The 52,990-nt window shown below is 46.0% G+C and carries 46 protein-coding genes (1 of these 46 running past the window's edge); 8 read left to right on the top strand and 38 right to left on the bottom strand.

All coding sequences use genetic code 11. The annotated features are described in order from the left end of the window. Both QMA09_RS08075 and QMA09_RS08070 read left to right on the top strand, forming a co-directional pair. A partial coding sequence (locus QMA09_RS08075; RefSeq protein ID WP_290212731.1) for an FAD-dependent oxidoreductase occupies positions 1-1,849 on the top strand: 1,849 nt, incomplete at its 5' end. 199 nt (positions 1,850-2,048) lie between these two features. Continuing rightward, positions 2,049-2,441 carry a DUF805 domain-containing protein gene (locus tag QMA09_RS08070; protein ID WP_290212730.1) on the top strand — a complete coding sequence of 131 codons (393 nt, stop codon included), beginning with the start codon at positions 2,049-2,051 and terminating at the stop codon, positions 2,439-2,441. A gap of 48 nt (positions 2,442-2,489) precedes the next feature. Here QMA09_RS08070 and QMA09_RS08065 read toward each other — a convergent pair whose 3' ends face one another. Beyond that, complete coding sequence (locus QMA09_RS08065; RefSeq protein ID WP_290212729.1) at positions 2,490-3,200, bottom strand: DUF998 domain-containing protein; 711 nt, start codon at positions 3,198-3,200, stop codon at positions 2,490-2,492. 599 nt (positions 3,201-3,799) lie between these two features. Then, the gene (gene glpK, locus QMA09_RS08060; protein WP_290212728.1) at positions 3,800-5,308 is read right to left on the bottom strand and encodes a glycerol kinase GlpK; all 1,509 of its coding nucleotides are present in this window, start codon (positions 5,306-5,308) and stop codon (positions 3,800-3,802) included. A 235-nt stretch (positions 5,309-5,543) separates the two neighbouring features. Here glpK and QMA09_RS08055 point away from each other — a divergent pair, with 235 nt between their 5' ends. Then, positions 5,544-6,716: a DUF2157 domain-containing protein gene (locus QMA09_RS08055; RefSeq protein WP_290212727.1), complete on the top strand. Its 1,173-nt coding sequence runs from the start codon at positions 5,544-5,546 to the stop codon at positions 6,714-6,716. After that, entirely contained in the window at positions 6,713-7,159 is a 447-nt protein-coding gene (locus QMA09_RS08050; protein WP_290212726.1) for a GDYXXLXY domain-containing protein, read from the top strand. Before QMA09_RS08055 ends, QMA09_RS08050 begins: the two co-directional genes overlap by 4 nt. 40 nt (positions 7,160-7,199) lie before the next feature. Here the strand turns inward: QMA09_RS08050 and QMA09_RS08045 are convergent, their stop codons facing one another. The 12 genes from QMA09_RS08045 to QMA09_RS07990 all read right to left on the bottom strand — a co-directional run bounded on the left by QMA09_RS08045 (position 7,200) and on the right by QMA09_RS07990 (position 22,650). After that, the gene (locus QMA09_RS08045; protein WP_290212725.1) at positions 7,200-8,915 is read right to left on the bottom strand and encodes a CocE/NonD family hydrolase; all 1,716 of its coding nucleotides are present in this window, start codon (positions 8,913-8,915) and stop codon (positions 7,200-7,202) included. A gap of 28 nt (positions 8,916-8,943) precedes the next feature. Further along, complete coding sequence (locus QMA09_RS08040) at positions 8,944-10,494, bottom strand: glycosyltransferase family 2 protein (protein ID WP_290212724.1); 1,551 nt, start codon at positions 10,492-10,494, stop codon at positions 8,944-8,946. A 66-nt stretch (positions 10,495-10,560) separates the two neighbouring features. Then, positions 10,561-13,230, bottom strand: coding sequence for a bifunctional glycosyltransferase/CDP-glycerol:glycerophosphate glycerophosphotransferase (locus tag QMA09_RS08035; protein ID WP_290212723.1), 2,670 nt, complete (start codon positions 13,228-13,230; stop codon positions 10,561-10,563). Position 13,231: 1 nt separating this feature from the next. Continuing rightward, entirely contained in the window at positions 13,232-14,395 is a 1,164-nt protein-coding gene (locus QMA09_RS08030; RefSeq protein WP_290212722.1) for a glycosyltransferase, read from the bottom strand. 49 nt (positions 14,396-14,444) lie between these two features. Continuing rightward, positions 14,445-16,058, bottom strand: a complete 1,614-nt coding sequence (locus QMA09_RS08025; RefSeq protein ID WP_290212721.1) for an ABC transporter ATP-binding protein — start codon at positions 16,056-16,058, stop codon at positions 14,445-14,447. Positions 16,059-16,085: 27 nt separating this feature from the next. Then, positions 16,086-16,886, bottom strand: coding sequence for an ABC transporter permease (locus QMA09_RS08020; protein ID WP_290212720.1), 801 nt, complete (start codon positions 16,884-16,886; stop codon positions 16,086-16,088). A gap of 38 nt (positions 16,887-16,924) precedes the next feature. After that, positions 16,925-17,935, bottom strand: coding sequence for a UDP-glucose 4-epimerase GalE (gene galE / locus QMA09_RS08015; RefSeq protein WP_290212719.1), 1,011 nt, complete (start codon positions 17,933-17,935; stop codon positions 16,925-16,927). Positions 17,936-18,440: 505 nt separating this feature from the next. Further along, positions 18,441-18,869, bottom strand: coding sequence for a GtrA family protein (locus tag QMA09_RS08010; RefSeq protein WP_290212718.1), 429 nt, complete (start codon positions 18,867-18,869; stop codon positions 18,441-18,443). Then, positions 18,862-19,818 carry a glycosyltransferase family 2 protein gene (locus QMA09_RS08005; protein WP_290212717.1) on the bottom strand — a complete coding sequence of 319 codons (957 nt, stop codon included), beginning with the start codon at positions 19,816-19,818 and terminating at the stop codon, positions 18,862-18,864. Before QMA09_RS08005 ends, QMA09_RS08010 begins: the two co-directional genes overlap by 8 nt. A 98-nt stretch (positions 19,819-19,916) precedes the next feature. After that, a complete protein-coding gene (locus tag QMA09_RS08000) occupies positions 19,917-20,180 on the bottom strand; it encodes a hypothetical protein (RefSeq protein ID WP_290212716.1) in 264 nt (87 codons plus the stop codon). A gap of 188 nt (positions 20,181-20,368) precedes the next feature. After that, complete coding sequence (locus QMA09_RS07995) at positions 20,369-21,376, bottom strand: GNAT family N-acetyltransferase (RefSeq protein ID WP_290212715.1); 1,008 nt, start codon at positions 21,374-21,376, stop codon at positions 20,369-20,371. Further along, a complete protein-coding gene (locus tag QMA09_RS07990; protein ID WP_290212714.1) occupies positions 21,376-22,650 on the bottom strand; it encodes an ATP-binding protein in 1,275 nt (424 codons plus the stop codon). The genes QMA09_RS07995 and QMA09_RS07990 overlap by 1 nt, the downstream gene beginning before the upstream one ends. A gap of 429 nt (positions 22,651-23,079) precedes the next feature. Here QMA09_RS07990 and QMA09_RS07985 point away from each other — a divergent pair, with 429 nt between their 5' ends. After that, positions 23,080-24,078 carry a GNAT family N-acetyltransferase gene (locus QMA09_RS07985; protein ID WP_290212713.1) on the top strand — a complete coding sequence of 333 codons (999 nt, stop codon included), beginning with the start codon at positions 23,080-23,082 and terminating at the stop codon, positions 24,076-24,078. 63 nt (positions 24,079-24,141) lie between these two features. Here the strand turns inward: QMA09_RS07985 and QMA09_RS07980 are convergent, their stop codons facing one another. The 3 genes from QMA09_RS07980 to QMA09_RS07970 all read right to left on the bottom strand — a co-directional run bounded on the left by QMA09_RS07980 (position 24,142) and on the right by QMA09_RS07970 (position 27,227). Beyond that, on the bottom strand, positions 24,142-25,419 hold the full coding sequence (locus QMA09_RS07980) for an ATP-binding protein (protein ID WP_290212712.1): 1,278 nt from the start codon (positions 25,417-25,419) through the stop codon (positions 24,142-24,144). A 251-nt stretch (positions 25,420-25,670) separates the two neighbouring features. Next, complete coding sequence (galU, locus tag QMA09_RS07975; RefSeq protein WP_290212711.1) at positions 25,671-26,567, bottom strand: UTP--glucose-1-phosphate uridylyltransferase GalU; 897 nt, start codon at positions 26,565-26,567, stop codon at positions 25,671-25,673. Positions 26,568-26,798: 231 nt separating this feature from the next. Next, positions 26,799-27,227 carry a VanZ family protein gene (locus QMA09_RS07970; RefSeq protein WP_241666193.1) on the bottom strand — a complete coding sequence of 143 codons (429 nt, stop codon included), beginning with the start codon at positions 27,225-27,227 and terminating at the stop codon, positions 26,799-26,801. Positions 27,228-27,463: 236 nt separating this feature from the next. On the opposite strand from QMA09_RS07970, the gene QMA09_RS07965 reads away from it, so the two are divergent. Continuing rightward, positions 27,464-28,195 carry a DUF6904 family protein gene (locus QMA09_RS07965; RefSeq protein WP_290212710.1) on the top strand — a complete coding sequence of 244 codons (732 nt, stop codon included), beginning with the start codon at positions 27,464-27,466 and terminating at the stop codon, positions 28,193-28,195. A gap of 457 nt (positions 28,196-28,652) precedes the next feature. Here QMA09_RS07965 and QMA09_RS07960 read toward each other — a convergent pair whose 3' ends face one another. The 6 genes from QMA09_RS07960 to QMA09_RS07940 form a co-directional block, all read right to left on the bottom strand. After that, positions 28,653-29,288: a hypothetical protein gene (locus QMA09_RS07960; RefSeq protein WP_135504660.1), complete on the bottom strand. Its 636-nt coding sequence runs from the start codon at positions 29,286-29,288 to the stop codon at positions 28,653-28,655. Between the two features lie 188 nt (positions 29,289-29,476). Then, positions 29,477-29,968 (bottom strand): VanZ family protein, encoded by a 492-nt coding sequence (locus tag QMA09_RS07955; protein WP_135504662.1) that lies wholly within the window; start codon positions 29,966-29,968, stop codon positions 29,477-29,479. Positions 29,969-30,112: 144 nt separating this feature from the next. Further along, positions 30,113-30,238 carry a hypothetical protein gene (locus QMA09_RS17175; RefSeq protein ID WP_483313549.1) on the bottom strand — a complete coding sequence of 42 codons (126 nt, stop codon included), beginning with the start codon at positions 30,236-30,238 and terminating at the stop codon, positions 30,113-30,115. 141 nt (positions 30,239-30,379) lie between these two features. After that, positions 30,380-31,942: a DUF5939 domain-containing protein gene (locus QMA09_RS07950; protein ID WP_483313548.1), complete on the bottom strand. Its 1,563-nt coding sequence runs from the start codon at positions 31,940-31,942 to the stop codon at positions 30,380-30,382. Between the two features lie 11 nt (positions 31,943-31,953). Next, on the bottom strand, positions 31,954-32,298 hold the full coding sequence (locus tag QMA09_RS07945; protein WP_290212709.1) for a DUF3307 domain-containing protein: 345 nt from the start codon (positions 32,296-32,298) through the stop codon (positions 31,954-31,956). Continuing rightward, positions 32,295-33,446: a GAF and HD-GYP domain-containing protein gene (locus tag QMA09_RS07940; RefSeq protein ID WP_290212708.1), complete on the bottom strand. Its 1,152-nt coding sequence runs from the start codon at positions 33,444-33,446 to the stop codon at positions 32,295-32,297. Before QMA09_RS07940 ends, QMA09_RS07945 begins: the two co-directional genes overlap by 4 nt. A gap of 356 nt (positions 33,447-33,802) precedes the next feature. On the opposite strand from QMA09_RS07940, the gene QMA09_RS07935 reads away from it, so the two are divergent. Further along, complete coding sequence (locus tag QMA09_RS07935) at positions 33,803-35,509, top strand: choice-of-anchor I family protein (RefSeq protein ID WP_290212707.1); 1,707 nt, start codon at positions 33,803-33,805, stop codon at positions 35,507-35,509. A gap of 51 nt (positions 35,510-35,560) precedes the next feature. Here the strand turns inward: QMA09_RS07935 and QMA09_RS07930 are convergent, their stop codons facing one another. The 5 genes from QMA09_RS07930 to QMA09_RS07910 form a co-directional block, all read right to left on the bottom strand. Then, the gene (locus QMA09_RS07930) at positions 35,561-37,099 is read right to left on the bottom strand and encodes a right-handed parallel beta-helix repeat-containing protein (protein ID WP_290212706.1); all 1,539 of its coding nucleotides are present in this window, start codon (positions 37,097-37,099) and stop codon (positions 35,561-35,563) included. An 84-nt stretch (positions 37,100-37,183) separates the two neighbouring features. After that, a complete protein-coding gene (locus QMA09_RS07925; RefSeq protein WP_290212705.1) occupies positions 37,184-37,546 on the bottom strand; it encodes a hypothetical protein in 363 nt (120 codons plus the stop codon). Positions 37,547-37,682: 136 nt separating this feature from the next. Continuing rightward, positions 37,683-38,786, bottom strand: coding sequence for a D-alanyl-D-alanine carboxypeptidase family protein (locus QMA09_RS07920; RefSeq protein ID WP_290212704.1), 1,104 nt, complete (start codon positions 38,784-38,786; stop codon positions 37,683-37,685). A 165-nt stretch (positions 38,787-38,951) separates the two neighbouring features. Beyond that, positions 38,952-40,010, bottom strand: a complete 1,059-nt coding sequence (locus QMA09_RS07915; protein WP_290212703.1) for an S-layer homology domain-containing protein — start codon at positions 40,008-40,010, stop codon at positions 38,952-38,954. Between the two features lie 81 nt (positions 40,011-40,091). Continuing rightward, positions 40,092-40,253: a hypothetical protein gene (locus QMA09_RS07910; RefSeq protein WP_290212702.1), complete on the bottom strand. Its 162-nt coding sequence runs from the start codon at positions 40,251-40,253 to the stop codon at positions 40,092-40,094. 132 nt (positions 40,254-40,385) lie between these two features. On the opposite strand from QMA09_RS07910, the gene QMA09_RS07905 reads away from it, so the two are divergent. Next, complete coding sequence (locus QMA09_RS07905; RefSeq protein ID WP_290212701.1) at positions 40,386-41,741, top strand: hypothetical protein; 1,356 nt, start codon at positions 40,386-40,388, stop codon at positions 41,739-41,741. 230 nt (positions 41,742-41,971) lie between these two features. On the opposite strand, the gene QMA09_RS07900 is transcribed toward QMA09_RS07905, so the two are convergent. The 10 genes from QMA09_RS07900 to QMA09_RS07855 all read right to left on the bottom strand — a co-directional run. After that, the gene (locus QMA09_RS07900; RefSeq protein ID WP_290212700.1) at positions 41,972-43,423 is read right to left on the bottom strand and encodes an amidase family protein; all 1,452 of its coding nucleotides are present in this window, start codon (positions 43,421-43,423) and stop codon (positions 41,972-41,974) included. Between the two features lie 128 nt (positions 43,424-43,551). After that, positions 43,552-43,731 carry a hypothetical protein gene (locus QMA09_RS07895; RefSeq protein ID WP_290212699.1) on the bottom strand — a complete coding sequence of 60 codons (180 nt, stop codon included), beginning with the start codon at positions 43,729-43,731 and terminating at the stop codon, positions 43,552-43,554. A gap of 125 nt (positions 43,732-43,856) precedes the next feature. Further along, the gene (locus tag QMA09_RS07890; RefSeq protein WP_290212698.1) at positions 43,857-45,296 is read right to left on the bottom strand and encodes a hypothetical protein; all 1,440 of its coding nucleotides are present in this window, start codon (positions 45,294-45,296) and stop codon (positions 43,857-43,859) included. 34 nt (positions 45,297-45,330) lie between these two features. Beyond that, positions 45,331-46,443 carry a glycosyltransferase gene (locus QMA09_RS07885; protein ID WP_290212697.1) on the bottom strand — a complete coding sequence of 371 codons (1,113 nt, stop codon included), beginning with the start codon at positions 46,441-46,443 and terminating at the stop codon, positions 45,331-45,333. A 53-nt stretch (positions 46,444-46,496) separates the two neighbouring features. Next, positions 46,497-47,546, bottom strand: a complete 1,050-nt coding sequence (locus tag QMA09_RS07880; RefSeq protein ID WP_290212696.1) for a polysaccharide deacetylase family protein — start codon at positions 47,544-47,546, stop codon at positions 46,497-46,499. A 12-nt stretch (positions 47,547-47,558) separates the two neighbouring features. Continuing rightward, complete coding sequence (locus QMA09_RS07875) at positions 47,559-48,629, bottom strand: N-acetylneuraminate synthase family protein (protein ID WP_290212695.1); 1,071 nt, start codon at positions 48,627-48,629, stop codon at positions 47,559-47,561. Continuing rightward, positions 48,630-50,264: a cytidylyltransferase domain-containing protein gene (locus QMA09_RS07870; protein WP_290212694.1), complete on the bottom strand. Its 1,635-nt coding sequence runs from the start codon at positions 50,262-50,264 to the stop codon at positions 48,630-48,632. A gap of 2 nt (positions 50,265-50,266) precedes the next feature. Then, positions 50,267-51,718, bottom strand: a complete 1,452-nt coding sequence (locus QMA09_RS07865) for a lipopolysaccharide biosynthesis protein (protein ID WP_290212693.1) — start codon at positions 51,716-51,718, stop codon at positions 50,267-50,269. 42 nt (positions 51,719-51,760) lie between these two features. Further along, complete coding sequence (locus tag QMA09_RS07860) at positions 51,761-52,963, bottom strand: hypothetical protein (RefSeq protein WP_290212692.1); 1,203 nt, start codon at positions 52,961-52,963, stop codon at positions 51,761-51,763. A 19-nt stretch (positions 52,964-52,982) separates the two neighbouring features. Further along, positions 52,983-52,990 carry the 3' portion of a glycosyltransferase family 4 protein gene (locus tag QMA09_RS07855; protein WP_290212691.1) on the bottom strand. It continues 1,105 nt past the right edge of the window, so the window shows 8 of its 1,113 coding nt (coding positions 1,106-1,113); its start codon lies off the right edge, out of view; it ends in the stop codon at positions 52,983-52,985.

The following is a 52,990-nucleotide window of genomic DNA, read 5'->3' as shown; positions in this document are numbered from 1 at the left end:
TGGACTCGCTGGAGCAGCCCTTGCAGCCATCATTTTTGGTATCGCTTGGCTTTTCGAGACCTCTTCTGCCAGCAAGGCACCGCTAAGCAAGGAAAGTTATGACGTTATTGTAATAGGCGGAGAACCTGAAGGGGTGGCCGCAGCCGTTTCAGCTGCACGCAACGGCGCTGAAGTTCTGCTGGTGGAAGAACGGAGCGGGCTTGGCGGGCTTATGACATTCGGCAAACTCAACTTCATCGATATGGTCCAAGGTATCGGAGGCCATAATGCTATCGGCGGTATTTTCAAAGAATGGCATGAAATGGTCGGTGCTGATAGTGCTTTTGAAATCGAAAGAGCCAAAAGTGCTTTTTTGGAACTCGCGGAAAAAGAACCCACGCTGACCCTATCGTTCAATACTGAGCTCAAAAACGCAGTGAAAGACGGCAATTCCACTGTCATTGGTGCGGTGCTGACAACACAAGGCAAAGAATTCACTGTTTACGGCAGCCGTTTTATCGACGCAACCCAAGACGCCACCTTTGCTACCGATGCCGGTGCCCCCTATTATTTAGGAGGCGAGGACATCAACCTCAAAGACCGCTTGATGGCTGTAACTCCGGTCATCCATTTAACAGGCGTTGATTGGGAAGGTGTAAAAAGAGCGGCCAAAGAAGAAACCTTCGGCCCTGCTGAAGTGACCCCTTCCGTTGGCTGGGGCTTCAGTGAATTGCATTACGATTACAAACCCAAAGAAGGGAACACGCGCCTGCGCGGCTTGAATATCGTCCGCACAATACCAGAAGGCGGCGAGGAACAATTTTATATCAATGCCCTTCAGATCTTCGGCGTTGATGGCCTCGACAAAAAATCAAAAACGGAAGCACTGGAAAAAGGCAATCGGGAAGCAGAACATATCCTGTCCTATCTCCGTGCCAATTTCCCAGGCTTTGAAAACGCAGTTATCGCGGAACCCCCTTCCGAGCTATACGTCCGGGAAACGCGCCATATAAAATCCGAATATATGCTGCCCATGTCTGACATCTGGAAAAACGCTGACCACTGGGACAGCATCGGATTCGGCGGCTACCCTGTCGATGTTCAAGCAACTTCATTAGGGGATTATGGCTATGTTCTCTCGAGCCCGGTGCAATACGCTATTCCTTTCCGCTCATTGGTGCCGCTCGAAATTGAAAACCTGTTGGTTGTCAGCCGCTCAGCCGGTTATTCTTCACTCGCTGCCGGCAGCGCCCGTATTATTCCGACTGGCATGGCAGCTGGTGAAGCGGGAGGTGCCGCAGCGGCATTGTCGCTCGAAAAAAACATCACCTTCCGCCAATTGGCAAATAACGAAAAAGCGATACAGGAACTGCGCACTGGTTTGAAAAACCAAGGCGCGATGCTGGATCATTTCGACCTGCCCTACCCTTATGAAGGCGAGTGGTTTGACGGCGCGGTGCAATTTCACCTGGATTACGGCCTGGCTGCGGGGGGCTATACGAATGACTTAGGGGTTGAAGAACCGCTCAACACCATTAACTTCTCGAATATGCTGTCAATGGGCCTTTTGCGCATAGACCAGAAATTGCATAATCTCTACAAGCCTCGCTTCGACGCTATTTATGCCCTTGAAGGCGTCGAGCAGCAAATCCTGACGCGGAATGGCGCTGCCTCTTTCATGATTTCCGTATTCACAGATGAACAGCTGGAAAGCGATCCTTGGAACCAGGTGCTGGAATTGGGGTTGATCGACAGTTTCATCCATGAGAAAATCCCTGAAGAGCGCGAATTGATCCGTGCGGAGGGATTCTATCTCAACTACTGGCTGTTGGCTGAGCTGAAAAAGAAAGCCGAAGCTGGCGATAGTTAGAAGCCAGAAAATTTTTCATCACTTAAATGACTCAAGCCGTCTTTGCATTTTAGCAAAAGACGGCTTTTTTTGTATTTTTTCCTCTCTATTTATCAATAATTGAAAATAATCAGTATATTTGGTTAAAACTATCTATACAGCATTTAGGTAGATTGGTATAATCATATTAATTAAGCATTACTACCTAGGAGGTTTGTTTATGCAGGATTTTGTAAATGCCGTCAAAAAGTCATTCGATTTCAAAGGGAGGTCCAGAAGAAGAGAGTTTTGGATGTTCATGCTGATCGCTTCAGTGCTTGCTGCAGGCCTAATCATTATCGAAACATTGCTTGGGCTGCAATTGGCTCAGGATATCGGCATCTTATCTACAATCTACGCGCTCGCCATTGCCGCTCCAACTGTCTCTGTGACGATACGCCGCCTGCATGACACCGGCCGCAGCGGATGGTGGTCCCTGCTGTATCTCGTTCCTGTCATCGGATGGGTTGCGCTCATCGCTTTCACCTTATTCAATAGCGACCTGGGGGCAAATGCATATGGCAAAAGCCCGAAAGCTTGGAACTCCGTTTATACGCCGATCAACTATTATTAATGCCATCCGCCCTTCCGCACTTCGGAAGAGCGGTTTTTTTCATTGTCATCACCGCCCGGATTGCCGGTACACATCGATAAGGCCAATCCGTTCTAAATCCAACGCTGATTTTTTTGGCAGCTTGGCGTTGAACAGGAAAAGCGAAAGACATAGGAGCCAAAGCTGCAATGTGAAGATATTGATGCGTTCCACCAGGCCAGCAATAGCCATGCCATTGTTCAGCACAACGGGTGTGGCAATTCCTGAAATGGTCACCACCACCGCGCAAACCAGCGATAGCGTTCCGATTGACCGGAAATACTCTGTCTTCAGCAGGCCGAAGCTAATGGCAAAAATCGCCCCGATTGCCGACAATGCGACAATCGCTGTTACTGCCAAATGCATGAGGTTGCCGGCAGTCAGTACAGCACCTCCGTCTTCGAGCGGAAATAGGTTATAGCCCACAAGCGATGTAAATTCCATGACGATCAGCAGCGCCGCTCCAGTCAATGCCCATTTATGGACCTTGTATTTCAAAAAAAGCATGTACACCGACACGGAAAAAACCAAAGCCAAGATGCCATAAATAACGGTGAATATTTTCAGCATGCCCGCATCTGGAGCGCCGTTGCCGGTCAATTCGCTGATGGTCTGCCTGACATGGCTGTAGCCATCCCATAAAGCGCCGCCAATGATGACATGCAGCGTATAGACGATAGCCGCAGCTGCGCCGCTAAGGGCCATTTTTTGCCACAAGCCTTTGCCTTTCCTGTTCCCCATGTTTCCACCCCATTTCAAAGAATGCAAGCTGATTTACTGAATAACATACGACGGCAGACGCAATAACCCTTTATTTCAATAAAAAAAGCCTGTGGATGTAGGCAATCCACAGGCTTTCGGGTAGTAGACAAATAAAAATTTAGCTATTTAAAGAATAAAAAGTCATTTCATCTTAGGTATACCGGATTCTGCGCTCCATGCGGACGCTTTCCGCGGACGAAGCGCTGAGCCTCCTCGTCGCAAGCTCCTTCGGGGTCTCATCACTCCGTTCTTCCGCTGGAGTCGCCGCATTGCGCTCCGAATCCTTGAGAGATTGCTTATGAAAAAATGGATGAGTTGGTTACTCTCTCCAATTAGAGCAAGATGCTGACAACCGGACTGGCCACGAAGACTCCTGTGGGACAGCGAAGGCTGAAGACCCCGCAGGAACGCCAGTGACGAGGAGGCTGAAGCTGAGCCCACGGAAAGCGAAGTGGCTAGACCGGTTGGGTTATACACAGTTATTCATGTTGATTAGATTTTGCCTATAGTCTGAAAGCCTATGGATGTAAACAATCCACAGGCTCTGCATTCAATTTTTGGCCGCCAACAAATATGGGTCAGCCGCCATTCTTTGTTTTGAACGTTCTGGTGGCCGCGACGGCTTGCTTCCAGCCGCTGTACAGCTCATCTCGCTGGCCATTTTCCATCGACGGATCAAATGTCTTATCAAGCTTCCATTGATGTGCGATTTCTTCTTTGTCTTTCCAATAGCCGACAGCGAGACCGGCTAAATAAGCAGCGCCGAGTGCAGTGGTTTCCTGGACTTCCGGCCGTTCCACAGGCACTCCGAGCATATCGCTCTGGAATTGCATCAGCAAGTCATTGGCTACTGCTCCGCCGTCGACGCGCAATGTTTTCAGCTCGATGCCGGAATCTTCGACCATGACATCGACGACATCCTTCGTCTGGTACGCGAGAGATTCAAGAGTGGCGCGGATCAAATGGGACTTGGTGGTGCCGCGCGTCAAGCCGAAAATCGCCCCTCGTGCATCCGTATCCCAATAAGGCGTCCCGAGCCCAACAAAAGCCGGCACCATGTACACCCCATCAGCGGTTTCCACTTGCCTTGCGAACTGTTCGCTGTCGGAAGCCTTGTCCAACAGCTGCAGCCCGTCACGCAGCCATTGAATAGCGGATCCCGCTACGAATATGCTGCCTTCCAGCGCATACTCCACTTTGCCGCCGACTCCCCAAGCAATCGTAGTCAGCAAGCCGTGTTCGGATTTCATGCCTTGCTCGCCGGTATTCATCAACATGAAACAGCCGGTGCCATAGGTGTTTTTGGCCATGCCTTTTTCAAAGCATGCTTGGCCGAACAATGCTGCCTGCTGGTCTCCGGCAATTCCCGCAATCGGCACTTCGCAGCCGAAGAAATGATAGTCGATTGTATGGGCATAGATTTCAGACGATGGCCGCACTTCCGGCAGCATGCTTTCCGGCACCGTTAAAATAGCCAATAATTCCTTATCCCATTGGAGTTCGTAAATATTGTACATTAAGGTACGGGACGCATTGCTGTAATCCGTCACATGCCGTTTGCCGCCTGACAGCTTGTAGACCAGCCATGAATCGATCGTTCCGAACATCAGGTCGCCGCGATCCGCTTTTTCCCTGGCGCCTTCCACATGGTCAAGGATCCATTTGACTTTCGTCCCTGAGAAATAAGCGTCGAGCAGCAAGCCTGTTTTCTCCCGGAATTTGCCTTCAAGGCCCTGCTCCTTTAAATCCTTGCAGATTGCATCTGTCTGGCGGGATTGCCAAACGATTGCTTTGTACACAGGTCGGCCAGTATGGCGGTCCCAGACAACTGTTGTTTCACGCTGATTCGTAATGCCAATCCCTGCCACCTGATTCGGATTGATGTCTGCGATACGGAGCACTTGCGCTATGCAAGCCAGTACGGAAGTCCATATTTCGCTGGCATCATGTTCCACCCAGCCAGGCTTCTGGAAAAACTGTTCGAATTCCTGTTGCCCGACCGCGACGATTTCCCCTTCGTGATTAAACAGAATCGCACGTGAACTGGTGGTCCCTTGGTCGATTGACAATATATAATCTTTAGCCATTATGCTTCCCCCTCTTAAATACGAGCTCCCATTGATGGTTTCGGCCAAAGGCCTTTTCCCCATTTTACCCTTCGCGGCTCCCTTAAAACCAGCTTTAACTGTTAAATGCCAATGCATGTTGAAAATCAAATATGCAGTAAAATATTCCTGTTTCTGCGTGCCTAACCGCTCTTATTTTCTATCAATTCTGATAATAAAGGTTTATAATACAGGTAAAGATTAGGGAGGTGCTTGTATGGAAACCGAACGGAAATTGGTGCAGTGGCGCAACGAAGGATTGCTGGACCAAGCGGCTTTCGACCGCATTTTAGCATTTGAAAAACGCCAGCCGCAAAAGAGAAAAGTGCCGTTGCTTTTGGTCATCGGACTTATTTTCTTCGCTCTGGCCGTCTTCAGTTTTATCGCCGCCAACTGGCAGCTGATCCCGGATTTGCTGAAAGTGGCTATGGTCGTTTTGCTGATGTGGATTTTTTATATCTTAGCTTATTTTTCAGAGAAAAAGCATTTTGGACGTCCGATCATTTTCAGGCTGCTCGGTTTGGCAATGTTCGCAGCGAGTATCCTGGTAACTGCGCAGACATTCCATTTTTCTACATCCAACTCGGTGTTGCCGTGGGCTATCTACATTGCTGCACTAGCCCATTACTTCTACTGGCGCCATTTTGCTTACTCTGTTGTCGCATTCATATTCGGCATCTCAACATTGATGTCGTTCCTGCCGCAAGCCGGCTGGCTTGAATGGGGAATCTTCATTGCCGTGGCTTTGGCATGGTTCTTCTTCAGCAAAGACAATGCACCGATGATTTTCAGCTGGATGCTGCTGTTCTTCTCAGGGCTGATGCTGTGGAATCTGGTCGAGTATAACAGTCCGTTTTGGCCAGTCTGGACTTTATTCGCGCTCGTATTGCTGCTAATCATCATACCGGCTGACAAGCAGCGCTTGCTGTCGCCGCTGTACCTGGTTTTTGGCGCAATCATGCTCGTGGTCTATTTAGCAGTGCGCGGCGAAACCGAAATGTCGCTTGTCGACTTGAATTGGCCGGAATCGATTGCGTTAGCAGTAGCTGGGCTCGTTGTCCTAGTGGTGGCGTATGTCAAATTCAGACCAGTCATGTGGATTGCCCTGCTTGGCGCGATGGGCTTCCTGTTATTTGATGAAACAGCCATCGCCTTGGCGATCGTCGCCGAACTGTCAGCTCTCGCCTATTTGATCATTGCCCAACGGCAAGATAAACCACTGGCACTCGGCTTCATTTATTTCATCGTCGTACAATTCGTCATTTATGTCATCTATGCGTGGGAACGCCTGGATATGTCGCTGTTCTTCCTGATCGGTGCGCTTCTGCTGTTCGCCCTTTCCGGCATCGCCTGGTGGCTCAACCGTAAGAGAGAAGGTGTTTCACCATGAAAACATGGCTCCTGCCTATACTCATGACCGTATTCGTGGCAATCCTTGTCACCAGCTTCTATGCGGCTTCCTGGTTCGGTGACCAATACATGCTCCGTGCCGAACCTTACGATCCGTTCGATCCGTTCTATGGCGAATATGTCATGCTGCAATATCCTGATCTTGAAGCGCCTTCCGGCATCAAAGACGGACCCATCTATTTCACCTTGAAAGAAGAAACAGATGGCTACGCGGTCATTGACCGGATGGAAAACGAACCGTTTTTCGGCGCCATCAGCGGCACCACTTATGATAACCGTGTCGTTGCACCACAGCTTGAACAATATTACGTTGAACAAGGCCTTGGACCTGATTTGGAAGATGCAGTCGATTTGCAAGTGACCATCGATGTCTCTCCATGGGGAACAATACGCCCAATCAATTTAGAAGTACGGGATGAATAGCAAAAAGCCGCAGCGTCCGCTGCGGCTTTTGATTTGGTTTTCATTTCATTGTGTCGAATGCCGGCACACCGATCAATGGCAGCGACAGGCTGGATGGATGGTTTTCGTCCTGATAAATTGTCACCGCTGATGGCCTTTGGTTCTTGCCAGGGCCTTGCGGTGATTTCTGGTCCGGCTGCATTTCTGCACCACCTGCAATGCTCAGGCGCAGCCGGTGATTTTTTTGAAAAACATAGGATGTAGGCTGGAATTCGACTGTATACTCGTTGATTTCCCCAGGAATGAGGAGCTCGGGTTCTGTTCTCGATTCGGCGCGGCTCGCATTCAAATACCCGGCGGCCACCTGCTTCGAGCTGCCATCAGGGGCGACATCGGTCAGCTGCAGCACGAAATCCGCATCTTCCGCATTCACTTCCGCCCAAAATTTAGCCTTCATAACGCCGGTCACTTCAGTCGGCGCCGACAGCCTGCCTGTCGTCCACGTCGCTGTTTTCGTTTCGTATTTATGCTGATTAGCCAAAAAACGCCCCGTTGCGCTCAATAATGTCGGCAAAAAAGGCCCCTTGATCGGCGAATAGCCATAGCTCGTGAAAGCTACAGGCTTTCTCGGTGCTTGCTCTGTCAATGACCCATCATTAAGGCTGAAGATGGATCCGCTTTTTTGATCGCTGAAAAACAATTCCTCAAGCTGTGCATCTGGGATCGGCCATGCGCTTTCGTAGCGCCATTGCTCGGCTCCCTGTACATATATCAAAACCGGCGGCGATGAACTCACGCTGTTCTGCTCTCCATTCAATTGATGGTCGAGCCACAGCGCCTGGTAATCCTCAAATTCATACGGCATAACCGCAGATAAACGCGAATGCCCTCCTGCGGACATGATCAAGTGGCCGCTTCCTTCTGCTGAACGGATGTGTTCATAGGCATCCACATTGCCCGGGCTGATGTAATCGTTCCAGCCGCCGGAAACGAGCACCGCTACGCCTGCCTCCGCAATTTCGTGCAGCTGATTTTCTGCAACAGTGCGATCCTGCCACCAGCTGTCGTAATTCCGGTGGACTTTCGCAGCCAGGAATTCTTCGGTCCGTTCAACCCTGCCTGTCCCCGCTTCCATCCCCCCAGGATGCCATAAGAATTCATAGCAATCGGCGCAGGCAATGACGGGGCTGATTGCTTTCAAGCTCGGCGGCAGCTCTTTTGCCGCAAGCCATTGTGTAATGCCTTGCAGCGAGGCGCCAACCGTTGCGACTTCACCGCTGCTCCATTGCTGGGATGCTGCCCATTCGATCACATCATAGCCGTCTGCGGCATAAGATTCATAAAGTCCGATTTCGCCTTCGGATGCCCCCGTTCCCCTCATGCTGACATGGAGCACTGCGTAGCCCCGTTCCGCCAAATTCATCAGCGGTTCTTCAGACGGCCCTTCCGCTTTGCCATTCCCATAGCCATTCAATTGGACAATCGTAGCATACGGGCCCTCCAGCCCTTGCGGAAGCAATAAACGGCCCTCAAGCTTGATGCCATCCCTCATTGTTATTTTAATTGTTTCATCAGTCTTCACTGTATAAGACCCGGGAGGCAAACTTTTCCGGTCCCCGACCCATTGCCGTTCTTCTGTGCCCATTCCTTTGCCAGTATAAGCGGCTGATGGCGAAAACGCCTCGCCTGCCGCATCATCTTTCGAGAATCCAATTAGGAGCAGTACGATGCCTAACGCCAATAACACCGAAACCGCAATAATGTAGCGCCTCGCCATGAGCCTCCCCCTCTTTTAAAACAATCTCTTACTTCTTAGTTAAAAATCGGAAGTATTTGTCTAAAAGTTTTTTCTTTCTTTTTACTTGAAGCGTCATGCTCAAGTTTCCATAATTCGTTCCATATAGTTTTAACGAGACATAACCTATGGTCAACTTCTCTTCTTTTATTATTGAAGTAAACGGCAACCTCACTCTAGCAGGTTGAATTTCCGGATAGTCATTCAGCCGATAATAGAAATCGAATACCGCTTTTTTATTATAGTTTTGAAAATTACTTTCATTTATTTCACTTGTAAAAGTCTGATTTTCAAATGGATAGATGGCTTTATCGTCAACCTGCTCAGTTTTAAAATTTCCGCATATTATTTTTTCACCTGTGGCACGGTCTTGAGCATATAATTCTCCTGCCATTGAACGCGACGCTTTTGGCACTAGTATGAACCCGTCTAGCAACCATTTTGTCCCACGATTTGAAACTGTCCCGATAATTACGGTCGGTTTCAAGAATTGAGTAATTTCAAATCGCTTGCTAAAACCATTTAAAATGAATTTTCCGTCTTCTTGAGAAACGATAGATTCACTTTCAGAGTTAGTCAACATTCGCGAAAAAAGCAGCAGATTCGAATAATCTTTGTTTATCAAAAGATCATAAATATTTTTTTCTTTTGGCGGTAATTGGAGTGCTGTTGTTTTAGATACGCTTGAAAGAAATCTTAGAACCACGCTTTCCCATTCTTCCCTATCTTTTTCTTCTATAAGCGCATATTTTAAAGCATGCAGCCTGATAATATCATATAGGCTTTTAAGGTCGTTTTGTTCGATTATATTCTTATCTTCCGCCATTTCTTCCAACCATTGACGGTTTTCCTGCAATGCTTCAAGCCGATGCAGCGTATTATCCAGTTTCATTTGTTGCTGTGTAATAGAAGGTGTATCCTCATCGTCCCTAACTCGCCAATGATAGACAACTTCGTTGATCACTTCAATTTTTTTCGCCAAAACAGCGGCCTTCATCGTCAAATTTAGATCCTCATAATATTTCCCTTCTTTAAATGCTAAACCATTTTCAACAATCAAGGATTTTCTCCATAATTTGTTGCAAGCTATGCTATCCTGCAGCATTTCCGGATGTGTGGAAAGTGTAGTTGATCCTGAATCACGATACAAATTAAATTCGAGGTGGCGTATTGGAATGTATTTTCGATTCTCATTAAAACGGACCACTTTCCCTACAGCGTAATCTGCATGGGTCTTATCAGCAGCTTTAAAAAGAGACTCAATCGCTTTTGGAGGAATAGAATCGTCGGCATCCAAGAAAAAGAGATATTTTCCTTGGCTTAGGGAGATCCCCCGATTTCGAGTGTAACCTAGTCCATGGTTTTCCTGATTATAAACTTTGAATCGGGAATCCCTATGGGCGTAAGCGTTAAGGATTTCTTCACTATCATCCGTCGAACCATCATTTACCATAATCACTTCGTAATTAGAGAAGGTTTGTGACTTGACCGATGCAAGACATTCATTCAAATAAGGAATCGCATTGTAGACTGGTATTACAATTGAAACAAGTTCAGCCATTCTGCTTACCTCCCATTCTTTTATAGAAATAAAAAGAGTTGCCGTTTCAGCAACTCTTTTTCCATTTTATTTAAGACCAAATACTTTTTCTACAACACGGGCCGCAGCATGGCCATCTTCAATGCTGCCGAATTCTGCGACAAAATTTTCTAATGATCCATTAAATTGATCCAATTCGGATGGATGGTTTAAATAATGTACTACTTCACTCATCGTTTCGCAAACTGGACCAGGCGCTTTATCAGCAAAATCAAAATACATGCCGCGTCTTGTGATGTACTCTTCCAAGTCATAGCAATACAAAATGATTGGCCGTTTCAAAAGGGCGTAATCGAACATCACGGAAGAATAATCTGTAATCAAGACATCAGATACTAAATACAGCTCTTGAATATCTTGATATGTTGAAGCATTAATGATGTTAGATGGAAGTTCCAATTGGGAAATTGCCTCAGACAAAAGATAATGCAGGCGCAATAGGACAATTGTATTGCTGTCGGTTTCCTTGCTCAGGGCTTGGACATCATCTAAGACTTTTTCAAACGAGTTCGGATCCCAATCACGGAATGTCGGAGCGAAAAGCACAACTTTTTGCCCTTCCGTAATTCCGAAATGCTGCTGGACTTTTTGCATGATATTTTCCGGCTTCTTGACTAAGATATCGTTTCTCGGATAACCGGTTTCCAAAATCTCACCCGCATAACGGAACCCTCTGCGCAGGATATCGCTCGTATAACGATTAGGAGAGATCAAATAATCCCATGCATCCGTCTGCAGTTTCAAGCCGGCCAATTCGTTCTTATTTGGTGTTTTCTTTTGATCGTAACCCATCTTTTTCAAAGGAGTTCCGTGCCATGTCTGCACGTACACCTGTTTGTCTTTTTTGTTCGCTAAACGGGCCATGCCTTGATTATCGACCCAGAATTTCGCTCGATTCAAATAATAGAAGTGTTTCAGGCTGTTGCGTTTCACTTTGATAGCAGGTCCCGGCACTTCAACGTTATCCGGATTTTGGAAAGACCAGATGTATTTGAAATTTTGGCCGCTGTCTACCAATTGCTCATAAAGGTATTTCGGGCTGTCACTGTATTGTTTGCCCATATGGCTTTCAAACAGTACCCATTTCGGGCGGACAGGAAGTTTGGGTATTAACTTTTCAATCAGCTTTTGATAGCCGGATCGTCCAGTCTGTTTCTTCTTGGATTGGACAATGCTGCTTTGCGACATTTTCCACTTTACAATATCAACAGTTTTAGTCGGAATTACCCGGATTGAGAAAGAATTCTTCTGATTGACAAAAATACCTTTCGCCAAGTCACCTTCTCTCACTTCAATGTTCGGCAGTTCGGCTATATGTGTATTCTTTACAAGTTCTCGATGAAGATTCCCTCTATGTTTAACATAAAGTGAAAGATAGTAGTTTCCAGCAGTCATTTCTTTCACATTGAAATGGACTGTTCCCTTCAACGGTTCTTCTGAAGCCAGAAGAGCTCCTGTTTGCCTATTTCGCAGCATCCAATAAGCAGTGATTTCTGAAAGGTCGATGGAATTGACCTCTACTTCAGCTTTAAAAGAAAATTGTTCATTATCCAAATGGATATCGGAAATCATATATTGAATTTCTGGCCGTTGAATCGCTAAGAACTTTTCATCATTTTTCCCGGGCACAGTTGCGGCAAAATAATAAGAATTCCCTTTGTTGTAGACCCGATTACTTTTTGTCGGCAATCCATTGATATACGAAATGTAATCATCAAACGCCTCTTTATCTCCAATATACAGCAAATAATAAAGAATGCGATCGCGTTCATTCAAGCGTATAAAAGCATACTCATCCATAACTTCATGTAGGTATTCATGAATAAGTGCTTGGAACCTGGCTTTGTAATCTTCATCGAATAATAAATAATCGTTGGTATACAGCTTCAAATCGTGCCTCAAAAACCGATTGTTCTTAAATCCTTGGTATTGCTGTGCCCCTATTTCTTTCAGGAAATGATCATAATACCGGTGGGAAATAATTCTGTTTTCGAAGTTTTCGAATTCAAAACGACGGTTCGAGATTGACTTGACTGCTGCATTTTCCACTACACGCCAATAATAGATCGGCTCTGGGATAATGCTTACAGAATCGGCTAAAAAGTAAGCCTGGCCTGTAAACAGCACGTCTTCATAATGGATGCCTTCTGGAAACCGCAAATGATGTTTATCAAGAAAATTCCTATTGTAAATCTTGTTAGTCGACATACTGTCGAATAACAACATAGTAAATTCCCGGATGTTAATATTGATGCGTTCTTTAGAGTAGATTTGGTTATAATACCAAATTTCATAATTATTAGTACGTATAGCTTGGCCTGCTACGAAATCAGACTTTGTTCTTTCAATCGCCTCAACCATTTTTTCACAAGCAGTCACTGTATACCAATCATCACCATCTAAGAACATGATATATTCACCGGTAGTGTTTTCAATCCCTGTATTACGGGGCGTGCTGCAGCCTCCGCTATTTTCGGAAAGATGGATGGCTTTAAACTTCGGTTTATCCAAAACGTATTGGTCAATCAATTCCCCAGTCCGGTCGGTAGAGAAATCATTTACAATTACTACTTCAAAGTCTTGGAATGTTTGCTCTTTGATCGAATCCAATGCTTCTTCTATATATAATTCATTGTTAAAGGCGATGACAACTACTGAGAGTTTTGGCCGTTTAATGTTATTTAAGCTGCGGACCATTTTACTGACCTCCCAATTCTTCAAAAAGCTCATACCATTGATTTTTGATCATGTCCTTTTCGAACTTCAAGCCATTCGAATAAGCATTCTCGCTAAATTCTTTAAATATTTCCGGGCTACTTGCAAGATGTTTTATCTGGCGCGCTAAAAGCGGCACATCTCCGACCGGAATAATATAGCCGTCTTCGTATTCAGTTACAATTTCCCGGATCCCTGGTGCGCAATCCGTTGAAATACAAGGCAATCCACAGGATTGGGCTTCAATCAGCGACATTGGCAATCCTTCCGCTTTCGAAGATAAGGCGAAGATGCTGGAAGCCGATAGTGCAGATTGGATATCTTCTGTCTGGCCTTCAAGGAAAATGCGGTCTTCCATACCGAATACCCGCACAAGATTTTTGAGTGATTTTTCTGCAGGCCCATCTCCGTAAATATGGAGAGTCCAGCCAGGAATGTCATTTGCTGCTACGCTGAAGGCTTCAATTAATACGTCAAAGCCTTTATCCTCTATAAGTCTTCCTGAAGAAATGATCTTTTTATTGCTGTATAAAAGGTCGGGCTCATTGTATTGGCGGAATGGCGAGGGATTGTGCATAACGCCTGTGTTCGTAAAGCCAAGATTCTGGAAGTAATCAGCGTCTTTTTCAGTCAACAACAAAAACTTCGACACTTGGCGATAATGGCTTAATATGCGTTTATACCTGTGTGAGCCTTTTGATGCTTCGACGCTCTCATGGCTTTGGCCGATTATTTTTATATTGGGTTTGTAGAGGAGTGGGCGAATCCATTGCATACCGTATACCTGTATTGTAATTACAAAGACTTCCTCTTCGCCATAAGCTTCGAAAAAACGCACGACTTCGTCCCGTTTTTTCTTCAGTAAACGGCGCCGGTTCAATTCTTTTGCGACCTTCTTGACCCGGAAAGCTTTTAAGTTTGATGAAATTTCGATTGGCAACGGTGCACGGTAGCCGTCCTGATGCAGGACTTTTACAGGTACATCCGATGAAAAATAACTCGGTACATTTTTTTGCTCATTAATGCTTAAAATCGATACATTATGCCCATCTGCCCTGAAGTCTTCAGTCAAAATGGAGGCAACCCGTTGTGCACCGCCATGATTATTGTATTCATTTATTAGAAAAACGATATTCCTGCTTTGCATGCAATTACTCCTCGAATATTATCCAGCCATTATTCTGACGTGATAATTATTAGTTCTTATCCTTTTTCTCCAGTTGGAGGTACTTCGTAGATGTTTTGATTTCAATTGTTTTATTGTCGATTGAATAAAGTTCAGAAGGATATTCCTGATGTTTGGATGCCCATACTAAAATAGTCATCTTGTTTTGGGGTGCCTGCTTCATCTCATAAATCAAATGGCTCTCATACAATCCATTTTCAAGTTCTTCGAGATCGATGGCCACTTTAAAACTCGAAAAATTATATACTTTCCCTTGGGGATTATAAACCGGATTTTCTGTAATTTCCTCAGTTTCACCAATTTCTGCCTGGTAAACTTTCCGCTGGAACGAAGCGAGATTCGTTAAATGAAATTCCATTGCCACTGAATCGGCTGTTTTTGTTTCATAACCCCGCACAAAAGCGACGCCTTCAATATAGGCGAATTTATCATCGAACCAGATTTTATTGACTTGCTGCTCCACTTTTTCCACATTTTCTATACTCAATTCCAAAGCGTTCTTGTTCGGTGCAAATTTGTATAGGAAATGTTTTTGGGCTGTTTGTTCGCGCTCTTCAATTTCAGCTTTTCCAGACCATAGAGTAAACTCAGCCGTTTCACCTGTTTGAGCACGGTAACGCGCCAGGAAACTAAATTTTCCGGGTTTAAAGAACAACGGAAATTCTTTCTCAGTCATTTGGACTGAAAATCCACTTTCAGCCTTAGACATAGCTTTTACAGCTGTTTCGCCCGTCCGATTATCACGGACCACCAAATCAAATTCTGCATGAACATCCTTGTGATTATGGTCATGGAGATAGCCGCTTATTTCGAATGCAAACCCTTCATGATCGGAGCCGAAAACAAGCTTTTCGATCGAATGTTTGTATTCAATTTCAGCACGCACAGACTCGATCGTTTTTCTGCCGCTCATGAAATCGTTGTAAAGTGAGCCAACAAATTTCGAATCTCCATATGTGATCAATTTCCCTTGATGAACCCACGCTGCTTTAGAACAAAATGATTCTACTGCATTATTGTCATGGCTAACGAAAATGATCGTTTTTCCCTGTTCTTTGAATTCATTCATCTTGTTCATGCATTTTGCACGGAACAGGGAATCCCCTACCGCTAGAGCTTCATCGACAATAAGGATATCTGGATCGACATTGACTGATATGGCAAAGCCGAGTTTTGACTTCATCCCTGCTGAATAGTTTTTCACTGGTTGCTCTATAAATTCGCCCAGTTCGGAAAATCCAATGATGTCATCCACTTTTTCCATCATCTGTTCTTTGGTATAGCCAAGCAAGATGCCCTTCATGAAAATATTGTCATAGCCGCTAAGTTCTGAATCGATGCCAGAACTGACATCTAGAAAGACAATCGATCCGTGGACATCCACGGTGCCGCTTGTAGGTTCTGCGATGCCAGTTATGACTTTCAACAACGTAGACTTGCCGGATCCGTTTTTACCCAAAATGCCGATCGACTCGCCTTTTGGAAAGTCGATTGAGACGTCTTGAAGGGCATAAAAGTCTTTATGGAATTTTTTCTTTGTAAAAACTTCTTTGATTGGCCCCCATGGATCCTTGTACAAACTGTACTTTTTCGTGAGGTCTTTGACACTGACAGCAACGTCCATTTTTATCCTCCTTTCTCGAATGATGTTTTATAGCGTATCAAGGAATACTGGTTTCAATCGTTTATGCAGGTAATTGCCCAGCAAGAAGAATACCAATACCAATAACCAGAAATACAATGTATAAATCGGTTGTTCCCAGAATCCGACTTCATAGAAAAATGAGTCTCTATAGCCTTGGACAATGTAATGGAATGGATTTAGTTTGATGACATTTTCCAGGATTCCTATATCCCCTAAATTATCAGCCGACCAGAATATTGGCGTCATCCAAAACAAGAAAACAAGAATCGTGTCCAGAAAACGCCCGAAATCCTTGCTGACTGCTACAAGCGGAGCGGTAATTGAGCCAATCCCCAGCAGCAGCATAAGTGCGGCAAAATCGTAATAAAGTATCTGCAAGTTGAATATTGATACTTCCTTCAGCGCTATTGCCATCCCGACATACATAACGGCGAGCAATATCAGATGAATGTAATACGAGTAAAGAACTTGAACCGCAGGCAAAATCGCAATGGGAAAAGGCGTATTCTTTATGATCGACCTTTTACTGCGGAATGATTTTTGAGTCAGCCGGAAACCATCGTTCAATAGAAACCACGCGATCATTCCGATCGCAAGCCAAGCAAAATAGGGCGCTCCGTCGACCGGACCGCCTGCTCGTGCACCGATGCTGAATACGAACCAAAAAACAGCAATCCGCATAAGCGGATTGACTAGTCCCCATGCAAATCCAAAAAGTGTACCTGCATATTCTCTTTTTATTTCTTGCAAGGAAAGAGAGTGGATCATATCTCGCCGATTCCACATTTCTTTATATATATCAAACATAAGCGTTCTCCTTTGAACCAAGCCGGAAAGCAACTATCTCATTGAAAGCCATTTGGGTTTTCAGATTGCCATTTCCACGAGTCTTCGCACATTTCTTTTAGATTCTTTTCTGCTTTCCATCCAAGAACCGTTTTTGCTTTTTCAGGATTGGCATAGCACACCCCGATATCTCCAGGACGGCGGTCGATAACTTTGTAAGGAATTTCTTTTGAAGTAGCGTCGCTGAAACTATTGACCAAATCCAGTACGCTATAGCCTGTGCCTGTACCGAGGTTGAACATTTCCACACCTTCGTGCTTTTCCAAATACTCGAGGGCTTTTAAATGTCCTTTTACCAAATCGACAACATGGATATAGTCACGGACCCCTGTGCCATCATGAGTTTCGTAGTCGTTTCCGAATACTTGGAGCTGCTCACGTTTGCCAACAGCTACTTGCGTGATATATGGCATCAGGTTATTTGGAATGCCTTGTGGATTTTCACCGATCCGGCCGCTTTCATGCGCGCCAATCGGATTGAAATAGCGGAGAATCGCAATTCTCCATGATGGATCTGAAACATGAAGATCCATCAAGATTTCTTCTATCATCAATTTTGTTCTGCCATAGGGATTGGTCGCTGACAATGGGAAAGATTCGTCAATCGGCACACGAACTGGATTTCCGTATACTGTTGCAGACGAACTGAAAACTAAGTTTTTGACACCGTATTTATTCATGGCTGCACACAGATTCAATGTCCCCGTAATGTTGTTATGGTAATACGCAAGCGGCATTGCTACAGATTCCCCCACTGCTTTCAATCCGGCGAAATGCATAACCGATTGAATTTGGTGGCGGCTGAAAATCCCTTCCAGCTCCTCGAGTTCCAATAAATCAGTTTTATAAAACGGAAAATCTTTTCCAGTCAATTCCTTAACCCGTTCAATCGATTCCATTTGGCTATTAGACAAATTATCCACTACTACAATATCGTATCCGTTTTTCAATAATTCAACGGCCGCATGGCTGCCGATGAAGCCTGCCCCACCAGTTACTAAAATTGCCACAGTCATCCCTCATTCACATTTTTTTAGAAAGTTTTTCTTATTAAAACGAATTATTATCTATTAAAATATCGAAGATAATCTTTAATTGGTTACTTGCAAATTGCTTGCTGTGCATTACATACCATTTTACCATATTTTGCTCTACCTTATAATTATTAGATGGAATTTAAACAGTTTTTAAAAACAGAAATGCTAATGCTAAAAGAGTTTTGTTGTTTTAAAATCAGAGATAAAACTTCCTGAAGAATGAATACCTACTTAATGACGCAACTCGAAGCTAAAGAGTTTCAAGTTGGATTACTCCATTTATCATAATTTTTTATGAACTAATATTTTCAGTTAAAATTCATTTTCTCCCCATAAAAAAGACAGCCGGTTGCCCAGCTGCCTCGATCACTAATACTAACCCGATTTTATAGTTAACTGACTTTTCAGGTGCCTTTCGCACGGTAAGAGAGGCTATTTTGCGGAATATCGGAACCAACCTCACTCATAACCTCAAGAACTATTTATCAAGAATCCATTTCGAAACGAGATAGGTGAATGGGATTGGCAAAATTGCCGCGATAATTGGTGCGACAAAAAGGTTCATGTCCAGCAAGTCGACAAGCACGAACAGTGATACTGTTGTGACGCTGTAGTTGACGATATAGGTCATCGGGAACTGCAGGAACTTTTTCAAAGTCGGCTTAGTTGTATAAGTGAAATAGCAATTCAGGTAAAACGAGCCGATCATGCTTATGCCGAATGCGAGGGAATGGCTTATGATATAAGGCAAGCCTGTCGCCAACAACAATAGATAAAGGATGTAATAATTAGCTGTGTTGATAAAGCCCACAATTACAAACCTTAAAAACGACTGGTGTTTTTTGATAAGAGCCATAAGCCCGCCGGCTTCACCTTTATCTTGATTTAACGATTCGTTATTATTCATGTCTTTCTCCTGACTCGATATTTGATTTATCGATGATGAAATTCGGGCGCCGTTTGACTTCATAGAAAATCCGTCCTACGTACTCTCCGACCACACCGATGGAGATCAACTGGATACCGCTCAATAGCAGGATTGCAGAGATTAATGTAAAATACCCTGGCATTTCAATGCCGAACATCAGGATGTTGACGAACGAAAAGCCGATGTAGAAAAAGTTCAAAAATGTTATGGCCATACCCAGGTAGATGAAAAAGCGAAGCGGCTTGCTGTTAAACGAAATCAGCCCGTCAATGGCATAGTTCAGCAGGCTGAAAAACCCCCATTTGCTTTCTCCTGCAGTCCGTTCCTGGTTTTCGTATTCAATGATTTTCTTCTCGAAGCCGATCCATGAAAACAAGCCTTTTGAAAAACGGTTGTATTCAGGCATCGACAACAGCGCATCGACAGCTCTTCGGCTTAAGAGGCGAAAGTCGCCAATGCCGTCGCCAAGCTCCACTTCCATCACTTTATTGATGATACCGTAATAAAATTTGGTGGCCAACTTGCGTACAAACCTCTCCCCTTTCCGGGAACGTCTGGCAATGACCTGGTCATATCCCTCTTCTTCATAATAACGAACCATTTCCAGAATCAGATGCGGCGGATGCTGGAGATCGGCGTCGATGATGATGACTACGCCGCCTTGCGCATGGGACAACCCAGCGAGCATTCCTGCCTCTTTCCCGAAATTGCGAGTGAATGATATATACTTCACATGGCTATCCAGGGATGCCAGTTCCTTGATGATTTGTAATGTATCATCTGAACTGCCATCGTCGACAAAAATCATTTCGTAATCGTATATTTTCCGCAGCTCGTAATTTTCGAGTACGGTTTTCACTTCCCTATGGGTATCGAACAAAGGATCACTTTCATTATAGCAAGGGATAATCACCGATAGCTTTTTCATAAAACCCTCCATTTATCATTCATTTCATTTATTCGCAGTAAGGTACTATTTTCAGTTCTATATCCTCGGGAACATAGTAAAACATTTTAAATGTTTTACTATGTTCCCGGTTTTGGTGAAAACATCCAATGGAATTGAGAAAATGACAATTCTTTCATCTCAATCACTTGTGCGCCTGCATTTACATCTTGTTCCAACTGTTTGAGCCTATCACAGCTAGCAGCGCAATTCATACCGAAGATATAGATATAAATTAAAACAGCTGAAAGAGCCACGACCATAAGGGGTTTCGTCACTTTCAGCAATGCAGCCTCTTTATCTTTCAGCGAATAGGCCAGCAATTCAAGCGCAACCAGTACCATGAAGATATAGGTAGCCTATACACCACGAGGCACGAAAGGCATGGAATCCTTTGTACTTTGTATCTAAATAAATCAAAGACAATCTTCAACGATAATATAACACAATATAGCATCCTCGCATTTTATCTACTAGAATAAACAACAATTTTGTTACCACAAAAAAGGCAGCCTCTATCAATTCAGCTGATTTATACCCGGCTGACGTTCCAGGTGCCTTTCGCACGGTATGCTGGAAAGAATTGTTCTTCTTTCGCGGCACCGGATGCTGCGCACAACTCCGCATAGACCCCCTCATTCCATACCTTGCGGCCGACATGAAAATCGAATTCCGTGTTCTTGCCGAATTTCTTTTTAAAGAGCAGCAAACTATCGTCCGGTTCGTTGGTGAAACCGCCGCCCGCATGGATCAGCTCCATGCCATTCTCCTTGCCCCATAAGGCGATCGCATACGTCATCACGTAGACGGGCGATAAATGGTGGTAGCCTTCCAATGTGCCGGACAAATGCGTATGGATTAGATTATTATAGATGAAATGCATTTCCGCCCCAATGACTTCGCCTTCAAACAGTGCCTCCACCAGTACGACATGTTTGCCAAAATACTGCAAGATGCGGTCGAAATAAGCCTTGTCGAAATAATAGAACATGTCGGCGTGCACACGTTCCATATTGATATGATAAAGTTCGGCAAATTTATCGAGATTTTCCGGATTGACGGTAATGCGGGTCTCGATTCCTAAGCGCAGCGCATGGCGGATGGCCTTGCGCGTCGATTTCGAGAATTCTTCCTGGACCGGATCGTCGAAATCCTTTAAATTGGTACCGACTGTTTTCCGCATAAACTCAACATCGTAGCATTCTTTGAAGTCTTCAGCATTGCCGAGGACCGGATGGAAACGGACGAATTCGCCCACGATCTGGTTAGCATCGCAGTATTGCTGGAACGCGTCTTTGAATGCGCAGACCAATTCGGCTTTATCGCCATCTGCGCTGCATGTGATCAGCGGGCCGCCATAACCGTAAGGAGTGACGATGTCGTAGTATTTTTTCCCTTCCACAAGAATCGGGGTTTGCCGCTTTATAAAAAGGTGCGTGACCGAGCCGAGCGGATGCGAAAACTGATAAGCTTCGCAAACCCCACCCTCGATTTCCTCGTATAATCTTCCATAATCCGGTTCGAAAAAAATATCCATCATCACGCTGTCCCCATTTCTGCTATATACGGTTCATATCGGGCAAGGATCATTTCGCGGTTATCGCTCGATATCACTTGAAGCGTTTTATTGATTTTATTGATAACTCGATCAAGGTCTTCTGTGGTTTGGGCAACGATATTGAAGCGCCCGAACATTTGTGCATAAGAACCGGTCATTTCGATGTCGTCTCCAACATGCCGCGAAGACACAAAAGAGATGACTTCCGGAAGTTCCAGGATCTCATCAACGCCCCGGATTTCAGCAATCGTCCCCGCTCCGAGCAAAATCGACAAGTTGCAGGATGGAAAAGGCATGAAACCGCCATCGTATTCCTTCAGGCTGTAGTTGGCCGTTTCTTTGCCCACCGACAAATCGAGCATCATTTCCAACAAACTGACACCCGTCTGTTTTTCGATGACCTGATAATGCTGTTCGCCACTCAGCCGGAAACCCATCTCATAAATATAAAAATCGCCATCGTCGTAAAGCGATTGGATAAACACCAACCCGTTATCGATTTTCAGCCCTTCGATCATCTTGCGGATTCGCTGGTCCACTGTTTCAATGTAGCGCTCCATGTGCTTGGATGGAAACAGCGTCGCAATCGGCAGCGGCGGATGTTCCTTTGTCGCTTTATAAACGTAGCGATCGGTTACCGCGGTCAATATGACGTGACCCTCCTGGACGGTGTAATACATTTCGACGCCATGGGTACTATCGATAAAGCGCTCGACTATGACCTTGCCGCTTTTTGAACGGTGCTCAGCTTTCAAATACGCGTCTTCGAGTTCATGCTGGTCGTAGCATACCGAGATTCCCTGGCTTGCATAGCTGTCCACCGGTTTGACGATGACGGGAAATTCGATGTTTTTCCAAATATTTTCTTCGCTGCTGTATTCTTCAATGACCGGCACGTTGAAGGTGCGGCAGAATTCTTTGAATTTGTCTTTGTTCGATGTAATCGCCAATTGCTCATTGGACGCATAAAACGGCAAATTCAGTTTTTTGCATAATTTCAGGGCGTTCCACGTATTGATGTCATCAAACGCGGTAAAAACCCCGTCAATTTCTTCATCGTTCGCGATTTTCGCCAGCTTTGCGGCATCCGATGTACTGATGTCATAAGCTTTATCCGCAAATTTCTTAGCGGGAGATCCGACATTATTATCCGTTACAATAGCATACATCCCCATTTTCTTAGCGGTTTTCACAACATCGATCATATGAGTAATGCCGCCAAGTATTAGCACTTTTCTCTGTTTAGCCGTTTTCATCCATAACATCTCCCAGCATGTTTTGTAAATGAGCAGCAATCGCTAATCACCCCTGTTGCACCGTGCGTGTGTTTACCGATTTTCAACCATTGTCGGACATAAAGAGCAAATACCTGCTATGAACCAACTAAAAACTGGATGTTCTAGAAACCATTTACCTATTAACTACCAAGTTATCAGTTCATTCACACATTGTCAATGGACTATTCTGAATTTTTAAATACCTGATGAAATTACCTTCTTCGTTAGGTATATCAACTCTTTTTCAAAGAACTTCTTTCAGCTTCCATTCCCATCATGTGTTATTCTTCCTATTTAATAACCCTGATTCATTTAACCTAGTTTTAACCAAGCATTATTATCATTAGTTTAGATTTAAATAAAACACCCCGAATTTCATTTGCAATTACCTAAAGGAGGAAGCACGAAATGGCGGTTATGCTGACAACATTATTGTCTGATATTTTTTTCTTGCCAGAATGGGGCAAAGCCTATGCAACACAGGACCTTGGGGAGAGCAAAGTGTTCGAATTCGCGACCGGCTATGGACATATCTATTACCAGTTTGTCGTTCGGCCGATTCCGATCGCTTTAGGCGACGTGAATTACTACGACACAATCACACCTTTTGGCCAAAGCGGCCCGGTGATCATCAGTTGCGCGGCAGGCAGAAGAAAAGAACTGGCAGCGGCATTTGATGCAGAATTCCAAAAATACTGCATCGCCAATAATATTGTTTCGGAATATGTCCGGTTCAATTCCTGGGTGAAGAATGCCGAAGATTTCAAGGAAATCTACAGCATCGACAACCGGGGAATAACGATGTATATCGACTTGAGCGTAGGGGATTATTTTCTGGAAGAATTCAAATCCAGCACCCGCCAACAAGTCCGCCGGGCATTAAAAAACAATGTCGAAATCGAGTATGATTATACGGGTGCGACGATTGATGAGTTCCATCGACTCTATGAAATCATGGCGAAAAGGAATAACATCCCGAATCATTACCGGTTCTCAAAAGAGCTATTGGCGGAATCTTTTTCGTTGCTGGAAGGCAAACAATTTATCATCTACGCGAAATACGAGGGCCAATACATTTCAGCGGCGATGTATTTACACCATGGCGATTTCCTCCATTACCATCTGTCTGCGAATGACCCTGAATTCTTCAACGTCGCCGGCAACAGCCTCGTACTGAACGAAGGCTGCCGATGGGGCGTCGAGAACGGCAAAAAACAATTGCACCTCGGCGGAGCAACAAGCGATGTGCTTTACCGCTTCAAGCGCGGGTTCACGAAAACCGAGCCGCTCGACATCCTGACAGGCAAAAAAGTCCGCAACGAAACAATTTACAACCTTCTGGTGGATTATAATTTAAGCAGAGGAATAATTGAGAATCCGGAACATTTCCCGCTTTATCGGGGATAATTCGGAAACGAAAAAGGCAGAAGCGAAATTATCGCTTCTGCCTTTTGAAATTCACGGATTTATTTATTGGACCTTTGCTTTAGCTGGTTCATGTTTCGCCAGCACCATATCCGCCCCTTCGCGGGACTCGATTTTCAGCAGCTTATATAGTTTTTCAACCGCTTTGTGTAATGCCTCTTCTGAAGCTGCGACCAGGTTGAACCTGCCGAACATCTGCGCATACGAACCGTTCGCCGCAATCACATCTCCTACTTCGTGGTTGAGGCAATAGGAAACGACTTCTTCCATGAGATTGATCTCATCCATCCCGCTGATTTTCGCAATGGTCCCATTGTCGAGGAGAATCGGCAGGTTGCACGAAGGTTTTGGCATATATCCATAGTCGAATGCCCCAAAATCGTATTTCCCGATATCTTCCCCCACTGCGAACTCGAGCATCATTTCCAGCAAATTGATGCCTGTCTGCTTCTCGATGATTTTATAATGCTGTTCACCGCTGAACCGGAAGCCCATTTCGTAAATGTAGAATGAACCGTCTTCGTATAGCGACTGGATGAACACCAAGCCATTTTCAATTCCCATTCCGCTGATCAGGTTTCGGACATTCGGATCCACATTGTCGATATAATCTTGCTGGTGTTTTGAGGGGAATGTCATCGCTATCGGCAGCGGCGGATGCTCTTTCGATTGCTTATGGACATAGCGGTCAGTCGTGCCATTCAATACGATTTCGCCGTTGCGGACGGCGTAGAACATCTGGACGCCATAAGCATTATCGATGAACGGCTCCACAATGGCCTTGCCAGATTTTGAAAAGCCGAGCGCCTTCTCAAAACCGTCCTTCACTTCTGTTGAATTGTGGCAAACGGTAATGCCTTTGCTGGCATAGCTGTCCACGGGTTTCACGATGACAGGAAACTTCATGTTCTGGATCACTTCATCATCGAGTGTTTTACCTGCAGTATATTCCGGAATGACCGGAACATCATAGCGCCGGCAGAATTCCTTGAATTTATTTTTATTTGAAGAGACTTCCAATTGTTCCTCGGTAGCGTAAAATGGTAATCCTGTCTCACGCGCCAATTTTTCCGCATTCCACGTATTGATATCCTCAAAAGCCGTAAAAATTCCGTCTACCTTTTCTGCACGCACGATTTCCGCCATCTTTTGAATGTCAGCTGTGCTTTCATCAAAAAACTTAGCCGCATGGTCCTTAGCCGGAGATCCCGCAACATTGTCTGCGACAATCGTATAGAACCCCATCGCTTTAGCCGTTTTAACAACATCAATCATATGGCGCGTTCCACCGAGGATCAGAATCTTCTTTTTGCCATCAACCAAATCGAATCCCACCTTTCCTATAGAGCCATCACCTGACCCCATAAGTCAGACTGATTGCCTAGAACTCAAAATCTCACATTACTTTCCGCACAATAAAACACAGGGTATTTATAACTAAGATAGCAGTCCAATTTAAACAAGTCAAATAATTATCTGAATTTTTAATATTTCCAATAACTTTCTCTCTCTATTTCTTCAGATAGACAAAAAAGCGCCGACTGATTCGAATAACGAATCGGCCGGCACTTATTTTAAAATTTCAACTCGATTGCCCGTTTGCGTTCAGCCAGCAAAGCTGCCATGATGCCAGCGACTTCCTCGCCGTATTCATCATTTTTCAAGGCGAACTCCATCGTGGTCCGGATAAAACCGACCATCTCACCGACATCATAGCGCTTTCCTTCGAAATTATAGGCAAACACCTTTTGATGCTGGTTCAAAAGCTGAATGGCGTCTGTCAACTGGATTTCTCCGCCCGCCCCAATTTTATGCTGGCCCAGAAACTGAAAGATTTCCGGTGTCAGGACATAGCGCCCTAAAATCGCTAAATCAGAAGGAGCCGTTCCGGGCATCGGTTTTTCCACAAAGTTTTCGACTTTAAAAAGGCGGCCATCCGCTTCACCAGGATCGATAATGCCGTAACGGTGGGTTTCAGACATCCCGACTTGCTGGACGCCGATTACTGAAGATTGATTGGTTTCGTACTGAGCCATTAACTGCTGAAGAGCAGGTGTTTCAGATTGGATGATGTCATCCCCCAGCAGAACGCCGAAAGGCTCATTGCCGATAAACTTGCGCGCACACCAAATTGCATGGCCCAAGCCTTTCGGTTCTTTTTGGCGGATATAATGGATTTCCACTTTTGAGGAATCGCGAACTTGTTCCAATAGCTCGTATTTTTCGCGTTTCAGCAAATTGTCCTCAAGTTCGAAGTTATTGTCGAAATGGTCTTCAATCGCTCTTTTCCCTTTGCCTGTAACAATAATGATGTCTTCGATCCCCGATTCGATCGCTTCCTCGACAATATATTGGATGGTCGGCTTATTCAATATCGGCAGCATTTCTTTCGGCATCGCTTTCGTGGCAGGCAGAAATCGTGTACCCAGTCCCGCTGCGGGAATAATCGCTTTCGTCACTTTCTTTTTCACTTCGGAACCTCCTCTAATGGTATGGAATTTGCTATTGGTTTTACTAATAGGGTTGCTGGCTATTCATCAATACAGACGCTTTTTGCCCGTATGGCGCAATAAGCCAGGCAAAGGACGCCTAGCCCATGGGCACACCTTCGCTAGTAAAGGGTATGCACTCGATAAATCTTATTTACTTTAATCCAAGTGAACAGAAACCTTTATGCCTTATACTCCATTCTATCAAATTGCTTAATAAGATGTGTCTTCTGCAGCATCACGTTTGAAACTTATCACGATATTAATGAGGACGAATGCCAGAAAAATGCCCAATGTGTCGATAAAGGCATCGAAAAGCCGTCCGTCCCGCTCAAAATACAATTGCAGGATTTCCGTTAATACCGCGAATCCCACAGCGATAACCACTGCTGGCAGATGCTTTTTCAGCCAGCTGAACAGCAGCACATACAATAACGCAAAAGACAGGAAATGACCTGTTTTTTGGATCGTGTAGAAGCTGTCTGAGAAATCTATGTCGTTGATGATCAGGAGATCGGCCAGATTCGGGGACGTGTTAAAACTGAAACCGACAATCCGATCAAATAGAAAAGCGTGTGCGTCATTATTGCAGGTTGCGACAATGATTACCGCAGCCCATACAAATACTAGAAACGGTTTCATTCCCACTGGCCAACTCCCTTCAATTCAACTTCAGATTCTATGCTTTTGGACCTTCTTTTAACGCTTAGTAGATAAGCGGCGTGAAAATAGTATGCTCGTTATTAGACTTATTGTCTATAAAAAATTCTGACAAGTCAAATAACTTATATTCTATACCCTTAATTACCCATCTGTATTATCCTTATAGCAAAGAGAATTCATTATTTTTCAATTAAAACTGGAAAGGGTGGTTACCGATGATCCGAATCCGGCACACGCCAAATTATGCCGGTGTCCATATTTCTGGCGACTATTCCGATTTTGATGAGCTGTATGAGGCAGTGCACCGTATTACACGAAGTCATGAGGAAGACGATGGCTACGGACAGCCGCGCCGCCGGATTCTAGGGCTGTTCAATGAGCTGCGGCAAGCACAGCTCGGCAACCGTGGCTTCGAGGCTGTACCGAACGGCTTTAGCGCGCGGAACGATCTTTGGCTACCGGTGGAACACACAGACAATAACGTGTATTTGAAATTTGAAGCGCTATGGCCAGAGGTTCTTTTCGCATCATTTGCCCTCAACGATTTCATCTTCCATTATATGGACGGTGCAAGAGTCCACAGCTGGGATCCATGGGCAGCGGCTGTCCGCAAATTCCAAAGCGCCGTCGCCAGCTGCTTGGAGGAAACACTGAGCCCTAACCGTTACCGCCAGCTCCGGAAGTACATCGACCCCCATGGATTGTTCGCAAAAACGAAATACCAGAATTATTTAATTCAGTACATTGATCGCTTGAATATCCATTTCCTTCGGCTGCCACCTGAAAGGCGTCCAGAAAACATCAGCATCATGGCAAAACGCATTTGCGAACTCGATTCACTCTATTATGATTTCCGCTCCGATTTCATCGATTTGGCGGAAGGCCTGCAAGTGCACGTTTCCGAACTGCGCTATAAAGAGAATTATCCAGAAACAATTGACTGGTAATCGAATAATGGCAAAGTCTAATCAAAATAAATAACTGTGTATCCCCAACCGTTCTGGCCACTTCGCTTTCCGTGGGCTCAGCTTCAGCCTCCTCGTCACTGAAAAAAGAGTTGCTCCTGCATCGCTGCGCTAGCTTCGTCGCAAACGAGGTTCTTCAAACCTCGTTTCCTGCGGGGTCTTCAGCCTTCGCTGTCCCACAGGAGTCTTCGTGGCCAGACCGGTTGTCAGCATGTAGCTCTAATTGAAGAGAGTAAGCAACGAATTCACTTTTCGTAAGCAATCTCTCAAAGATTCGGAGCGCAATGCGGCGACTCCTGCGGAAGAACGGAGTGATGAGACCCCGCAGGAGCTTGCGACGAGGAGGCTCAGCGCTTCGTCCGCGGAAAGCGTCCGCATGGAGCGCAAAATCCGATATACCTAAGTAAAAACCGTTGATCCATAGCTGGATCAACGGTTTTTATTTTGCATTCGCTTTATTCAATTGTTGCTTTAAGCCTTCTGTGTCCATAAATTCAATTTCTTCAATTTTCCCTTGTTCAGGAACAATCGCTTTCCCTTCGAATTTAAAGCGGCTTGTTTCGCTGCTTTCATCTTGATGGGCGACTTGGAAACTGAAATTGTATAACGTGGGATCGTTTTCACTGGCATTGATTTTTATATTCGAAACGCTGAGGCGATAAGATCCCTCATAGACGCTATACATAAAAGCCGGGTTTATATTCAGGAAGTTGGCGTAGCCATTTTCAGTAAAATAGGCTGCGTATTTCTTTTCCATATAATCAGCGTATGCTTTATAGGCAGGGGTTTCCTTATAGACTGCGAATTCTTCCTGATTCGCGACGTCCTCAAGATTTTCCATCGCTGCGTACCTCAATTCCCTGTACTCTTCATCAGGGGCATTGAATTCTTTTTCGATGACCGACTGGATTGCTTCTGTATTTTTTTCATCTACCGGTTCCACTTCAGAAACACCCGTGTTTTCTGCGGTTCCTTTTTGCGAACATCCGGCTATCACGACACAAGAAACGAGTAAAAGCGCAATCCAAAAGGCTATTCCCTGTCTTGTGCGCCTGTGAATTTCTGTTGATTTCATCTTCATTCTCCCTTAAATATAATGCTCATGGCCTTAAACCGCAGGGCATTCCACGATTGAAGCTTTTAAGATATTCCTTTTTTTCACTATAAAGCCACTAAGCCATTAAATTAAAACTTCAGCCAAGCAGCTTCTCCATTCTGCACAGTCAGTTGGTGCAGCTTGTGCATGAGTTTGCTCTTTATAAATTAGCGTCCAGCTTCCTGGGTTCTCGACTTTGTGCCAGCCCAGTTTTTCGCTTTTCGCCATTCGGTTAACCCTAAAGCTACACCGATTCCAACAAATGCCCCTGTGCTGTCGATGAGCACGTCACGAAGTTCACCGCTGCGGCCCGGGATGAATAATTGATGGAACTCATCCGACATTGCATACAGGGCGCAGATTGCCAAAGCTGCTAGGCCACCCCGATAGCCTTTAATGCCACTTTTGCGCAGCGCATGGAACACCAATACGCCTAATATCAAATAAACAAAGAAGTGGGCATTCTTCCTGACAAACGTATGCAAAGCATCCGTATCGATCGATGCTTCTGAAGAAAATTGTGAAATCGCTTGTAGAATGGTTTCTGTAATCCCGGAGCTCATGCCGCTTGATACTGTGGCAGGCTGATGGGAGAAACCGAAGATGACGGCCATCCACAAAATAACGGCGGCCCAAGAAAGTGCTTTAGATGTATTCATCATTATAATTCCTTTTACAGTTACAATTTTTTGTTATTTTTCGCCAAATATTAGTATAGCATGACATAAATATCCCGGAAAGAGAAAAATCCATAAAAAAAACAAGTCCGGCATGATGCGCCAAGACTTGCGGATACGAATCTTTCACTGATTATGCACAGTTGTCTCACTGTATTTCACCCGAATCAATTCCATCTGGCCTTCGATGCCTTTCAGCTTGGCCGAAAAACGCTCACAGTCCAGATGTGCGTCGTTCAACAGTCTTTTCAACTGGGCTTGCTCCACATATTCCTGGCCAAAGACGATATCCCCGCCATGCCCCTGCGCTTGGATCCGCGCTGCGATATTGACGGTGCGGCCGAAATAATCGAGCCGGCCGTTCGAGTTGACGGCAATCGCCGGCCCGCTGAACTAACCGACGCGCAGCATGAAATCCTCTTTGGCGCTGGTGTTGAACTCAGTGATGTCACGCTGGATTTGGAGCGCTGCGTTCAAGCCGTCCGCCGGCATATGGAATACGGCCATGACTGCATCGCCGATCGTCTTGACGATGCTGCCGGAGTTTCTGGAAATGCACTGCGACAAAAAGTCGAAATGGTTGCGTACCTGGCCGTATGCGCTCGAATCACCTACAGTTTCATAAAGCGAGGTCGAGCCGACCAGGTCAGTGAACAGGATTGTCACGTGCCCGATGCCGATGTTTTGTCCGGGCGACAGGACTTCCGATGAAAATAAGTCCCGGAACTCTTGCAGCGCCGTCACTTTAGCGGCCGTTACCGTATCTTTTTTCCATGCAACTTCTTCCAAAGCCACGACAATGTCAGCGGCGCTGTCGTTGCGCATCCGGATGGCGGAGCTGTAGGCTACAGCATCAGCCGACCATTTTGAACCGTCGTAGGCTATTTCCCCACCGTCTCCCCCAAGTGAGATATCCGCTATGGCATTGGCCTGCAGCACGCGCAGGCGCAAAGGGCTTTCTATAGAAGGAACTGCAATTTCCGCGGCTTCTCCGCGCTTCAGCACTTTCTGGACTTTGACATGCGGCGTGATCATGGGTGCGCCGACGCAAAATACTTCCGCATACGCTTTGCGGATCGACGGATGAACCGAGAAATGCAGTTCGACAAATTGGTCGAAATTCGCATCGTAGACAACGCCGCACAAGTCGCAGTGGAACTCGGGCTGCAATTGCTCGAGCGAACCCAACTGTTCTTTCGATACCCGGCAATTCGGGCACATCAAATTCCAGCTGAGGTTCAGCATGCCGGCTTTCGCGGCATACAGCAGGACCCGTAGCACCTTTTCCGGATCATCGTTCCATTGCTGCGCTACAGCGTGCGTCTCGATATGGGCGACATCGTGGTCTCCCTGCTCCGTTAGATAGCGCCGGAGCAAACCGACGAGTTCGCCGTCGACCGGGTATTTCCGAAGGAGGCCTTCCAGCCGCTCCAATTCCTGCACATTGACTTTGTGGTTCGCCGATTTCTGCGGCGCTTCGAACACTCTTTTTGCGCCCGATAATAGGAAATCGTCCATATAGCCAATTGTCTTTTTGACAGACGGCGCCGCTATCAATGCGATTGCGGCAATGCCGAGCGCGTTGCGCGGAACGAACTCACCTGTCACCCGAATCAGGGTGCGGTTCGGGTCGCCCGTCACGCTGTCCAGAAATTCGATGCCGAATGAATAATTCTTCATCGGCCCATCCAAATAGCGCCGTTCAACTTGGTAGCTTTCATGCTCCTGCCATTCGAACGGGTATTCCTGCCAGCTAATCGGCACAATGCCGAGTGCTTTCGCTTTGGCATTGCGAAAGAAAATCCCTTGCTCTTCTTGCACCACTCCACTGAAGACGACCGGAAACAATCCGATATAGCGGTTCATGCGGTTATTGTCTGCAAGCAAACCCCAAGCGGTCTCCTTCGGCAACGGGTATTCTTTCTCTGCGGTATAGATCCTTGCTTTCAATTGCATAACGGTCGCTCCTATGAGATGGCGATGGCGATTGCCAGCACGATAATGTGGAAAATCTGGTCTGCCATAATCAGCAGCCACGGCTGTTCATTGTCTTTGACGGTCTGGACATGCTTGACCCAGAACGCTACGAAGGTCCTGCGGTCCAATACGATGTGGCTGAAAAAAATCAGCGCCATCGCCAGCATCGACAAGCCGCCAGCTGCGGCTCCCATGGATCCGACTACGATCGTATAGACCGTCACATGCGCCATCAACGGCAGCCAGCGCTTCGCTTTATGCTGCGCCATCCAACTTGTCTGAAGCAGGAAATCACCGATTAAATGGCCGATCAATAAATACTCGAACTTCGTCATAATCCATACCCCATCTGATCTTTGCCAAATCCCTTCCCGGCCTGGTAATCGCTTTCTTCCAAGATTTCTATAAAGGCGTCCACCAATGCTGCGTCGAATAACGTATCCTTGCAGCGAATCAATTCCTCCGCCGCTTGCCGGAGAGGCAGGCCTTTGCTATAAGAGCGCACGGTCGTCATCGCATCAAACGCATCCGCTACTCCGACGATGCGGGCAAACAAGGGAATGGCGTCCTCCTTCAGCCCATCCGGATAGCCTGAGCCATCGAGCCGCTCGTGATGCGAACGCGCCGTTGCAATCGCTTTGGCCATTGCTGCTTTCGGTTCCATATTGGACAGGATGCCCGCACCGATTACGGTGTGCTGCTTAATATCCTCGTACTCCTCTTGCGTGAGCTTTGAGGGTTTACGCAATACATCGTCGGCAATGCCGATTTTTCCGATGTCGTGAAGCAACGCAGCTTTGTACAGCTCTTCGCATTCAGGCGCGTCCATGCCGATGCGCTGCGCAATCGCCAGTGAATACTGGGCCACACGCTCTGAATGCCCTGCCGTGTAAGGGTCGCGCGCATCCAGGATTTTTGCCAGCGTACGGATCATGCTCAGCAGCATTCGTGACACTTCGTCGAACATCTGGCTATTGTGCAGTGCGAGTGCAGACTGGCTGGCAAGTGCCAGCGCAATGCGCATATCCTGCGCAGAAAACAGCCCGCCGCCTGTTTTGTTCAACAGCTGCAGCGCACCGAGCACATTTCCTTTTGCAGTCAGCGGCACCGTAATCATCGACTTCGTGACAAAACCGCTCGAAGAATCGACGCGGTTGGCCCATTTCGGATGCACCGCAGCATCGTTGATCAATTGCTCAACGCCGCTCTCGACAACTTGCCCGACAATCCCCTCCCCCTTCGCCATCTCGAAATCGAGGATCTTTGAAGCCGATTCACCATGTGCAGCCACCGCCTGAATCACTTCACGGGCATTATCACATACCCACAAAGTACCTGCTTCAGCGCCAAGCACATTGACCATCTGGAGCAGAATGTCCTGAAACACATCCTCAATCTCTATATTGGAATTTAATTGCTTAAAGGCCTCTAACAGGCTCATCACTTCTTGAATTCGTTGTTCCAATTCCATTGTTTCCTGCATGTGTTGCCTCCAATGGTACTTAATATGATTAAAAAGTCACATATATCATGTCTTTATCACTATTGTAGCACGATTATTCTGCATTTAATTGTGTAAAATATTGTTAATAACTTTACGCAATGCTTCCTGCGTAATTGTCCCTGGCTGCATTGAAAAAAAGTGCATTGCTATACGCTCAAGTGTAAAGTGCTGAACGAGATGATTTCATTGGGGCAGCTGGTAAAAATCCGCTCTTCTCCGCTTTCTTTTTTACCGTCTTATGGCCTTTACAATCCCCGTACAATGGCGAAACCTTTTCTTCACAATGCCCCGCTAAACTGAAAGAAGAACCATAAACGATGAGGAGGAATTAGAGAATGGCTAAGTTGAAAAAATTGCTTCCGGCAGCGGCGATCGGTGTACTGTCGCTGAGTTTATTCCATTCACCACCTTCGGCACTTGCCGCTGCCGAATCAGTTGAAGGCCTCAAACTTTACGAAAAAGGCAATAAGGGCTTGGAAGTCGACTTGCTCGGACGCTATACGAGCGGCGCGGACATTGATGAAGGCGGAACGGAAATCGTGGCTTACGATCCGAAAACATTCCGTGCTTTTTCCGTGAACGGTGCAGCGAGTGCGATCGACATCATCGACTTGTCCGGGCTGAAAAAGGATTCCACTGCGGACATTCCTCTAGTAAAACGCATTCCGCTGAGTGAATTCGGCGTCGAAGCTTCTGACTTGACCAGTGTCGCAATTCATCCGAACGGCGGCTACATCGCCGTTTCGGTGCCGGCTGCCGATAAAACCGATGCGGGCTCGGTCGTCTTCATGTCAACCGACGGCGAACCGCTCAGCCATGTCCGCGTCGGAGCGCTGCCAGATATGCTGGCGTTCACGCCGGACGGCAGCAAATTGCTCGTAGCGAACGAAGGCGAGCCGAGCGAAGATTACCGTGTCAATCCGGAAGGCTCTGTCAGCATCATCGATGTGACAAAGCCGATTGGGACAATCAGCGACAACGATGTGGCAACTGCGGAATTCACGGAAAACATCATCGATGAAGACGTCCGCAAAGTGCATCCGGACAGCACATATGCAGAAGACCTGGAACCCGAATTCATCACCGTTGATGAAGACGGCGATTCTGCCTATGTCGCGCTGCAGGAAAACAACGCGATCGCCAAGCTCGACCTGGAAAGCGATCAATTTGTTTCCGTGCAAAGCCTCGGCTTGAAGGATTATTCCGTTCCTGCCAATAAGCTTGATGCTTCGAACAAAGACGATGCCATCGATATCCGCAACTGGCCGATGCTGTCGATGTTCCAGCCGGACGGCATCACGGCATTCGAATCCCGCGGTGAAACCTACATCCTCTCCGCAAACGAAGGCGACGTCCAGGATTGGAAAGGCTTTTCTGAAGAATCCCGCGTGGCAGATTTGGCAGGCGATTATGAACTCGATGCCAGTTTGTATAAGGGTTACAACCAAAAGCAGCTCGACCGCCTTGTGAAAAACGGCTTGTTTGAAGAAAGCCAACTTGGCCGATTGACGACATCCGTTTCCCAGCCGAAAAATGAAAACGGCAAATACGAAGCCATTTACGGCTTCGGCGGCCGTTCGTTCTCCGTCTGGCATTCGGATTCGATGGAACTGGCCTATGACAGCGGCGATGATTTCGAACAGATCACCGCTAATGTCTATCCCGACTCTTTCAACGCAACGAACACCGAAGACAAATTCGACAACCGCAGCGACGACAAAGGGCCTGAACCGGAAAGCGTCGTAACCGGGGATGTAGCTGGCACCCCTTACGCCTTTATCGGCCTGGAGCGCCAAGGCGGCATCATGGTCTATGATTTGTCGAAACCGACGAAGCCTAAATTCAACACCTATTTCTCAAGCCGCATCTTCAACGGCGGAGACGTCACCGATAAAAGCGGCGATGTCGCACCTGAAGGAATGACGTTCATCCCGGCTGAAGAAAGCCCAACTGGCCAGGAATTGCTGCTGGCTGCACACGAAGTGTCCGGCACGATTGCCGCTTATTCCTTGGAAGACGGCCACAAAAGAAATAAACGATGACTAACCAACAAACCCGCCTGCAGCTGAGCTGCAGGCGGGTTTGTTGGTGCGCTATTCGAGCGGCAAAGTATGCGACACCATCCAGGACCGATGGCGCCGGCTGTAAAAGGCAGTGATCTTGTAGCCAAGCCCGGCCGGCGCTTCGATGCCGAAACGGCCGTTGACCCGATTGACTTCGGCAAAATCACTTACGAGCTGGACCGGCAAGCCGCCGCTGTCTTCCACAAAAATTTCGAGTTCTTCGCCGAATTCGTGGGCAGGCGGCGCCGGCAGCCGGATGACCGCGGGGCCGATCGCATTCGCCGGCTGGTTGACGAAAATGCGCGGTCCGGTTTCTGCGCTAAACGTGAAACTGCCGTTTGTCGCGTGGACGTATTGATACGTCCGGCCATTGTAGATGATGCTCGTTGTCATATAGTCGAACGGCAAATTGCGCAGCGACGTGATGGAATCGACGCCGCCCCCTGTGCCGTCAGCCGGCGTCGCGAGCAGCGGGTCGATGATCGATAAGCCAGACGGATAGTCCAAGATGACATTGGCGTAGCCGTTCGATTCGAAATAGGCATGGTGGATGGTGTTTGAGTAGGAAGGCGTCGTGTTGAGCGTGCCGCTGCCGATGTGGATGCCTGCAATGCCGTTGGAATCGAAGTTGCCGCCTTGGACATTGTGGCCGTAAAGCCCGCGCTGCACGAGCCCCGCTCCGGCATTGCCGACGAAATGGCAATCATAGATGCCGTAGACGTTGTTGTCGCTGCCGCGGTCGACCTGCAGACCGGAACCGATGTGCAATTTATACTCGGTGCCCGTTCGGAACGTATTTTTCAGCCCTGGGGAAACCTTGATGCCGCTGCCGGATACTTCATCGATGTGATAGACCGAACCCGTCCCGGCGCCGATTTTGATGAACCCGCCGGCTTGGACATTGTCCCTTTCCATATTCAAACTGGAAAAAGTGATTTCATTGCCGGAACCGCGGGCGTCCGTGCCCGTCAACACTTTGCCGTTTTGCTCGAATTTGCACGATTGATCGAAGATGCACAAATTATTATTGCCTTCTTCTAAAATCTGCAGGCCGTGCACGATGCCCCAGCTGAACGATGTATTGGAGAAAACCTTATTACGGATGTCGCTTGCGACCATGCACACTTTGGCGTTGCGCACATAGCCATTTCCAGGGTCTGAGCCCATAAAGCGGATGCCTTTGATGCCGCCGTCGCCGCCGCGCATGCGCACGAGGTAATCCATCGGTTTCGATGGGGCGATGATGGTAGTCTGGTCGCTGTAGCCGACCCAGGACACAATCGTCTGCTTTTCGCTGTCGACTTCCGGCACCTCAAGCGGTTCGCTGATGCGGTAAAGCCCCGGCGGGAAAAACAGCGTGCCGCCGCCTTGCTTATTGTAAGCGAAGGCAATCGCTTGCTGCAGCGCCCGCCAATCGTCTGCCTGGCCATTGCCTTTGGCGCCGAACGCTTTGACGTTGAACGTGCGGTCCGGCCGTTCGCTGAATGTCACTTCCTCGCCGAGCTTTTTGATCTTCTTTGCGGTTGATGCCTGGAGGCCGTACTTACTTTTTTTGGAGCCGAAAGCCATTCATGTCCTCTCCTTAGAAGCGAATTTTCGTGAGCATTTTAACCTAATTCAATTTTCACATGAAATATCCTGCTCTTAAGATAATTAAAAGGGCAAGCCTTCCATCGGATCCTCGCGTTTCTTCGCTTCCTGCTGTTCCAAAAATTCGCTGAAGCCGTCCCAGCCATCCGGATTATGCGTCGCGAACAATTCCGCCATGAACTTGCCGAAAGCATCGGGACGCGCTTTGTGGTCCCAGACGCATTGAAAATTGCGGCTGTAAGTGACACGGCTGAAATTGCCGAAAATATGCGTCAGCGTGCTGACAAGCACCCGCACCTCCCCGATCGCCGGAATGCCCATAAAATGGTTGTCGCTGAACACGAAGCCATTTCGGTCGAGCAGCCGGATGCCAAAAGAATTGCCATGTTCCTCCAGCAGCAACACCAAATCCTGTCTGCCTTCCATACCGCCACCTGCTTTCTTTTTTGTTTCTTTAGTCCCTCTATTTTACCACCGTAGCGTACGATTTTTAAACTGACAGTCCCGGGATGGCCTGCAGGCATAAAAAAAGCCGGAGGCTACGTGCATGCCTCCGACTTCTCTATTTCCCTTGAACGCCTAAATATTCTTCGAGCGTCAACCCGCTGGCTTTCACTTTCGCAGCGATATCCCCGCCGATATAACGGAAATGCCACGGCTCGTACATATAGCCTGTGATACTTTCTTTATCTTTTGGATAACGCAGGATAAAGCCGTATTTATGCGCAGTGGCTGCGAGCCATTTGCCTTCTTTCGTCTTGCCGAATGTCCCTTCAAGCCAGTCTGCATTATTGTTCTTGCCTCCGAAATCGAATGCCAAGCCCGTTTGGTGCTCACTGAATCCCGGTTTCGCAGCAAAACGGTCGGCTTCTTTCTGGCCATACTTTATAACGTAATTGGAATACAATTGCGACTGGTAGGAATAAGAACGGTAAGCGCTGATCGTCTGCAAGTAAATGCCCTGCTTTTTAGCATCGGCAAGCATGGCATCGGCGCTCCGCTGGGCTATGGCGTTGATGCCGGGATTGTAGGTGGACGGCAAGCCATATTTCTTGTTGACGACCAGCACGCCGCTTTTAATCGTTCCCGGTGTTTTCGCGGAAGGCGCCGGATAAGCCGATGCCCCAGGCTTTTTCAAATACGCGGAATTGACCCAGCCTGTTTTCGTGCCGTATTTCACTTTGAACCAAGAGCCGTTCTTGCTGGCGTACTCGACCGTTTGCCCTTTCGGAATCACGGCAATAACGCCATATTTTACAGAAGCCCCGGTGCGCATATTCAACATCGCCGTCGTTTCGTATTTGACTGCGCTTGCCGCAACTTTTGCCATGCTGATTTTGCTTTTGTTCTTCGCGGCATCTAATGCGTAGATGGCTATCGGCGTACCGGCTTTTTGCTTCGTGATTTTAATGGAATAAACGCCTTTTGCTGCAATGGCATCTCCGAGTTTTGTTTTGCCTGCGTATGCCAGGACTCTCACGCCGGACTCCGCCTTCCCTTTAATTGCCGCTGATTGGTCTGTCACTTTATTGACCGAAGGGGCTGCAGGCGGTGTCTTGTCTGCTGCGGCCAATGCGAACCCTTGGTTTCCCAGTCCATCTGCCGGGACGGCTGTCGTTGCCGAAAAGGCTAATGCCGCTGTGATCATCCATTTCGAAAATTTCATCTTCCCACTCCTTTTGCTGTTCTATGCCTGAAACCTCAAATCCGTTTATGTATTTCCTTGCCATAAATCTTTATACCGCATGATTCCATTAGTTTATCACCCATCGTTATCCAATAAAACAAATATCCCCTTAACAAAATTGCCATTCCGTTAAGGGGATTGGGTTTATTCGACTGCAATCAGTTCAAACACGACCTGGCCTTGCGCATCAATCGTTTTGATAGTCGAGTAGCCTTCCGCCATATAATACCGCAGCCCATCCGGCGCCGTCACTTCCGTTGCGTTGGTGAAGGTTTTATAGCGCGTCTTCACGTTTTTGTTGACAGCGGTGATGGTATTGATGATTTTTTCATCACCGAGGTAATTGACGATTTTTTGCCCGACCCTTACCGGATAGACGAGCGCGATATCGTATTCCGAATACGGGTAGCCGAACGCAAAGATCGTGTAGCTTTCAAGCTCCTGGTATTCGTAGATGTCATCGCCTGTCTTGACCGTCCACATAAAACCATATTCCAGTTCACCTTTGTCCGGCACATCAATATAGCGGTGGATTTCACGGGAGCCGTCGGGACGCAGGTAAGTGAAAGCTTTGGTCTTGTCTTTCTGGTAGGAATGCGGAATCACTGCGAGGTTCTTGAAAAACGGTTCGAGTGCGCGCGCCAGGAATGCAGCGAATTGGCCGCGCGTCACATCGGATTGCGGGCGGAACGTGTTGTCCGGGTAGCCGATGGCGATATTCGCGACCCGCATCTTGCTGATAGCCTCGGAATAATACACGCCGTCTTTCACATCCGCAAAGCCGCCAAACTGGACGCCCAAGCTGAATATCCGGTCAAGGATCACTGCCATATCGCCGCGAATGATCGGGGCATTCGGCCGGTAGGTGCCATCGGGATAGCCTTTCAGCAAGCCCGCTTTCGCCGCCTCTGCGATATATCCGCTCGCGTAATGGCCTGTCGGCACATCGCTGAACGGCGTTGCGCTCAGTGCACCGTCAAATTCTTTCAAACGGCCGATCATCACCGCCGCCTCTGCGCGCGTCACTTTCGCGTCCGGCCGCACCGTGCCGTCCGGATATCCGGTAATCACGTCCCTCTCCATCAAATAGTCGATTTCATCGTAGAACAAATGAGTATTAGGCAAATCCGTGGCTGCACTGGCACTTGAAAGAACCAGCATCATCGACAAGGCAATTACAAACGGACTCAGTAGCCTTTTCAAACCCTCACTCCTCACCGAAAATTTTCTTACCCTCATTCTACCAGTATAAAGTTATTAAAATCTATAAAAATTACTAAATATTCAGTTTTTTAAATTTATTTGGAACGCTTTCTGTTTATTAAATCCGTTATAAGGAATCTTTAAAATTGCAGATTTCATAGAGAGATTCATAAATAATTTTTGATAATCGCTTAAGCCATCTTTAGGTGCATTCAATATATCCGCAATCACATCCATTAACACCTTCATTTCCCCAACTTTATCCCGATTTCCCTTAGGTGCAACAATGTATCTCCCCCACAAAAGCCTTATTAAAAGACGGCTCCCGGCTTTTCTGGCACACTGAAGATACCTACAACAGAAGGAGTTCCTGACATGAAACCGATCCTGCGGCCACTCAGCACGCTCTTGATGGGCGGAACGTATTTGGTGTCCATCTTTTTTCCATTCCCATATGCTTCTGCGCTCATCAGCCTGTTTGCACTGATTGCGCTCGTATCGTTTTTCCCGTATTTGAAACGGGTGCCGAAAGTGCTGATCCTTGCACTTGCGGTCGGGGCGTTAGCGATGGACATCAGCAAAGATGGCCTGTACGCGTTTTTCATCGGCCTGCAGACGAATGCGAACGTCCTGGCCATTTTCATCTTTGTGCCGCTGCTGGCGATCCCGATACGGCAAGGCAATTACCTTGCCTACATAGAAGTCATTTTTTCCTACTATATTAAAAAGACAGACCAGCTTTACCTCTTTTCTACCTTGACCGCAGGTAGCATCGGCGGTGTCATGAACATCGGCTCGATTCCGATCCTCTATCAGCTGACGGATACACCGTCGTTCGAGCCTTACACGATACTGCGGATTAAGGCGATGATCCGCGGCTTCGTCCTGGCATTCCTGTGGTCGCCATATTTCATTTCAGTCGGACTGGTGCTGGCGTATTTTGATGTCACGTGGCTGCAGCTGTTCCCCGTCGGAATCGTGCTGACCTTCCTCATCATGGCAAGCGGCTATCTGCTGGAGAGAAAATCTTCGGAGCCGATTCCGCGGGACAAACCCCTGCCTGACCCGTTGGAATTGCACCGCGCGAAGCAGAAAGTCGCAGAACTCGCAGGCGTAGTCGGTTTGATCACTGCAATCATCATGATCAGTGAAAAGATGACCGGTTTGTCGGTGCTGACGGTGATCCCGCTCGTCGCCATCATCATGTCATTTGTGTGGTCGCTTTTTTTCTCGACGCGGCAGCAGCTCGCCTTCAATTACCAAGCTTTCTTCGACGCGCGCGTTCCAGGCATGGGCAACGAATTGTCGCTGTTCATCATCGCAGGGGCATTTGGCACTGCCCTCCTTAATAACGGAGCCGACGAGTGGATTGTGGCATTGCTCGACGCCTTGAACATCACGAATGTCCTGCTCTTGGTCCCTTTGATGCTTGCGCTCATGGTCATCCCTGCGCTTCTCGGGCTCCATCCTGTGATCACCGCTACCATCCTGGCAATCACATTAAGTGATTCGCCGCTGTTTGCCGACGACCATTTCTTTTTGAGCCTCGGGCTTTTGGCGAGCTGGATGGCAACAACACTCGTCTCACCGTTTTCCGGACTGAATCTGCTGCTCGCCGCACTGAGCCGGCGAAGCCCTTTTGAAATCAGCCTGAAACACAACGCCGGTTTCGCGTTAATGCTGTGGATCATCTGCTATGCAGCCATAGTGGTCTTGTATCTTCTTAAGTAATAACAAACAGCCGTCCTGGATTTCCCAAGACGGCTTTCATCATTTGATACTCATTGACGTTTTGATTGTCATTTGGCTGGATTGGACAACCATTGGCGTTGCCTTACCCCTTCCTTTGTCAAATTGTTCCCCCTGACTTTAACGTTTCCAAAGCTGAAAAACTGTTTCAATAAACTTGATTAAAAAACAGCCGCTCCCAAAAAGCGAGAACGGCTGTAGCTTAATAGCATTTATTCAAATATAGGCGCAATGCGCTTTTTCGTCGCTTGCTCATAAGCATACGCCAGGCTGATCAATTTCGCTTCGCTCCACGCCAAGCCGCTGAACGTTGCACCGACTGGCATGCCTGTTCCGGTGTACCCTGCAGGCACAGTAATAGATGGGTAGCCCGCTTTCGCAGGCATCGACGCACCGTGGTTGTCCTGGAACAGCAAAGCATCCAACTTATGGGCTGCCATGACGGCGTCGATGCCTTCTGACGTCGACTGGCGCACATCGGTTTCCCGGTGTTCCACATATCGCGGGTCTGCAGGGTCATCGGTCAGCCCATGTGCTTTTTCCAGTTCCGCTTGCCCGAACTTCATGCGTGATTCAGGATCCTGCTTGTTGAATTCGATGACATCGGCAAGCGATTTCACTGGCACACCGTCCGGCGTTTTGCTGAGGTAATGGTCGACACCGCGCTTGAACTCATACCATAAAACTTCCGATTCGAATTCCGGGCGCGGCACCAGCACATCTTCAATGATTGCGCCTTGTGCTTCCATATCGGCAATCGCTTTCTCCATCACTTTCCGCTCTTCGGTATCCGCAGCGCTCAGGAACGTGCGGTCAATGCCGATGCGCGCCCCGCGCAGCGCGTCTTTTTGCAGATGCGGCGTGTAATCCGACAATGCGTTGCCGTCGCTTTCGAGCGTCTTCGGGTCTTCTTTGTCGAAACCGGCGAGAATTCCGAGCACAATTGCTGCATCCGCAACGGTGCGCGCCATCGGCCCAGCCGTATCCTGGCTTTCCGCAATCGGGATGATGCCTGTGCGGCTGATCAAACCGACCGTCGGTTTGATGCCGACGATCGAATTAGCACTCGCCGGGCTGAGGATTGAGCCCGACGTTTCTGTACCGATGCCAACAGCCGCCAAGTTAGACGCAATCGCCGCGCCAGTGCCTGAACTCGATCCTCCGACACTTCCTGCTTCAAACTTGCCAGGGCCGTAAGGATTTTGCACTTGCCCCCCGAGCGCGCTATAGCCGCTGACACCTTTTTCAGCCATGAAAAACGCCCACTCACTTAAATTGGTTTTACCCAAAATAATCGCACCGGCCGTCCGCAATTGAGCTGCCACGAATGAGTCCACCATCGCGTAATTGTCCTGCAAAGCGATCGTGCCCGCCGTAGTCGGCATATCATCTGTCGTGTCGATATTGTCCTTCACCAGCACCGGAATGCCGTACAAGGGGCCTTGTCCATCCTGTCCGCGGATGGCATCGAGCTCTTCCGCGATTTTCAGGGCGTCAGGGTTCACCGTCAGCACCGAGTTGATCTTTGGTCCATTCTTATCGAATTGTTCGATGCGGTCCAAATACATTTGGACCAAATCCACTGATGTCAATTGTTCTGCAGCAAACGCTTGCTGGATTTCCTCTATCGTTGCTTCTGCTATATTAAATGACGTTTTTTCCATAGTGTCAGCTCCTTTTGCTATCAAAAAACCCGAATGGGTCCACTTTAAAAGTGTACCCCATTCAGGGAGATGAATATCATTTGCTGAAGCTTTTTTTCAATCAGTTGCGCGCTTACGTTTCACAAATCCTATTTTACTTTCTTTTTATTCGAAAGGTCTTTCTGATTTTGCAGGTCTTCTTTATTGTTTCTCTTCATTAACTCTTGACGATGATTTTTCGTAATCTCTTCGCCACGGGAACTGGCTTTTCCCAAAGAAAATACGACTGTCAATACAATAACTATTCCTCCGATTAAAAATGTCCACATAAAAATCTCTCCAATATTAAACTACTTTTCTTTTTATTGTACCATGTTTCCAAATAACTTATGAATGATATAAGAAGCATAAAAAAACGGATGGAAGACCATCCGTTTTTACTCCTATAACAAAATCACTTCACTGTTTCATGAACAATCAAGACGGGTTTATTGCTTATTGACGAAGGCGTGATGTACGCCGGGCTAACTTCAGGTCCCGTTTTTTCCAGTTTCCTATGATTAATGAGCATCGCCACATAAACCCAGAATATGGTTGTCACTCCGTAACTGAACAGTCCCGCATTATAGGAAATAAAAATGAAATTCGTGATTCCCATAAGTATCAGAACAACAGCTAATGCAGATTTTTCTCTTTTATACTCTTTGATCGTGATGATTAAAGGCATCACATAGATCATCAAGAATGCGAGTGTACCTACCCACCCTGCTTCAATGTATAAATAAGGAATCGTGAACCAACTATACTTCAAGTAATCATAGTCACGATAAACCTCACCCATTAATAAATCCATCTCACTCGGATTTCCAGAACCCAGTCCTTTGCCGAAAAGAACTTCACTGTCATTGTCTTCAAACACGACTGAATCGATTGTTGGCTTAAAGCCGAATCGGTTGATGGTCTGATCTCCACCATATGATTGCTCGACAAGATAGTCCTCCAAAAACGAAGTATTCAAAAAATCATGTTCGGGATATAGCGATACAAAGAACAAATACGACCAGATAAAAATAACGCTGCAGGCGATTAACATGACCATTGATTTTATTCCTTTATTTATGAAGACCAAATACACTAGGAGCAAGGCTGCAATGGAAACAAAGCCAATTTTAACTTCTGCGATTGCCGAATAAATAATGGGAATCATCGTCAACAACAGGTATTTCAAAGTAGATAGCCTTTTTTGATAATGCATGCCTGATATTATTGCTAAGTAAAACATGAACAGGTACATAAAAATCCCAGTCGTATTTTCACCAAAAAACCCAGTGATGTCATCTTGGTTATACGTCCCTTGAAGATACTGAATAACCGCCACCAGGAAATTAGCAATCAACACAATAATAATCAGCCGGTTAACTGATTTACTGCTTTTTTCATAAATCGATGCAATATTCAGTGCGAAAACAAAAACAATAACAAAACCAAATCTTTTTAATGTGGAAATGATAAGAATTGGAAGAGATGTTCCCGTTATAATTAGCGGCGCTAAGCTCAATACAAAAGCAACCGCCACAAACACCATGACTGATGGCGCCAATTCAATTTTTCTTTTATTTATCAGCAAGGAACAAATCATTAAGCCGTAAAGGTAAATCATAATATACGTTCCATTGATGATGACTGATATTCCTTCGTGGAAAATGGACATCATAACCGTCACAAGCAATAAGAGGATTTCATTTTTTAACAACAGGAACGTAAACATTGCACCGACGATTGCCAAATTTAAATACAGGAAAGCATCTTGTTTAATAGCCACAGTCAGAGACAGAGCTAGCAAAGAATAGATAGCAATTAGTAAATATCTATATTTATGGAGAGTATCAACCAAGAAATCACCTCATATCCCAGTTTCTAAAGACTTCTCAACCTTTTTTCATATCTATTTTCTTTAAAAAAACATGGAAATTATCGACGATATTCTCCCATTTCGAACCCGTAACCGTCCGTGACATTTTCACACTATTAAAGCTGCTCATATTGCTGATGACGTGTTCGATGCCAGCCAACAGGCTTTCAGGATTGTCCTCTGTCAGAATTCCGTTATTGTCATTGATGATTTCCGAATTTGCTTTCGTATTTGTGGCTACACAGATGATTCCATTCATAATGTACTCAAATGTCTTGGTCGGTGGCTGTACATCAAAAAATTCCGTAACAGGTACGTAAGAAAATCCGATTGTCGCCTCTTGGAATAGGGACTTAATCTCGTGATGGGACTTGCGGCCATGATAATTGATATTGCTGCGATGCACAGAATTTTGTAAGCTATTCATAATCGTTTCATTGGTTTCTTCTCTTTCGCCAAAACCAACAATGTCCAATTTCCGACTGATGTCCCCACTTAGCTTTCCACACAGGCTGTCAAAAGCTCCGATAAGATCTTCTACTCTCCTGTCATCGAATTTTCCGACGTAAAGAAAATTGAGGTTCTTGCTGTCGAATTCTTTTTCATCTAAATTCACATAGCAATCAGCCCCGAGCGGCAAAACTTCGTATTTTTTTATCTTCAGACGCTGTGCAACTAATCCGGAGATGACGGTGACACGGTCGAAAAAGTAGGAAGAAAGCAAGGTCAAAAAGTCGTACACTTTCCTTTTCCGCTCATCCGGAATAACGGAACAGGTACGAATATCCATGATCCATCGGATGTCCCTCGCAAACATTTTCATGGCAAACGGCAGGATGCCGCAAAATTCGATGGTTGCGCTGACAACTACCCAATTGATAGTTTTTTTGTTTTTCCATACATACTTCATGGCTGCCACGAGATAATTCACGAAGTTTCCCGCTTTGTTATTTTCTTTTCTCACCACATACGTTATATGCACATTGTCTGGCGGTTCCACTTTGCGAAACCCTTGATCAAAGCAGATCATTTCCACATCAATGTTCTTCCCAGCTAACCGGTTGGCCATTTGGAAATAATCTGTATTGTAACCATACTGGCATCTCGGAATTATCACAATCCTGCTCATTGAATTCACCTCTCAACTTTTGCCTCTATTCACTTCAACTCGAGAAGTACCTATTAATTCGTAACAACTCTTTTAAATTTTTGTTTTAACGCTGGAATAAACCCACTGGCGTAGAATTGAGGAAAAGTAGTAATCAGGTGTGGGCTTGGCGTGATTCTCGGTAGGCAATTCAAATGGGCAGCATGTTGCGGAAAAATATTCCCACATCTCGTCGTCGTGCTCGTTTTAAAGCCAAGGTTTTCGGCAATTTGAAACTCCCTATCGCTTGCCTCATTCAAAGTTCCGAAAGGAAAAGCGAAGTGTTCAACTTTCGTATTTGCCATAAACTCGATTCTTTTTTTCGAATCACCTATTTCCTTCTGTACTGTTTCCGGTGCTAAATTCCGTAAATTAAAGTGATTTGTAGTGTGAGCTCCAATCGTTACCAGCCTGTCAGCCGCCATCTCTTTGACTTGCCCCCAACTCATCGCCAGTTCTTGCGAATAGCGTGCCAGTTCGATTCCAGCAGGGATAAATATGATCTCAAACAAGATTTGTTGGAGTTCCGCATCTAAGCTTAAAATTAATTGGCGAATGTCAGAGTAGGCTTCTGTTTTTTGGTCTGTGGATTCCAAAGCGTAGTCATACACATTGCCTTGAAAAGTGAAGCGGATGTGTTGGCGCTCGTTGACCAGATCCTTCAAGGCATACCACCACAGCAAAGCGGTTTGATCTGGAAAACTGGTTGCCACATAGACAGTGAAGGGAACATCGTATTTTTTAAATAGAGGATACGCCAAAGAATAATTGTCTTCATAGCCATCATCAAAGGTGAAGACCACAAACTTCTTTGCCGTTTTTCGATTCCCTGCCAATATTTCATAAACCACATTGAGTGACAAGATCTCATAATTCGCTTTCAAAAAATATTGAATAACGCTTTCCAGATACTCAGCTGTCACTTCTAAATCTTCACATAAGATATCATCTTCATGGGCAACAACGCGGTGAAGCATCACCACACTGCCGATGCCTGAAAAAAAAGGGGAAAAAAGCTTATTGATTGGCATAAATATTTGCTGGTCCAAAGCTTTTCGAACTTGCTTATTAAGGTATTTCTTCATGCAGGCGCCTCCTTATTCAAGCATCTCAAACTGCAAAACCGTATCTTCTTCGATATCTAAAGCAGCCCTTTTACCGATTACCCCTTCGATCTCGTTTGGCGGGATGCCGGTACCTGGCCGTTTGAAAGTAAGAAACTCATGGGTGATCACATCACCTTTTTTAATGGCCGATGCCGAAACGAGCGACCTTCTGGCATTGTTTCGAGCTTTCGCTTCCGTATCTAGGCATTTGATTTCGTATCCCCCTCTGATCCGGTCTACAAAATCCACTCCCGCAATAATGTTGCGGGCGTCTATTGGATCCATCGCATGATAATGGTCATTACCCGGGATGCTTTTATCGAGTGTAAAATGTTTTTCAATCACCAATGCACCCAGCGTGTAGGCAGTCTTGATGACATCTCCCTGCGAGTCGGGCTTAGTATGATCTGAGTAACCCATAATCACATCAGGATAGCGCTCTTTCAAACTGACGATTTTGTTTAAATTTGCGTGTTCATAAGGGGTCGGATATTCCAGCACACAATGCAGCAAAATAAGAGGCTGATTGTTGTGCTTCCGGATAACCTCAAGCGTTTTATCAATTTCATCAGCGTTCGAAGCACCGACAGACAATAAAATCGGTTTGCCTTTTTTCGCCTGATGCTCTACGAAAGGATGATTGTTCAAGTCCGACGATGAAATCTTATAGATGTTCATTAGCTCATCGAGATAATTCGCCGATTCGATATCGAATGCGGTCGATAAAAATTCAATGCCGATTTCTTCACAAAATGCACTTAGTTCTTTGTATTCTTCATACGAAAAACTGTCAAATTTCTTGAAAAGCTTGTATTGGGAATCGATTTTTTCTTCTGAAGTATCCCAATAAGAAGGGGATTCTTTCGCAGCGAGTGTCTCGGCCTTATAGCTTTGAAATTTCACAGCGTGGATACCAGCATCTTTCGCTTCCCTTATCATTTCCTTAGCGGCATCCATCAACGGAATGCCTAGTTTAGCTGCAACATCATAATAATTCACGCCAATTTCAGCAATCAAAACAAATTCCCCTTTTATAGCGCGTTCCAGAATTTTGTTCAACATTCAATCTTCCTCCTTTAAAATGATATCGACGACCCGGTTAATGCCTTTTTTCAAATCGTGCTTCAACATCAGATCCCTCATTTCGGACCGAATCTGCCTATTATCCACCATCCATTTAAAGGTCGCTTCTATTGTCTCGGAAGATATATTCTTACCAAGTCCTAGATTCAGAAATCCGTTCTGCATTTGGGCGAACTTATGAAGCTGTTCTCTTTCGTTCTGCGCCAGGACGACGGATGGAATACCCAATGATGCCAATTCAAAAACAGTGCGCCCCTGAGAAGTGAATGCCAAATCTGCTTTCTTCATATAATCGCTTAAGCGTTTTAAATTATTCAAAACAAGGATGTTTTTCTCTTCGATGGTCCGGATTCCATTCTTTTCGTTGTCGTATCCGCTTCCCGTAATGATGATGAATTGAATGTGTGGGTAGTCCTGATTCAAACGGAGTGCTGAGATGTAAATTTTTTTAGTGAGCTCTGACGGGTCTGTTCCTCCGAACATCACCAAAACAGTTTCGACTTTTCCCGAAAACTCTTTCGGATGATTGATTAAAAATTCATCCCGCAAACAGACGTATTTTTCTCCACTAAAGACATTTCCCGGCGCTTTTTCACCGTCGTACAACGCATTGACGATAGCGTCTGCATGCTCCGCCCCATCCCCAAGGTCTTCAATCGTCACTACCCGCCCGGCCAAGCTTTTCAGTTTGAGCATATATTCTTTGCTAGTGTCCAGGCAATCATTGACAATAACATCCGGTTTCCAAACCTCCAAGAACTCATAAAAGTCTTCATCGTCTTTTATCAAGGTGTGTGGTAAATGTCTGGAAACAACCTTTTCTACCCCTTCCCGGCATTGCTCATCCAACACAAACATCACTTCGTGGCCAGTCAAATTATAAGCTAGGGTCAAGCAATGATAGATATGCCCCATTCCCAATGTTTTATGGCCATCTGTCCGAAAGACGATCCGCTTCTTTTTAAGCGCCTGTTCACAGACCACCCAGTCTTGGATATTATCGATATCGACCGCTTCTTCTTCCGGCACTTCAAAAACAGAAACATTTTCACCGAGCCGGCTCGATGGCTTGATGCATTCTCTTCGTGAGATGAAAAACGCGCCCGTTTCAAAATAGACTGGCGGCAATTGCTGGCGGTTTACACGCGACTCGTAATTCGGGGAATAGTGGTTTTCATTTTTGGACCAGGTTAAATGCGCTTTGTTTACCGCACTGATATATGAATCTTTGTCATCAGCCAAAAAAGATTCAATCGCTTTTTCCAATGTGCTGCTTTTCAATAGTGGCGAAGTGGGTTGAAGCGTGATGACAATATCGTATTTTTCATTTTTTCTTTCTTCCATCTTTTGGACAGCGTCATAGATGACAGGATCTAACGTGACTTGATCATCCGCCAAATCCTTTCCCCGATCGATGAATTCCGTGTCATGAAGGATCGAAACCCCCATGATTTCATCGTCATCTGTCGTAACCACAACATCCGTGATAAAGTCACATGACTTTGCGTTATCAATGGAATAGCAAAGTAACGGCTTGCCGTTCATCAGCCTTACATTTTTCCTCGGTATTCCTTTAGATCCGCCTCGCGCGGGTATCACAGCAAGTATCTTCATTCTCATCTCGCCCCGTTTCTATCTTTAATCAGCTTTGGAACTGTTCCCCCACTCCAAATTCTGTACGCTGTAAATATGAAAAGAGTGGCATATCCGCTTGCCACCATCAATCTGAAATAAAAGTAATCCATCGTGAGATAGGACAGAAAAAATGCCAACAAAGCAACCGAAGTCGCAGGTATGTATGTGCTGAATCTGATATTGTAGCCCCCAATGATTACCCGTGCCACAAATTCGTGAAGCAAAAATAGGACGATATAAGAAAGCAAAATTGCTATTGCTGCCCCTTCTATTCCCATCAGTGGGACCAAAAGATAATTCAACCCCAGATTAAGCACGGCCGCAACGATGGTGCAGAATGCGACCCATTTCATATTTTTGTTAAACTGCTCGTAACCAAGAGGAAACCTGTAGAGGAATTGGAAGAAAACACCAATCGCGATTAACAGGACTGAATATTTGCCATTCCAATAAGGTTCCGGTGCCATGAAACGAAGAAGTTCAGGTGTCAACAACATGATCATGACAAATCCGCTGCTTATGACCATTGAATATCGTTTGGCGTATTCGTTCACCTGCTGCTTTTGGCCGTTTTTGGTATTGTCGAGATACCATGGCGACCAAGCGTTATTGAAGGCATCTGCAATGAGCATGCCGATGATTCCGATGCTGAAGGCGACGGTAAAGATTGCCGCTTCCGTTTCTCCGATGAATTTGACGATAAAAAGTCTGCTGGATTGTCCGATGATCGTGGTGGCCACCAAATGGATGATCAATGGCCAGCTCAGTTTGAGGCAAAAGGACCAATCCGCAAGCTTGAATTTCGCATTTTTCTTATTGTATAGAAACGTATATAAAACGAACGCAATAATAAATAGATTGACGATGCTACCGGCCCAAATCCGCCCTAAATACCGATCGTCATTCATGCTAAAGACCAATAACAGTCCTAACATGACTAAGCTGATCGACACAATTCCCGCAAAAATGATTTTCGTTTTCGGCTGTTTTGTATGTATCAAGTACATTCCGTAAAGCGTACTTAAAGACGTGCCATACGACTGAAGCATCAGATGGGGAATCAGTTTTTCTTTTATGCTCAATAGCCCGGCCAACGATGAAGCGAACAGCAATCCGCCCGACATGATGAGTGTCCCGCTGACCACTGTCAATAACGTAATATTCCGCAGATAATTTGTGAATTCCTCTTCCTTCATGTGGATTCTCGCTGAAGCAATCGAGGAACTTACTTGAAAACTGATAAAAACCGCAATAAAAGTTACCCATGTAGCAAAAACCGCTGTGATTCCATAATCGCTGGTATCCATGATGCGCGTGAAGATCGGTGTTGTAAGGAAAGATATTCCTTGCAGCAAAACTGTGCCTAGCACGTATAACAGCGAAGCACTGATAAAGTAATTGTTTTTGCCGAAACTTCTTAATTTCCCCAACATTGCCGATTCCCCCAAACTCTCGCTATCACTATCTTTCGCTGTTTACTCCAATTTATTTATGTTTATTGCTTCCTTTAGAATTTTAAACTGCATTTTCCCATCAACAGTCTGATCCCCTTTAAGCTCTCTCCATAATTTTAAAACGCCCGCATCATACCGCTTGATACTGCCTCTGCTGAAGTCGAGGTGTTTTTGGGCCAGCATGATCAGATTACGTATTTCTTCTGGCGTCTTCACAAATTCAGGACCGCCCCAAAATTTCTTAAACAACGCCAGCTGGTCACCGGAAGTTTCTTCTCCACTTCCAAATGCCGCTGTAAATAGCTTGTCATTGGCAATCATGTTCATTTCCTCCGTTGCTGAAAACAGAAAGCTATCTTTTTTCACGATTTTTGAACTGACTTTTTGGAATGGTTTATTTAAATGCAGACTGTACCCGATATGGGTGCCGACATCATTACCAATAACCATATCTGACAAGGAAATGATCGTTTTAAGGCGCCTTAAGAAGTTCGGATCAAACCTAGCGCCGGCAGAAACGATTATTGCTCCGCGCTCCTCAAACAGTTCATAGATTTTGCTGTTTAAATTAAGCCAATAGCCGCTGACCAATATCGTATCAAAGGCTTTTCCATATCCATTCATAACGTTATCGACAAACGCCAGCAAATCATAATCCATGGAAGAAGATTCATAGGTATGAGTCGGGAACACCAGCAAGGTCTTGCCGTTTTTCATTTTAATACTTCGGATTTGGTCTTCAGTGTAATAATTCGAAGCATAATGGATATACGGACCGATGCAAAAAACAGGGGTCAAAGGACTCGCTGAGTGCACCATCCCTTTTTTATAGGATCCTTGGAATATCCGATTAGGATAGGCTTTTATATCCTGCTCCAAAATTGGGCTTTCCGAAAAATTTACACCGTGTTCCATTTTGGGCAGCAGCAACGGCTTATTCACCGGCAGACCGGCGTAATCATACAAGGCATGGATATGGCCATAAAGCAGTGATTCGCTGCCAATGCAATTTGTGCCGTAAATGTTCTTGACGTTTTCGAAGCTCTTCACTTTTTCTTTCAGCTGCCCCACACTTTGAACTGAATCGACATCACTGAATTCTTTAATTTTCCGTTCAACTTGCAAATTGTTTTTCATATAGGCAGATCTGACAACAAAATCTGTGGCAAATAAATTCTTCTTATAGGTTCTATTTTTAAGTTCATCTATAATTTGCAATTCCATCCCCCCAATATACAATCTTTTATGGAC

Origin of the sequence: Planococcus sp. APC 3906 (assembly GCF_030407685.1) — a bacterium.
In the GTDB taxonomy this organism is placed as follows: domain Bacteria; phylum Bacillota; class Bacilli; order Bacillales_A; family Planococcaceae; genus Planococcus; species Planococcus koreensis.
This window is presented reverse-complemented; position numbering and strand designations above follow the sequence as displayed.

Excerpts from the sequence above, each read along its gene's own strand:
- QMA09_RS08070 (WP_290212730.1), top strand. The coding sequence starts at position 2,049 with ATGCAGGATTTTGTAAATGCCGTCAAAAAGTCATTCGATTTCAAAGGG.
- QMA09_RS08065 (WP_290212729.1), bottom strand. The coding sequence starts at position 3,200 with ATGGGGAACAGGAAAGGCAAAGGCTTGTGGCAAAAAATGGCCCTTAGC.
- glpK (WP_290212728.1), bottom strand. The coding sequence starts at position 5,308 with ATGGCTAAAGATTATATATTGTCAATCGACCAAGGGACCACCAGTTCA.
- QMA09_RS08055 (WP_290212727.1), top strand. The coding sequence starts at position 5,544 with ATGGAAACCGAACGGAAATTGGTGCAGTGGCGCAACGAAGGATTGCTG.
- QMA09_RS08050 (WP_290212726.1), top strand. The coding sequence starts at position 6,713 with ATGAAAACATGGCTCCTGCCTATACTCATGACCGTATTCGTGGCAATC.
- QMA09_RS08045 (WP_290212725.1), bottom strand. The coding sequence starts at position 8,915 with ATGGCGAGGCGCTACATTATTGCGGTTTCGGTGTTATTGGCGTTAGGC.
- QMA09_RS08040 (WP_290212724.1), bottom strand. The coding sequence starts at position 10,494 with ATGGCTGAACTTGTTTCAATTGTAATACCAGTCTACAATGCGATTCCT.
- QMA09_RS08035 (WP_290212723.1), bottom strand. The coding sequence starts at position 13,230 with ATGGTCCGCAGCTTAAATAACATTAAACGGCCAAAACTCTCAGTAGTT.
- QMA09_RS08030 (WP_290212722.1), bottom strand. The coding sequence starts at position 14,395 with ATGCAAAGCAGGAATATCGTTTTTCTAATAAATGAATACAATAATCAT.
- QMA09_RS08025 (WP_290212721.1), bottom strand. The coding sequence starts at position 16,058 with ATGGACGTTGCTGTCAGTGTCAAAGACCTCACGAAAAAGTACAGTTTG.
- QMA09_RS08020 (WP_290212720.1), bottom strand. The coding sequence starts at position 16,886 with ATGTTTGATATATATAAAGAAATGTGGAATCGGCGAGATATGATCCAC.
- QMA09_RS08010 (WP_290212718.1), bottom strand. The coding sequence starts at position 18,869 with ATGAATAATAACGAATCGTTAAATCAAGATAAAGGTGAAGCCGGCGGG.
- QMA09_RS08005 (WP_290212717.1), bottom strand. The coding sequence starts at position 19,818 with ATGAAAAAGCTATCGGTGATTATCCCTTGCTATAATGAAAGTGATCCT.
- QMA09_RS08000 (WP_290212716.1), bottom strand. The coding sequence starts at position 20,180 with ATGGTACTGGTTGCGCTTGAATTGCTGGCCTATTCGCTGAAAGATAAA.
- QMA09_RS07995 (WP_290212715.1), bottom strand. The coding sequence starts at position 21,376 with ATGATGGATATTTTTTTCGAACCGGATTATGGAAGATTATACGAGGAA.
- QMA09_RS07990 (WP_290212714.1), bottom strand. The coding sequence starts at position 22,650 with ATGAAAACGGCTAAACAGAGAAAAGTGCTAATACTTGGCGGCATTACT.
- QMA09_RS07985 (WP_290212713.1), top strand. The coding sequence starts at position 23,080 with ATGGCGGTTATGCTGACAACATTATTGTCTGATATTTTTTTCTTGCCA.
- QMA09_RS07970 (WP_241666193.1), bottom strand. The coding sequence starts at position 27,227 with ATGAAACCGTTTCTAGTATTTGTATGGGCTGCGGTAATCATTGTCGCA.
- QMA09_RS07965 (WP_290212710.1), top strand. The coding sequence starts at position 27,464 with ATGATCCGAATCCGGCACACGCCAAATTATGCCGGTGTCCATATTTCT.
- QMA09_RS07960 (WP_135504660.1), bottom strand. The coding sequence starts at position 29,288 with ATGAAATCAACAGAAATTCACAGGCGCACAAGACAGGGAATAGCCTTT.
- QMA09_RS07955 (WP_135504662.1), bottom strand. The coding sequence starts at position 29,968 with ATGAATACATCTAAAGCACTTTCTTGGGCCGCCGTTATTTTGTGGATG.
- QMA09_RS07950 (WP_483313548.1), bottom strand. The coding sequence starts at position 31,942 with ATGCAATTGAAAGCAAGGATCTATACCGCAGAGAAAGAATACCCGTTG.
- QMA09_RS07945 (WP_290212709.1), bottom strand. The coding sequence starts at position 32,298 with ATGACGAAGTTCGAGTATTTATTGATCGGCCATTTAATCGGTGATTTC.
- QMA09_RS07940 (WP_290212708.1), bottom strand. The coding sequence starts at position 33,446 with ATGCAGGAAACAATGGAATTGGAACAACGAATTCAAGAAGTGATGAGC.
- QMA09_RS07935 (WP_290212707.1), top strand. The coding sequence starts at position 33,803 with ATGGCTAAGTTGAAAAAATTGCTTCCGGCAGCGGCGATCGGTGTACTG.
- QMA09_RS07930 (WP_290212706.1), bottom strand. The coding sequence starts at position 37,099 with ATGGCTTTCGGCTCCAAAAAAAGTAAGTACGGCCTCCAGGCATCAACC.
- QMA09_RS07925 (WP_290212705.1), bottom strand. The coding sequence starts at position 37,546 with ATGGAAGGCAGACAGGATTTGGTGTTGCTGCTGGAGGAACATGGCAAT.
- QMA09_RS07920 (WP_290212704.1), bottom strand. The coding sequence starts at position 38,786 with ATGAAATTTTCGAAATGGATGATCACAGCGGCATTAGCCTTTTCGGCA.
- QMA09_RS07905 (WP_290212701.1), top strand. The coding sequence starts at position 40,386 with ATGAAACCGATCCTGCGGCCACTCAGCACGCTCTTGATGGGCGGAACG.
- QMA09_RS07900 (WP_290212700.1), bottom strand. The coding sequence starts at position 43,423 with ATGGAAAAAACGTCATTTAATATAGCAGAAGCAACGATAGAGGAAATC.
- QMA09_RS07895 (WP_290212699.1), bottom strand. The coding sequence starts at position 43,731 with ATGTGGACATTTTTAATCGGAGGAATAGTTATTGTATTGACAGTCGTA.
- QMA09_RS07885 (WP_290212697.1), bottom strand. The coding sequence starts at position 46,443 with ATGAGCAGGATTGTGATAATTCCGAGATGCCAGTATGGTTACAATACA.
- QMA09_RS07880 (WP_290212696.1), bottom strand. The coding sequence starts at position 47,546 with ATGAAGAAATACCTTAATAAGCAAGTTCGAAAAGCTTTGGACCAGCAA.
- QMA09_RS07875 (WP_290212695.1), bottom strand. The coding sequence starts at position 48,629 with ATGTTGAACAAAATTCTGGAACGCGCTATAAAAGGGGAATTTGTTTTG.
- QMA09_RS07870 (WP_290212694.1), bottom strand. The coding sequence starts at position 50,264 with ATGAAGATACTTGCTGTGATACCCGCGCGAGGCGGATCTAAAGGAATA.
- QMA09_RS07865 (WP_290212693.1), bottom strand. The coding sequence starts at position 51,718 with ATGTTGGGGAAATTAAGAAGTTTCGGCAAAAACAATTACTTTATCAGT.
- QMA09_RS07860 (WP_290212692.1), bottom strand. The coding sequence starts at position 52,963 with ATGGAATTGCAAATTATAGATGAACTTAAAAATAGAACCTATAAGAAG.